This window comes from Tepidibacillus fermentans (genome assembly GCF_004342885.1).
Taxonomy (GTDB): Bacteria; Bacillota; Bacilli; order Tepidibacillales; family Tepidibacillaceae; genus Tepidibacillus; species Tepidibacillus fermentans.
The window spans coordinates 1-48,409 of record NZ_SMAB01000017.1; the positions used below are offsets into that span (position 1 = coordinate 1).

The 48,409-nt window shown below is 37.3% G+C and carries 62 protein-coding genes, 1 tRNA gene and 1 riboswitch; of the genes, 48 read left to right on the forward strand and 15 right to left on the reverse strand.

The genetic code is table 11. The features are described 5' to 3' along the window. Positions 1–126 precede the first annotated feature (126 nt). Both selB and EDD72_RS09625 read right to left on the reverse strand, forming a co-directional pair. Positions 127–2,046, reverse strand: coding sequence for a selenocysteine-specific translation elongation factor (gene selB, locus EDD72_RS09620; RefSeq protein ID WP_132769761.1), 1,920 nt, complete (start codon positions 2,044–2,046; stop codon positions 127–129). A 149-nt stretch (positions 2,047–2,195) separates the two neighbouring features. Further along, on the reverse strand, positions 2,196–2,648 hold the full coding sequence (locus EDD72_RS09625) for a hypothetical protein (RefSeq protein WP_132769763.1): 453 nt from the start codon (positions 2,646–2,648) through the stop codon (positions 2,196–2,198). A 320-nt stretch (positions 2,649–2,968) separates the two neighbouring features. Here EDD72_RS09625 and EDD72_RS09630 point away from each other — a divergent pair, with 320 nt between their 5' ends. The 5 genes from EDD72_RS09630 to EDD72_RS09650 all read left to right on the forward strand — a co-directional run bounded on the left by EDD72_RS09630 (position 2,969) and on the right by EDD72_RS09650 (position 7,761). Beyond that, on the forward strand, positions 2,969–3,568 hold the full coding sequence (locus EDD72_RS09630) for an anthranilate synthase component II (RefSeq protein WP_132769765.1): 600 nt from the start codon (positions 2,969–2,971) through the stop codon (positions 3,566–3,568). Further along, positions 3,549–4,940 (forward strand): aminodeoxychorismate synthase component I, encoded by a 1,392-nt coding sequence (pabB, locus tag EDD72_RS09635; protein WP_132769767.1) that lies wholly within the window; start codon positions 3,549–3,551, stop codon positions 4,938–4,940. The genes EDD72_RS09630 and pabB overlap by 20 nt, the downstream gene beginning before the upstream one ends. 22 nt (positions 4,941–4,962) lie before the next feature. Continuing rightward, the gene (locus EDD72_RS09640; RefSeq protein WP_132769769.1) at positions 4,963–5,763 is read left to right on the forward strand and encodes an aminotransferase class IV; all 801 of its coding nucleotides are present in this window, start codon (positions 4,963–4,965) and stop codon (positions 5,761–5,763) included. Between the two features lie 18 nt (positions 5,764–5,781). Next, complete coding sequence (locus EDD72_RS09645) at positions 5,782–7,473, forward strand: glycoside hydrolase family 13 protein (protein ID WP_132769771.1); 1,692 nt, start codon at positions 5,782–5,784, stop codon at positions 7,471–7,473. A 191-nt stretch (positions 7,474–7,664) separates the two neighbouring features. Further along, positions 7,665–7,761: transfer RNA gene (locus EDD72_RS09650), tRNA-Sec, on the forward strand. Positions 7,762–7,902: 141 nt separating this feature from the next. On the opposite strand, the gene EDD72_RS09655 is transcribed toward EDD72_RS09650, so the two are convergent. From EDD72_RS09655 to EDD72_RS09685, 7 genes are all read right to left on the reverse strand, one after another. Continuing rightward, positions 7,903–9,051: a site-specific integrase gene (locus EDD72_RS09655; protein ID WP_132769773.1), complete on the reverse strand. Its 1,149-nt coding sequence runs from the start codon at positions 9,049–9,051 to the stop codon at positions 7,903–7,905. Between the two features lie 29 nt (positions 9,052–9,080). Beyond that, entirely contained in the window at positions 9,081–9,497 is a 417-nt protein-coding gene (locus EDD72_RS09660) for a LexA family protein (RefSeq protein WP_132769775.1), read from the reverse strand. Beyond that, positions 9,491–10,126, reverse strand: a complete 636-nt coding sequence (locus tag EDD72_RS09665) for an ImmA/IrrE family metallo-endopeptidase (protein ID WP_132769777.1) — start codon at positions 10,124–10,126, stop codon at positions 9,491–9,493. Before EDD72_RS09665 ends, EDD72_RS09660 begins: the two co-directional genes overlap by 7 nt. 136 nt (positions 10,127–10,262) lie before the next feature. Further along, positions 10,263–11,732 carry a ComEC/Rec2 family competence protein gene (locus tag EDD72_RS09670; protein WP_243643820.1) on the reverse strand — a complete coding sequence of 490 codons (1,470 nt, stop codon included), beginning with the start codon at positions 11,730–11,732 and terminating at the stop codon, positions 10,263–10,265. Between the two features lie 4 nt (positions 11,733–11,736). Then, positions 11,737–11,964 carry a DUF3006 domain-containing protein gene (locus tag EDD72_RS09675; RefSeq protein WP_165895041.1) on the reverse strand — a complete coding sequence of 76 codons (228 nt, stop codon included), beginning with the start codon at positions 11,962–11,964 and terminating at the stop codon, positions 11,737–11,739. A 118-nt stretch (positions 11,965–12,082) separates the two neighbouring features. Next, positions 12,083–12,541: a hypothetical protein gene (locus tag EDD72_RS09680; RefSeq protein WP_132769781.1), complete on the reverse strand. Its 459-nt coding sequence runs from the start codon at positions 12,539–12,541 to the stop codon at positions 12,083–12,085. A gap of 159 nt (positions 12,542–12,700) precedes the next feature. Further along, entirely contained in the window at positions 12,701–13,060 is a 360-nt protein-coding gene (locus tag EDD72_RS09685; RefSeq protein WP_132769783.1) for a helix-turn-helix domain-containing protein, read from the reverse strand. 157 nt (positions 13,061–13,217) lie between these two features. On the opposite strand from EDD72_RS09685, the gene EDD72_RS09690 reads away from it, so the two are divergent. The 33 genes from EDD72_RS09690 to EDD72_RS09830 all read left to right on the forward strand — a co-directional run bounded on the left by EDD72_RS09690 (position 13,218) and on the right by EDD72_RS09830 (position 31,759). Then, complete coding sequence (locus EDD72_RS09690) at positions 13,218–13,448, forward strand: helix-turn-helix transcriptional regulator (RefSeq protein ID WP_132769785.1); 231 nt, start codon at positions 13,218–13,220, stop codon at positions 13,446–13,448. An 11-nt stretch (positions 13,449–13,459) separates the two neighbouring features. Beyond that, positions 13,460–13,762, forward strand: coding sequence for a helix-turn-helix domain-containing protein (locus EDD72_RS09695; protein WP_132769787.1), 303 nt, complete (start codon positions 13,460–13,462; stop codon positions 13,760–13,762). Positions 13,763–13,778: 16 nt separating this feature from the next. Beyond that, on the forward strand, positions 13,779–13,949 hold the full coding sequence (locus tag EDD72_RS12590) for a hypothetical protein (protein ID WP_165895042.1): 171 nt from the start codon (positions 13,779–13,781) through the stop codon (positions 13,947–13,949). A 93-nt stretch (positions 13,950–14,042) separates the two neighbouring features. After that, the gene (locus EDD72_RS09700) at positions 14,043–14,552 is read left to right on the forward strand and encodes a helix-turn-helix domain-containing protein (protein WP_132769789.1); all 510 of its coding nucleotides are present in this window, start codon (positions 14,043–14,045) and stop codon (positions 14,550–14,552) included. Positions 14,553–14,835: 283 nt separating this feature from the next. Next, a complete protein-coding gene (locus tag EDD72_RS09705) occupies positions 14,836–15,030 on the forward strand; it encodes a hypothetical protein (protein ID WP_132769791.1) in 195 nt (64 codons plus the stop codon). Further along, positions 15,027–15,971 (forward strand): YqaJ viral recombinase family nuclease, encoded by a 945-nt coding sequence (locus EDD72_RS09710; protein ID WP_132769793.1) that lies wholly within the window; start codon positions 15,027–15,029, stop codon positions 15,969–15,971. The genes EDD72_RS09705 and EDD72_RS09710 overlap by 4 nt, the downstream gene beginning before the upstream one ends. Positions 15,972–15,974: 3 nt before the next feature. After that, on the forward strand, positions 15,975–16,796 hold the full coding sequence (gene recT, locus EDD72_RS09715; RefSeq protein WP_132769795.1) for a recombination protein RecT: 822 nt from the start codon (positions 15,975–15,977) through the stop codon (positions 16,794–16,796). 50 nt (positions 16,797–16,846) lie between these two features. Then, a complete protein-coding gene (locus EDD72_RS09720; RefSeq protein ID WP_132769797.1) occupies positions 16,847–17,830 on the forward strand; it encodes a hypothetical protein in 984 nt (327 codons plus the stop codon). Between the two features lie 5 nt (positions 17,831–17,835). Continuing rightward, a complete protein-coding gene (locus EDD72_RS09725; protein WP_207893691.1) occupies positions 17,836–18,507 on the forward strand; it encodes an ATP-binding protein in 672 nt (223 codons plus the stop codon). Continuing rightward, entirely contained in the window at positions 18,494–18,805 is a 312-nt protein-coding gene (locus EDD72_RS09730) for a hypothetical protein (protein ID WP_132769799.1), read from the forward strand. Before EDD72_RS09725 ends, EDD72_RS09730 begins: the two co-directional genes overlap by 14 nt. 3 nt (positions 18,806–18,808) lie before the next feature. Continuing rightward, entirely contained in the window at positions 18,809–18,976 is a 168-nt protein-coding gene (locus tag EDD72_RS12595; RefSeq protein WP_165895043.1) for a hypothetical protein, read from the forward strand. Then, positions 18,969–19,100: a hypothetical protein gene (locus EDD72_RS12965; RefSeq protein WP_279388101.1), complete on the forward strand. Its 132-nt coding sequence runs from the start codon at positions 18,969–18,971 to the stop codon at positions 19,098–19,100. Before EDD72_RS12595 ends, EDD72_RS12965 begins: the two co-directional genes overlap by 8 nt. 251 nt (positions 19,101–19,351) lie before the next feature. Beyond that, entirely contained in the window at positions 19,352–19,723 is a 372-nt protein-coding gene (locus tag EDD72_RS09735; RefSeq protein WP_132769801.1) for a RusA family crossover junction endodeoxyribonuclease, read from the forward strand. Further along, on the forward strand, positions 19,698–20,153 hold the full coding sequence (locus EDD72_RS09740) for a DUF5651 domain-containing protein (protein ID WP_132769803.1): 456 nt from the start codon (positions 19,698–19,700) through the stop codon (positions 20,151–20,153). Before EDD72_RS09735 ends, EDD72_RS09740 begins: the two co-directional genes overlap by 26 nt. A 162-nt stretch (positions 20,154–20,315) precedes the next feature. Continuing rightward, on the forward strand, positions 20,316–20,819 hold the full coding sequence (locus tag EDD72_RS09745; RefSeq protein WP_132769805.1) for a sigma factor-like helix-turn-helix DNA-binding protein: 504 nt from the start codon (positions 20,316–20,318) through the stop codon (positions 20,817–20,819). A 139-nt stretch (positions 20,820–20,958) separates the two neighbouring features. Further along, positions 20,959–21,471, forward strand: coding sequence for a hypothetical protein (locus tag EDD72_RS09750; protein WP_165895044.1), 513 nt, complete (start codon positions 20,959–20,961; stop codon positions 21,469–21,471). Next, complete coding sequence (locus tag EDD72_RS09755; protein WP_132769807.1) at positions 21,461–21,694, forward strand: helix-turn-helix domain-containing protein; 234 nt, start codon at positions 21,461–21,463, stop codon at positions 21,692–21,694. Before EDD72_RS09750 ends, EDD72_RS09755 begins: the two co-directional genes overlap by 11 nt. A gap of 219 nt (positions 21,695–21,913) precedes the next feature. Further along, positions 21,914–22,363 carry a terminase small subunit gene (locus tag EDD72_RS09760; protein ID WP_132769809.1) on the forward strand — a complete coding sequence of 150 codons (450 nt, stop codon included), beginning with the start codon at positions 21,914–21,916 and terminating at the stop codon, positions 22,361–22,363. Beyond that, on the forward strand, positions 22,350–23,612 hold the full coding sequence (locus tag EDD72_RS09765) for a PBSX family phage terminase large subunit (protein WP_132769862.1): 1,263 nt from the start codon (positions 22,350–22,352) through the stop codon (positions 23,610–23,612). Before EDD72_RS09760 ends, EDD72_RS09765 begins: the two co-directional genes overlap by 14 nt. A gap of 40 nt (positions 23,613–23,652) precedes the next feature. Next, on the forward strand, positions 23,653–25,083 hold the full coding sequence (locus EDD72_RS09770) for a phage portal protein (RefSeq protein ID WP_132769811.1): 1,431 nt from the start codon (positions 23,653–23,655) through the stop codon (positions 25,081–25,083). Beyond that, a complete protein-coding gene (locus EDD72_RS09775) occupies positions 25,083–26,468 on the forward strand; it encodes a phage minor capsid protein (RefSeq protein WP_132769813.1) in 1,386 nt (461 codons plus the stop codon). Before EDD72_RS09770 ends, EDD72_RS09775 begins: the two co-directional genes overlap by 1 nt. Beyond that, entirely contained in the window at positions 26,468–26,722 is a 255-nt protein-coding gene (locus tag EDD72_RS09780; protein WP_207893692.1) for a hypothetical protein, read from the forward strand. Before EDD72_RS09775 ends, EDD72_RS09780 begins: the two co-directional genes overlap by 1 nt. Positions 26,723–26,869: 147 nt before the next feature. Then, positions 26,870–27,469, forward strand: a complete 600-nt coding sequence (locus EDD72_RS09785; protein ID WP_132769816.1) for a capsid assembly scaffolding protein Gp46 family protein — start codon at positions 26,870–26,872, stop codon at positions 27,467–27,469. Between the two features lie 30 nt (positions 27,470–27,499). After that, positions 27,500–28,336: a phage capsid protein gene (locus EDD72_RS09790; RefSeq protein ID WP_132769818.1), complete on the forward strand. Its 837-nt coding sequence runs from the start codon at positions 27,500–27,502 to the stop codon at positions 28,334–28,336. Positions 28,337–28,346: 10 nt separating this feature from the next. Next, on the forward strand, positions 28,347–28,508 hold the full coding sequence (locus EDD72_RS12600) for a hypothetical protein (RefSeq protein WP_165895040.1): 162 nt from the start codon (positions 28,347–28,349) through the stop codon (positions 28,506–28,508). A gap of 13 nt (positions 28,509–28,521) precedes the next feature. Then, on the forward strand, positions 28,522–29,013 hold the full coding sequence (locus EDD72_RS09795; protein WP_132769820.1) for a DnaT-like ssDNA-binding protein: 492 nt from the start codon (positions 28,522–28,524) through the stop codon (positions 29,011–29,013). Next, a complete protein-coding gene (locus EDD72_RS09800; RefSeq protein ID WP_132769822.1) occupies positions 29,010–29,303 on the forward strand; it encodes a putative minor capsid protein in 294 nt (97 codons plus the stop codon). The genes EDD72_RS09795 and EDD72_RS09800 overlap by 4 nt, the downstream gene beginning before the upstream one ends. Then, positions 29,303–29,668, forward strand: a complete 366-nt coding sequence (locus EDD72_RS09805) for an HK97 gp10 family phage protein (RefSeq protein WP_132769824.1) — start codon at positions 29,303–29,305, stop codon at positions 29,666–29,668. The genes EDD72_RS09800 and EDD72_RS09805 overlap by 1 nt, the downstream gene beginning before the upstream one ends. Position 29,669: 1 nt before the next feature. Further along, positions 29,670–30,050 (forward strand): minor capsid protein, encoded by a 381-nt coding sequence (locus EDD72_RS09810; RefSeq protein ID WP_132769826.1) that lies wholly within the window; start codon positions 29,670–29,672, stop codon positions 30,048–30,050. A gap of 2 nt (positions 30,051–30,052) precedes the next feature. Beyond that, positions 30,053–30,442, forward strand: coding sequence for a phage tail tube protein (locus EDD72_RS09815; protein ID WP_132769828.1), 390 nt, complete (start codon positions 30,053–30,055; stop codon positions 30,440–30,442). 14 nt (positions 30,443–30,456) lie between these two features. Next, complete coding sequence (locus EDD72_RS09820; RefSeq protein WP_132769830.1) at positions 30,457–31,071, forward strand: hypothetical protein; 615 nt, start codon at positions 30,457–30,459, stop codon at positions 31,069–31,071. 14 nt (positions 31,072–31,085) lie between these two features. Then, complete coding sequence (locus EDD72_RS09825; RefSeq protein WP_132769832.1) at positions 31,086–31,424, forward strand: hypothetical protein; 339 nt, start codon at positions 31,086–31,088, stop codon at positions 31,422–31,424. Positions 31,425–31,432: 8 nt separating this feature from the next. Beyond that, positions 31,433–31,759, forward strand: a complete 327-nt coding sequence (locus EDD72_RS09830; protein ID WP_132769834.1) for a hypothetical protein — start codon at positions 31,433–31,435, stop codon at positions 31,757–31,759. Here EDD72_RS09830 and EDD72_RS09835 read toward each other — a convergent pair whose 3' ends face one another. Then, a complete protein-coding gene (locus EDD72_RS09835; RefSeq protein ID WP_132769867.1) occupies positions 31,760–32,074 on the reverse strand; it encodes a TM2 domain-containing protein in 315 nt (104 codons plus the stop codon). A gap of 89 nt (positions 32,075–32,163) precedes the next feature. Between EDD72_RS09835 and EDD72_RS09840 the strand changes: the two genes are divergently transcribed. From EDD72_RS09840 to EDD72_RS09865, 8 genes are all read left to right on the forward strand, one after another. Continuing rightward, positions 32,164–35,016, forward strand: a complete 2,853-nt coding sequence (locus tag EDD72_RS09840) for a tape measure protein (protein ID WP_132769836.1) — start codon at positions 32,164–32,166, stop codon at positions 35,014–35,016. A 13-nt stretch (positions 35,017–35,029) separates the two neighbouring features. Next, positions 35,030–35,380 carry a DUF6711 family protein gene (locus tag EDD72_RS09845; protein WP_132769838.1) on the forward strand — a complete coding sequence of 117 codons (351 nt, stop codon included), beginning with the start codon at positions 35,030–35,032 and terminating at the stop codon, positions 35,378–35,380. A 10-nt stretch (positions 35,381–35,390) separates the two neighbouring features. Then, positions 35,391–36,752, forward strand: a complete 1,362-nt coding sequence (locus tag EDD72_RS09850) for a hypothetical protein (RefSeq protein WP_132769840.1) — start codon at positions 35,391–35,393, stop codon at positions 36,750–36,752. A 158-nt stretch (positions 36,753–36,910) separates the two neighbouring features. Beyond that, positions 36,911–40,213, forward strand: coding sequence for a LamG domain-containing protein (locus EDD72_RS09855; RefSeq protein ID WP_132769842.1), 3,303 nt, complete (start codon positions 36,911–36,913; stop codon positions 40,211–40,213). Beyond that, a complete protein-coding gene (locus EDD72_RS12605) occupies positions 40,210–40,377 on the forward strand; it encodes a hypothetical protein (RefSeq protein ID WP_165895045.1) in 168 nt (55 codons plus the stop codon). The genes EDD72_RS09855 and EDD72_RS12605 overlap by 4 nt, the downstream gene beginning before the upstream one ends. Before the next feature lie 25 nt (positions 40,378–40,402). After that, on the forward strand, positions 40,403–40,567 hold the full coding sequence (locus EDD72_RS12610) for a hypothetical protein (protein ID WP_165895046.1): 165 nt from the start codon (positions 40,403–40,405) through the stop codon (positions 40,565–40,567). 88 nt (positions 40,568–40,655) lie between these two features. Continuing rightward, positions 40,656–41,066, forward strand: coding sequence for a phage holin family protein (locus EDD72_RS09860; RefSeq protein WP_132769844.1), 411 nt, complete (start codon positions 40,656–40,658; stop codon positions 41,064–41,066). Beyond that, positions 41,059–41,748, forward strand: coding sequence for an N-acetylmuramoyl-L-alanine amidase (locus EDD72_RS09865; RefSeq protein WP_132769846.1), 690 nt, complete (start codon positions 41,059–41,061; stop codon positions 41,746–41,748). Before EDD72_RS09860 ends, EDD72_RS09865 begins: the two co-directional genes overlap by 8 nt. A 115-nt stretch (positions 41,749–41,863) precedes the next feature. Here the strand turns inward: EDD72_RS09865 and EDD72_RS12870 are convergent, their stop codons facing one another. Continuing rightward, positions 41,864–42,592 carry a helix-turn-helix domain-containing protein gene (locus EDD72_RS12870; RefSeq protein WP_243643821.1) on the reverse strand — a complete coding sequence of 243 codons (729 nt, stop codon included), beginning with the start codon at positions 42,590–42,592 and terminating at the stop codon, positions 41,864–41,866. A gap of 43 nt (positions 42,593–42,635) precedes the next feature. Beyond that, entirely contained in the window at positions 42,636–43,121 is a 486-nt protein-coding gene (locus tag EDD72_RS09875) for a hypothetical protein (RefSeq protein WP_132769848.1), read from the reverse strand. Between the two features lie 281 nt (positions 43,122–43,402). Between EDD72_RS09875 and EDD72_RS12615 the strand changes: the two genes are divergently transcribed. Beyond that, the gene (locus tag EDD72_RS12615) at positions 43,403–43,552 is read left to right on the forward strand and encodes a hypothetical protein (RefSeq protein WP_165895047.1); all 150 of its coding nucleotides are present in this window, start codon (positions 43,403–43,405) and stop codon (positions 43,550–43,552) included. A gap of 25 nt (positions 43,553–43,577) precedes the next feature. On the opposite strand, the gene EDD72_RS09880 is transcribed toward EDD72_RS12615, so the two are convergent. Together EDD72_RS09880 and EDD72_RS09885 are read right to left on the reverse strand one after the other, a co-directional pair. Further along, positions 43,578–43,976: a hypothetical protein gene (locus EDD72_RS09880; RefSeq protein WP_132769849.1), complete on the reverse strand. Its 399-nt coding sequence runs from the start codon at positions 43,974–43,976 to the stop codon at positions 43,578–43,580. Between the two features lie 343 nt (positions 43,977–44,319). Beyond that, on the reverse strand, positions 44,320–45,024 hold the full coding sequence (locus EDD72_RS09885; protein ID WP_132769850.1) for a CBS domain-containing protein: 705 nt from the start codon (positions 45,022–45,024) through the stop codon (positions 44,320–44,322). A gap of 129 nt (positions 45,025–45,153) precedes the next feature. On the opposite strand from EDD72_RS09885, the gene trpS reads away from it, so the two are divergent. Next, complete coding sequence (gene trpS / locus EDD72_RS09890; protein WP_132769852.1) at positions 45,154–46,134, forward strand: tryptophan--tRNA ligase; 981 nt, start codon at positions 45,154–45,156, stop codon at positions 46,132–46,134. Between the two features lie 19 nt (positions 46,135–46,153). On the opposite strand, the gene EDD72_RS09895 is transcribed toward trpS, so the two are convergent. Continuing rightward, a complete protein-coding gene (locus EDD72_RS09895) occupies positions 46,154–47,908 on the reverse strand; it encodes a Na+/H+ antiporter NhaC family protein (protein ID WP_132769854.1) in 1,755 nt (584 codons plus the stop codon). Positions 47,909–48,006: 98 nt separating this feature from the next. Further along, positions 48,007–48,182: riboswitch (Lysine riboswitch) on the reverse strand. Between the last annotated feature and the right edge of the window lie 227 nt (positions 48,183–48,409).

A 48,409-nucleotide genomic window follows, 5' to 3' on the forward strand; every position in this document is an offset into this window, starting at 1 on the left:
CCTAAATTTCCCCCGTTAACCAAGAATTCTATCCCTATTATACAAAAAAACCTGTAGATTTGGCCACTAGTTAGGGACTTTGTCTACAAGCTGAAGGCACCTCGATGAGGTGCCTTTTCTTTGCATTTATTTTCGTAATTCACGGTAATTTTGACCTTGACGTAAGACAGTTACTTTTTCTTGGTCTAGCAGTTCCATTAAAGGTACCAGATATTTTCTGGACACATTCAAGAGTTCTTTTGCTTGTTGAATCGTGATCTGTTGTTCTTTGCGCAGAAAATCAATAATGATTGCTTTTAGTTTTTCAAAAGTTTGCTGATGAATGATCATTTTATCAGTCAGTTTCAAAATTTTCCCTTGATTTAAAAGGAAATTGTATAGTTCATTCTTTTCTTTTTCATTCAGCTTTACTTCCTTAGTCAAGTCATCCCAGGAATCAGGTGTAAAACCTTGTTCGATCAATTTTTGCTCGAGTTGATTTGCTTTCTCTTGAAGAGTTGGAGGTAATTGTGGTTTGAATGTTGGCAAAGCAACAAACTCCTCTTTTACCATAAGTAAACGTTTCTCTCCCCAATAATCAAATACGTTTTGAGCCATTTTCGGTTTCAATTTTTCCATAAATTGCTTCATGAACTCAGCTTTTGGGTATCCTAAGCGTAATGGATAGGTTTTATGATATGTTTCTAAGGTAGAAACGATTTGTTTTTCGATTTTTTCTAGTTGAGTTCTTGCAGCGTAAAATGGGTCTTGGCTTCCAGATTGAAATTCTATGATCTGTAGCTGTTTTGTTAATTTACTTAACCCTACTTCAATTTCGTTTTTTGGAAGAATCAATAGGGTTGATAGTTCTTGTATTGTTAAAAACACTTGTGAGCTTGATTGTAATTGTTGAAGAATGAGTTCATCTAAGGTTCCCTTGCTTTTTTGCTTTAACAAATCAATCGTTTCCTGACGATATTTATGTTTTTTTGCATTGGGATCGATAATCGATCCACCACCAATAGTTGTTGATGGAGAAGGACGACGAATGATAAAACGTTCTTTCCGTGATGAGATAATGGGTTCTTCTAGCTTAATCTGGCAATATACTGTTTCACCTGGTAGCGCTTCTTTACGATCATAAAATAGAACTGTACCCATCACTTCAGTCGTACCAATATGGATTTTGACCTCACTGTTTTGTTTTAGTGCAAAATCGATTTCATTTAGAAGATGTAACTCCACATCGACTCTTTGACTTGGTTCCCATTGACCAGGGGTAACTACCGAATCTCCCCTTTGTAAATCTTCTACTTCGATCCCTGTTAGATTGATCGCAACCCGCTGACCAGCGAAAGCTTTATCAACACTTTGGGAGTGAACTTGGAGACTTCGTACACGTACTTTGTGATTAGAGGGCTGAATTTCGAGTTCTTGTCCTACTTCTATCGTTCCTGAATAAACGGTTCCTGTAACAACGGTACCAATTCCTTTTAATGTAAAGACACGATCAATAGGCATACGAAAGAAACCAGTTGAAGTTCGTTCTGGGATTTGGCTAAGCATCTCTTGGATGAGAAGTTTTAATTCATCTATTCCTTCATGGGTAGTACTTGAAACTGCTAGAATAGGTGCGTTTTTTAAGATCGTACCTCTTAATATTTCTTTAATATCCTCTTTTACTAATTCAATGAAATCTTCATCTACAAGATCTTTTTTCGTTAAAACGATAATCCCATGTTCGATTCCTAGGAGTTCTAGAATTTGAAGATGTTCTTTGGTTTGCGGCATGATTCCTTCATCGGCAGCGATAATCAGTAAAACAAGATCGATTCCGACAACCCCAGCTACCATATGACGAATAAATTTTTCATGGCCAGGAACATCGATTAATGAAACCTGATCACCATTGGGTAATGTAAAAGGAGCAAAACCTAATTCGATTGATATATTTCTTTCTCTTTCTTCTTTTAAGCGGTCTGTGTTGATCCCTGTAAGAGCTGTTGATAAAGTAGTTTTTCCATGGTCGATATGACCAGCTGTACCAACAATATAGTGTTTCCTCATATGTATAACTCCTTCTAAAACACGATGGAATATAAAAATGATATAGTTATTATAACAAAAATTTTCATATCGTTAAAAAATGAAAAAGGTACTGACTCATAAGAATCAGCACCCATCAATGAGTAACTTAATTTATACTTATCTATGTTTTACCACCACCAACGTCCCCATGGACGAAATCCCCACCATGGGCGATATCTCCACCAAGGACCGAATCCCCAAAAAGGATAGCCAAATCCAAACCATGGATAGAAACCAAATTGTTGGATATCAGCATCTTCAAACTCATCCATATCATCTATATCAAGAAGATCAGTTTCTTCAGCTTCACGAGTATATGGAACATTCCAACCACCATACCATGGGTATTGACTATACCACCAAGGTCTTCTCCTTGGTCTGCGTCCATACCATGGGTACTGGCCATACCATGGATATTGTTGACCGTACCATGGATATTGACCATAAGGATATTGGCCATATCCTGGATAAAAAGGATATAATTGTTGATCTAAATCTGCAGTTTGTTCGCTATCAGTGAAATCATCTGTTGTGAGCCCTTCTAATTGTTCCTCATTTTGGTTGACATTCAAGTTTTCCATTTTTTTTAAATCCTCCTTCTGGTATATTGCCTATCACATCATCAATGTATGGTGAAATACCCAGAAAGGATACAAAAAAATTTAATTTAGGCAAAAGCCTAAAAAACTTTTCATCCTATCATCCTAGTTTAAGGTTATGGTGGAAAACATTTATTACATGAGATTCAACAAGAAACGATAAAATAAGTGAACAGAATCGAAAAATTAAAACGATCTTGGAAGAAATGAAGGAGACATTGGTATATCAAAGCCATTTTCTTGTTTTCATTGTGGAATGGAAATATAATTAAATAGTTATTAAATCTCTGGGAGTTGTGCTAATGATATTAATGATTGATAATTATGATTCTTTTACCTTTAATTTAGTTCAGTACTTAAAAATACTAGGGGAATTTGTAGAAGTTCATCGTAATGATGCATTAACCATTGACCAAATTAGAACGATGAATCCAGAAATGATAGTGATTTCACCGGGGCCATGTACGCCAAACGAAGCAGGGATTTCTGTTTCAGTAGTGGAGCAATTATCCGATGAATTTCCTATTTTGGGAATTTGTTTAGGTCATCAAATTATTGCTCAAGCATTTGGTGCAAAGATTGTTCATGCCTTAGCCCCAGTACATGGAAAAGTTCATCCGATTACTCATGATGGTAAAGGTGTATTTAAAGGGCTCAAAAATCCTCTGAATGTCACACGATATCACTCATTAATTGTGGATAAAAAATCACTACCTGAAGATTTAATCATTACTTCAACTACTGCTGAAGGAGAAATTATGGGTATACGACATAAATATAAGTTAATCGAAGGGATACAATTTCATCCTGAAGCCATTCTGACGGAACATGGCATAGATATGCTTAGAAATTTCTTGTATCATACTAGAGAGGCGAAAAAGAATGATTATCAAACCATGTAGTATATCTATTAAAAGCGTGGATTTATTTGAAGCAATAGCTAATGAAAAATATCCTATGTTTCTTGATAGTAATCAAAATTTTGAGGAATTAGGACGTTATTCTATCATTGTGGCGAATCCTTTTGGCTATTTAAAAACGATAGGTAATCAAACTGATCTTAATCTTCCAACTGGTCATGATAGAATAATAGGTAATCCTTTTAAAATATTAAAGGAGATGCTTATTAAATATAAAGTTAAAAATAATACAAAGTTTCCATTTGTTGGTGGATTGGTTGGCTATCTTGCTTATGACCTTGCTCATTTTATTGAAAAGCTTCCAACGAACACAATTGATGATATTCAAATACCAGATATGTTTTTTGGACTCTATGATGGTGGAGTTATCTTTGATCATTACAATGAGAAGGTATTTATTGTTGATAGTGGTGTTAGAGAAAATGAAAATGAACGGATTTTATGGTGGGAGAGGAAAATAAAACAAACAAAACAGTCAATGAACTTGCATCTTTATCATGATACTCCACCTTATCCCGATAGAAAAAAAGATCACAGCGCATTTAAAGGGAACATGAGTAAACAAGAATATTTTGAAAGTATATTAAAAATTAAAGAGTATATTAAGAATGGAGATATATACCAAGCTAACTTTACACAACGCTTTTCTGCAACATTTAAAGAAGATCCTGTCCAGCTTTATCTTCAATTAAGGGAAAAAAATCCTGCACCATTTGCAGCTTATCTTGATATAGGGGACAGCTATATTCTTTCTAGTTCACCTGAGAGATTTATCAAGCTAGTAGATCGTGTAATTGAAACAAGACCTATAAAAGGAACGATTTCAAGAGGATTAACACCAGCAGAGGATGCAAAAAACAAAAGTATATTAGAAAATAGTGAAAAAGATAAGGCAGAACTTTTGATGATTGTCGATTTAGAACGAAATGATCTTGGTAAAGTTGCGAAAACAGGGACAGTTGAAGTCTTAGATTTATTTAAAGTTGAAGAATATACAACCGTTTACCACTTAGTTTCAACGATCAGAGCTGTTTTAGATGATGGGTACGATGTTGTTGATCTAATTCAAGCTACCTTTCCGGGAGGATCGATTACTGGAGCACCAAAAATTCGAGCGATGGAGATTATTGATGAGTTAGAGCCTACAAAAAGAAATGTTTACACTGGATCGATTGGATATATCGATTTTAGAGGAAATACCGATCTAAATATAGCGATTCGAACCATTGTGATTAAAGATGGGACTGCACATTTTCAAGTAGGTGGTGGAATTGTGTGGGATTCTGATCCTGTAAAGGAATATGATGAGAGTCTAGCAAAGGGAAAGGCTCTCTTTGAGGTTCTTAAATCGTAGAAGATGAAAAGGGGGAAAAGGTATGATTCTATATAATGGTCAAATGATGAATAATAATAGTTCCCTTTTTTCAAGTAATGTTATTTTAGGAACAGGTATTTTTGAAACATTAACCGTTTATCATAAAAAGGCAATCGATTTAAATTCTCATATCGATCGCTTATTTTTTTCTTTAAAGTTTTTTAATCTTTATGTTGAAATTTCAAAACAAGAATTAATTTCACAAGTGGAATATTTTATCAAGCATATTGATGAAAAGAAAGTTGCTTTACGTATTACTGTTATTCAATCCACTAAAAACGAACCAGCTGATATTATTATTTCTGCGAATCATTTTCCATATCAAAAAGAAGATTATGAGAGAGGTTTTAAGATTAGTCGGTCAAGTGTTATAAGACATCGTTCTAATCCATTACTTTACCATAAGACAACAAATTATCTTCTGAATAAATTAGAATTAGAAAAAGCTCAACGTAAAGGTTATGATGAAGTTATTTTTCTTAACGAGATTGGAGCTATTACTGAGGGAACAAGAAGTAATATTTTTTTAGTTTGTAATGGCAACATCTATACACCAAAAACTTCTTGTGGTTTATTAGAAGGCGTGACTCGTAATAAAATAATAAATATTGCAAAAAAACTAGGATTTAATGTAATCATTGATACGATTCCAAATAATTTCCTAGAAACATGTGATGAAGCTTTTTTGACTAGTTCATTGTTAGGGATTATGCCAATATCTCAAATTGAAAACAGAAAATTAAATAGAAGTACGTTTGTAATCACACCAATATTATTGAATGAAATTAATATAGAAATGTAAGTCTTAGAAGGGAAAATTATGGAAAAAACGTGGTGGAAAGAAGCAGTAGTGTATCAAGTATATCCTCGCAGCTTTATGGATAGCAATGGAGATGGGATTGGTGATCTAAGAGGAATTACCTCTAAGCTTGATTACCTAAAAGAATTAGGAATTGATGTGATTTGGCTTTCGCCAGTCTACCAATCGCCAAATGACGATAATGGATATGATATTAGTGACTATCAAGATATAATGAAAGAATTTGGTACACTAGATGATTTTGCTGAAATGTTGACTGAAGCACATAAGCGTGGAATTAAAATTATGATGGATTTAGTTGTAAACCATACCTCTGATGAACATATTTGGTTTATTAAATCAAGAGAATCAAAGGAAAATAATCCGTACCGTGATTATTACATTTGGCGGCCAGGCAAAGTAAATGGTGAACCACCTAATAATTGGGGATCAGCATTTGGTGGTTCAGCATGGGAATATGATGAAAAGACTGGAGAATATTATCTTCATTTATTCAGTAAAAAGCAGCCTGATTTAAATTGGGAAAATCCTGTGCTTCGACAAGAGATTTATAAAATGATGAGATGGTGGCTAGATAAAGGTGTAGACGGCTTTCGTATGGATGTCATTAATTTTATTTCAAAAGTAGAACGCCTTCCTAATGGGGAAATGAAACCGGGACATAAATATGGCGATGGTAGTCCGTATTATATGAATGGTCCAAAAATCCATGATTACCTTCAAGAAATGAACCGGGAAGTGTTATCAAAATACGATATTATCACTGTAGGAGAAATGCCTGGCGTTGATGTGGAAGAAGCAAAATTATACACAGGTGAATCCCAAAATGAATTACAGATGGTTTTCCATTTCAAGCATGTTGGCTTAGGTGATGGGATCTATGGAAAGTGGTCTCCGGGTGAGTGGAAACTAACAGATTTAAAGAAAATATTTGCTCATTGGCAATATGGTCTTGCAGATGATGGCTGGAATAGTTTGTATTGGAGTAATCATGATCAGCCTCGTGCCGTTTCAAGGTTTGGGAATGATAAGGAATATCGGGTGGAGACAGCAAAAATGCTTGCTACGTGTTTACATTTGCATCAAGGGACACCATATATTTATCAAGGAGAGGAAATTGGCATGACGAACGTTCAATTTCAAAACTTAGATGATTATCGAGATATTGAAACCCTTAATGCATATAGAGATCTTGTTGATAGCGGAAATCTCTCTCATGAGGAAATGATGGCTGCTATCTATCAACGTAGCCGTGATAATGCTCGAACTCCTATGCAATGGTCTAATGAGGCAAATGGAGGTTTTACGACAGGTACCCCATGGATTCAAGTCAACCCAAACTATAAAGAAATAAATGTGGAAGAAGTGTTAAACGATCATAACTCCATCTTTTATTACTATAAAAAATTGATTCAGCTAAGAAAAGAGCACGAAATTATTGTATATGGCTTATATGATTTGATCCTTGATGATCATGAACAGATTTATGCTTTTACTCGTACATTAGATGACGAAATACTACTTATTATCTGTAATTTTACAAGTGATACACCTGTTTTCGAATTGCCAAACAATATTACGTATGAAAAGCATTCCTTACTGATTAGCAATTATGATGTTAAAGAAGATGAAATTATTCAATCAATCATTCTCCGGCCATATGAAGCACGAGTATATTTGTTGAAGAAATAGGATCTTGATTGTATAAAATCTCATCATTTAGACGCATAAAGATGACCTCAGTATTGGACTTGGGTCATTTTTAAATCCCTACTGGTAAGAGTTCACGGCTTTTACAGAACATCATTAAGAGAAGATGTACCTGAATATTCCTTTTCTTGATTTTCATATTTAAACATGATAAAATACTTTATGTCATTTTTGGGAGTGGTTGAGTAGCTGGTGCTCTTCCCGGTCTTCAAAACCGAGTGGGCGGCACGTGATGTCGCTGGTAGGTTCGATTCCTATCCACTCCCGCCAATACTTAAAAAGGCAACAACCACAAGGGTTTGTGGTTGTTTTTTTGTGCTAAAAAAGAAAGGACTAATTAAAAACGAGAAGTAAAAAAAGAGGATTTGCAACCGAATTGCAACCCTTTATCTCGCTAAAGTGTTTTTTAAATTAAATTTTTGATTTCTTTATTAAATCATCAAACTTATTAGCAGCTTCTTCCTGCATATTAGGAAGAACATGAGAATAAGTATCTAATGTGATGTTTATCGAGGAATGCCCAAGTCTTTCAGATACGATCTTAGGATGAACACCTTGCTCTAACAATAGAGTCGCATGAGTGTGTCTTAAATCGTGAAAACGAATAGGAGTTATTTCTGCTTTTTTTATTATTTTATTAAAACCTCTTGATAGCTCAGACGGCTGAAATGGATTTCCGTTAGGTTGAGCAAATACCAAATCAAAATCGTTATAAGCAGGTCCAAAACGAAGTTTATTTTCATTTTGCTTTATTTTTTGTTTTTTTAAAAGATCGATTAAAGAATCAGGAATAGAAACGGTCCTTTCTTTCCCATTTTTAGGTTCTTTAAAGATTAACCCTTTACCTTTCACTGCTTGGAGTGTTTGTCTAACAGATATTACTCTGTTATGAAAGTTAATATCTCTCCATCTAAGACCAAGGATTTCACCTCTACGCATACCGGTATAAATAGCAGTAAAAATAATAGGGAAAAAGGGAGAGTCTTTAGCTGTTTCAAGTAATTTTGATATTTCTTGTTTGTTTAAAGTAACCATTTGAACTTTTTTTGGTCTGGGAGGTTCAACGGCATCAGCAACATTCCGAACAATCAGTTGCCACTTCACAGCTTGTTCTAATGCTTCCTTTAGAACTCTGTGATGATGCAGGACGGTTTGGGCAGATAAACCTCCAGTACCATCAGTTCTTCCGTGAGAAAGTTTATCTGAATAATATCTCTGAATATGCAGAGGTTTAAGATTATCTAATGTAATGTGGCCTAGTGATGGGATAATATGTTTTTTAATGATCATTTCATAACCTTCGTAAGTCCTTGGAGCGGTATTTACCTTTGCGTAATTCTCTAACCATTGATAAAGGTAATCCCCAAGAGTTAACTTAGAAGGCTCAACATAAGTACCCATGTTCAATTCGTGAATTTTCTGTGCCATGGCTTTTTCAGCTTCTTTTTTTGTATTGAATCCTGAAAACCATTTTCGGATCCTCTTGCCCGTTTTTTCATCTCTTCCAACATCAATAACAAAAACCCACTTGGATCCGCGCTTTCTCACATGTCCTTTCATAATGTTCTCCCCCTTGATTCTTGTTACTTTTATCTCTTTAATAGCATATCTTCCGCATTGATCGGTTTAATCCCGCCAGTATCAGGCTTTATAACATATAAACTAAGCCCGATTATCTTTATGTCATCCGGATAAACCACAATATCATCAACATTATCAGCAAGTAAATGTATTGATTCATCTTTGTGCTGTGTAAATACTCTAGCGATCATCTCATCATCGATAACAGCTACGACGAGCTGAACAGGGGATGTAACCCATCTTGCTTTCTCAATGAGTAAAATATCTCCTTGATCAATCCCGAGCGAATTTAAGCCAATATCGTCAATCAAAAGAGCATAATCCACGTTGATGGGATAATTTACTTCAACCATTCCTAACTCGTGAGCATCATATAAGCTCCGCTTAGTTAATGATGAAATCTCTGAACGAATTTCTACTAACATTCGACCAGCTCCCTTGTGGTAATTATACTTTTGATTCCTGCTCCTTTTTGGTAAAAATAAATCTTGTTTTCCCGCACCTCGGTAAAATCCGCTTGATGATTATTTAATAATGATCGTTCATAATCTATACTTGCTTGAAATTTAGCATCGATTTGTGCTTGATATAGATTTCTTTGAAACTTGTCCAATTTTCTTTTAGCAAATCGTTCGGTAACGTTAAAGTTATCCATTATAAATTCAATGATTTTTTTGCTGGTATTAGGTAAATCAAGCTTCAATAGCATAAAAGTAGGGATGCAGAATTCTAATGCGAAGTTATCAGCTCTCATTTCTTGAAATTGAACAAAGGAGTCTGGCAATATTATCTGATTTCCGCATTGTCGTAATATATGAGCCATCTCGTGGCCGAAATCTTCCCATTGCTCAGCAGGGGACAGGCGACGATCAATAATGATACTAGCCATTCCTTTTCTCTCAAACGCTCTACTGCTCATTTCTTCAAAGTAAAGCCAAATGTTTAACTTTGCTGCAATATCGTTCAAATCTAATTGATACGGCTCCGTAATACCCAATTGCTGATAAAATTCTTTGATCCAATTTTCTAACGGTGTTAACTTATAGTTGTACAATTTTTACTCCCCCTTACACAAACATTTGTTCTGTTTTTAGTGTTAAAGAAAAGCTCTTAAAAGAGCTATATAAGAAAATATGTTCGTATTTATTATAAAACAAAAAGCCAAAAGTTGGCTAATTAATTTAAAAATTTTATCTCTTTGATTTTCTATAACCTGCTTTTATAGCTTGTTCTTCAGTACAGAACATTTCCTCTGCAATTGTTCTATCATAATAAGCTCCGCCTGGAACATGGTATATCTTTTCTCCACTTGAGCTTATATTCCCTTTAATTAATGGCTTTGAACAATCACCACTAGATGTCGTGGTTTTTGTATCCGTCTTATTTGTTGTAGTCGATTTTGGCTTGCTTGTGGTCGTTGTGACCTTAGTTGGAGCGTAAGACATAGGGTTTGAATTAAACACTACCTTTGAACCATTACTTGTAGCAATAATAGTACCTTGCTTATCCGTTCTAAATATTTTTATACCTTTACTACTCAACCTATTTAATATTTCTGTCGTAGGATGTCCATAATTATTATGGCCAACGCTAATCACGGCATAGCTTGGTGAAACAGCATTTAAAAATGAGAGACTAGTAGATGATTTTGAACCATGGTGGCCCACTTTTAATACGGTAGATTTTAATGTCTTTCCAGAAGCAATCATATCTGATTCAGATTCAATTTCTGCATCACCTGTAAGAAGGAATGATGTTGAACCATGAACGATTCTAATGACAGCACTGTTATTATTCATGTCACTAGAACCGTAATTCTTAATTGGGCCAACCATTTCAGCAGTCGCTCCAGCCCCAACGTCTAATTTTACTCCCGCAGTAGCTGAGGAAATTCCAATTCCCTCATTTTTAACAGCTAGAAGCATATCCTCATAAGACTTGGTATTATTTGCAACCTTTGGAGCATAAAATTTTTTAACTACAAAATTTTGAAGTACTACATCAAGACCACCAATATGATCGGCATCCGGATGAGTAGCAACCATAATATCTATCGATTTTACACCAGCATCTTTTATATAATTTACAACAGCTTGTCCATACTGATTATTTCCGCCGTCTACAAGCATTACCTTGCCAGAAGGGAACTTCACAAGAGTTGCATCACCTTGACCAACATTTAGAAAACGAACCTCAAGCTTTCCAGTTGGAGTAGGTTCGTTTGTTGTAGTTGTCGGCTCATTTGATACAGGTGTACCATTACTTGTATTAGTAGTTGTTGCTTGATTTTGATTAGTTTGTATAGATTTGACAACCTGAGTATTTGTTGTTTCTTGTTTCTCAACGGTACTTGTTTTTTCAGATGTTGGAATAGATGGAGCTCTTCCAGCAGCAAATACAGCAGATACTAGTATTAAATAAGCAAATCCTGCAACTCCCATTTTCCATAACTTTTTAGATCGAAACCCTGGTGGTATGTAATTAGCACTTTGAGAAACAGAAATCTTTCTTTTAGTTATAAAGAATACAATTGGTACAATAATAGGAAATAAAATAGACCCGACAAACCAAAGTATTGAATTCATCCCTCTTTTTTGTGCTTCAAGATAAACGTAGTAGGGAAGAGCAATTAATATTAATAAAGCCACAATATACCCCATAAACTTAATCCTCCCATAATTCATCCATTAACTTTTTGATTTTTATTTCTCTCTCTTTAGTTTCATCGAAATCAATGACCCATTGGTCTTCTTTAAGATAAACGACATCACCAATTTTAGCTTCATTAGGTAGATTTGAACGCTCTATGTCTTGTGTTTCTTTCGTATCGATCCATTCAATCACAGCAAGATTATCCTCGAATCGATCAATTACTGCTTTTCTGATATGCAAAATTTTCACCCCCTGTCAAAAATCTCCGTCACTAATTATATAAAATGACAGAAATGGTTTGGCAACATTTTGTTAAAACGGCACCTTTTTCAGATGCCGTTTTTTTTAGTGTAATATCTTACTTTTGAATTGGATTGTCTTTTCGTATTAAAGCATTTCCATCTTTATCTAAAATAGTAACATCACTAACTTTTACATCTCGTGTTTGATCATTTCCCCAACCTAAAAATGCAGGAAAGAGCTTTTCAGCAGCCTTTTCCCCTTCATCATCATGATAAATAGATGATTTTACAACAACAGAGTACTCTTCATTTTTATTTTTTATTAGTTGAACATCTTTGATTAAGTTATACCAAGATGTGCCAGTAAAATTGTCTTTTAAGTATGTTTTTAATTCAGCAAGGTCTTTTCTTGTTTTTTCGTCCATTTTTTGAGAAGATATATTACTATTCTGGGGCTTTTGTGTGTCTGGTTGTGCTTTTGTTGGTGTAGATGTATCATTACCACCGCTATTGGCAACAGCGATAACCACCACTACAACGACCACCCAGAACCACCATTTTTTAAAGATTTTCATTAATAAATACCCCCTTATAAAATATGAATGTATGCAAAGACAAGCGTAAACTTGTCCTATTGCCAAAGCTCAACAAATACTGACTTATTTCGACATTCTCCTTAAAAGCACGAAAACGACTCCGTGTAGGTAGTTGTTTTACTTTCGATGTATTATACTTTATTTTTGCTTATCCCCAGGCTTTCTCCCAGCCTCACGCACTTTAATAATCTCCCATATTTTCCGCAATTCTTCTTGTTTTTCCTTTGGTGATGATAAGTAATCTTTAAAGAAGACGCTAATTTCAGGGTCCTCCAATTCTTCAGGAAGGGAAGGAGATGGATCGTTGGTACGTCCAAGGAGGTAATCAACGGATACTTCGAAAAAGTCGGCGAATTGTTTGATAATCTCCATATCTGGTTTTCTTGTTTCATTTTCATAGCCTGATATTGTTGATTCAGCTAAATTAAACAGATTACCCAACTCTTTCATAGTTAGTTTTTTTTGTTTTCTAAGTTCACGCAATCTTTTCCCAAACATCTGTTGACCCTCCTTTCCTAGTTTCAATTATACTTTGCAAAACGCAAATTTTAAATATTTTACCAAAAACTTTGCAAAACGCATTGACACTTTGCATAATGCGGTGTATTATATTATCAGACAACACGTTATGCGTAGTTTGAAAGGGGTGAATACTATGAATAGCTTACCTAAATTAGCTCGTTTATCTGCTGGTTTAAGTATTGAGGATGCAGCAAAGAAATTGGGAATACCAGCAGGATACCTTTCTCAGATAGAAAACGGTTTACGTCAAGTAAGTGCTGAAAGAGCTGAACAAATTGCCAAACTTTATAAGAAAAAGAAAGAAGAAATTTTTTTACCTAGTCGCTACGCAATACGTGAAGTTAATGATCAATCAACCGCCTAGGAGGTGAAACTATGGAATCATTTGAAACAATGCTGCGTACCATCATCCGTGAAGAACTAATCAAGATTAAAGAAGAACTTAAAGCTGATTTAGTACAGGCTCAACAAACGAATGGATATCCTCCAGTAATCACTGTGAAAGAAGCTAAAGAGATACTGAAAGTTGGAACAACAACCATGTACGAGATCACCAAGCATCCAACATTCCCGGCGATCAGGACAAGTGATAGTAAAAAGGCGCACATCAAGATACCAACACAGAAGTTTTTAGATTGGATACAAGAGCACGCACATGAATTTAATCTGAGTGCTTAAAAAGGTGGTGATCGAATTGATTTATATAGCACGTGTTTGGAAAGACAACAAACAGCATTTCATCATTGCTGATAACATGCAGCAATATGAAGAACAACTTAAACAATATGATAACTATGTTATTGATCGTTCTGTAATCCAAAATGACTTGGGGGAAGTCATAGTTTTAAAAAAAGGCTCCAAATAGGGAGCTGTATATGGACAAGCCAACGGGTGAGGGATACAAGTAAATAATACATCTAGAGTTCATCCCAGGGTGGTAATGAGAGGGGGTGAAATAATGGGTGTTGGTAAGGCACTTAAAGAAGTAAGAGGTAAAGAGTCGCAATTAAAACTTTCGTTTGATCTCAATGTGAGCCGTGAAAGTATATCAGCATATGAAACTGAGAGAGCGAAAATACCATCTGATGTTTCAAGTGCAATCGTCAACAAATACGACGATCCTTGGTTTGCCATGGAAGTGGCAAATGAATATACGGCAGGAACTTCAGTCAAAAAACTTGATGGTGAGTATGTTGATTTACATAGGGCAAGCGTCAAAACAAAAACAGAAGAAGAACTACAAGAAGCAATTGATGCATTAAGAGGTATATCGGTTGTGAATCTAGCAAATTCAGTTAATCAATCAGAGTTAGAGAAAATTAGAAAAGCACTACTCCAGGTTATTGATGCGATTTATGCCGCAAGTCATCTAGTGGCCGTATTAACAAAAGAGTATGGATTTAGCTGGGTTAAATTGTGGCATGAACACTACAAAAAGTTACAAGAAAGACATTACGTGAGGGGATAAGGATGAAAAAGCAACTACTTCAAGCGTTACGTGAGACTAGAAACGATCAAATAGATGAGCTCTATATGATTCTCAACTATGTAAAGGTGGTGAAGAAATGAGAAAGATTTTTATCTTTAGCGGTAAAGCAAAAGATCTCAAAGCAGCAATCAAAGCTGAGATGGAAAAAGCCGCTGCTACTGGCAATAGCAAAACGGCTTAAAACAAAAAAGGCTATCTAGATTCTACCACTTTTATGATACTAGATAGCCTCAAGAAAATCAATGAGGAGGGGAAAAGTGAAGTGAAAGTAGAGTTTTGGTTGGATGCTAATCTACTTGGTATTAGAGAAAAGAAAGATATGCTACTAAGGAGAACTGGAACACTCGTAAAAGAATATCCTCATTTTTATGCAATTAGAACAAAAACAGGGTATATAACTTGTGTTAATAAGCATGATCTAATTTGCGGTCAAGCAAAATTGGAGGTATTAAAATGAACGCAAGTGTTTTAGCAATGACAAATGAAATGAGCCGTGAAGAATGGCTCAAAGCAAGACGTAATGGAATTGGTGGATCGGATGCTGCTGCGATTGCAGGTCTGAACAAATGGAAGTCTCCAGTGGCTGTCTACTTAGAGAAAACTGGAATGGTAGAAGTAGAAGAAGTATTTAGTGAGGCAGCGTACTTTGGAACATTACTCGAAGATGTTGTAGCTCAGGAGTTTTCAAAGCGGACTGGTTTAAAAGTAAGAAGAAAGAATGCAATCCTTCAACATCCAGAATACCCATTCATGATTGCAAATGTGGACAGGCTCATAGTTGGAGAAAACGCAGGTTTAGAATGCAAAACGGCCAGTGAATACCTCAAGGATGAGTGGAAAGACGATGATATTCCGGCGTCATATCTCATTCAATGCCAGCATTACATGGCCGTGACTGGTTTTGATTCCTGGTGGATTGCAGTTCTCATCGGAGGCAACAAATTCATCTACAAGAAAATTGAGCGAGATGAGGAGATAATTCAGTATCTAATTAATATCGAAAAAGACTTCTGGGATAATCACGTAGTTAAAAGAATTCCTCCTATGTTCGACGGAAGCAAAGCTTCTTCTGATTTACTCAAGGCATTATATCCAGAAGCTGAACATGATTCTGAAATTGAGCTCGATAGCGAAGCAGATACGCTTATTACAGCATTAGAGCAAGTGAATGAGGAGTTAAAACAATTAGAAGAAAAGAAAGCTGAATATGAGAATCGCATCAAGGCAAAACTTGGTGATTTTGAGCGAGGGATTGCTTCTAACCATATTGTAACTTGGAAGACTATTAACTCATCAAAATTTGATAGTACAAGATTCAAAAAAGAACATCCTGATTTATACAAACAATATGTTAAAGAATCATCATATCGTAGATTTTCAATAAAAAGGGAGGCGTAAGGTATGGCAACAAATGAAAAAGTAAAAACTCAATTAGCTAACAGAGCAAACGGACAAGCTCCTACTCCAACACCTGAACAGACGATTGCAGCTTATATGAAGAAAATGGCTCCAAGATTTGCGGAAGTTTTACCTAAGCACATGGATATTGATCGCATGACTAGAATCGCACTTACAACAATCAGAACAAACCCAAAACTGTTAGAAGCGTCTGTTCCTTCACTTCTAGGCGCTATTATGCAAGCTGCACAGTTAGGGCTTGAACCTGGACTTGTTGGACATTGTTATCTGGTACCTTTCAAGAACGGAAAAACAGGTCAGACAGAAGTCCAATTTATCATTGGTTATAAAGGAATGATTGACTTAGCCCGCAGATCGGGAAACATCGAAAGCATTTATGCTCATGCGGTTTATGAAAACGACACGTTCGAATATGAGTACGGCTTACATCCGAAGCTTGTTCATAAGCCAGCCATGACAGATCGTGGTGAATTTATCGGCGCCTATGCAGTTGCTCATTTCAAAGACGGTGGCTATCAATTCGAATTCATGCCGAAAGAAGAGATCGAGAAACGTCGTAATCGCAGTAAAACAGCTAATGGAGGACCATGGGTAACGGACTATGAGGAAATGGCTAAAAAGACGGTAGTAAGACATATGTGGAAATATCTACCCATCAGCATCGAGATTCAGCAGGCGGCCGCACAGGATGAAGTGATTAGAAAAGATGTTACGAGTGAACCTGAGTTCGTTGATGATGTGATTGATATAAGCACAGAAATTGAAGAGCAATCTGTTGAAGTTGAAGGGGAAGAGGCTCAATAAGAGCCTTTCTCTAAAAAACATATTTATACCCAGCGAAAGCGGTGTTTAAATTGCATGGTTGGATTAAATTATACAGGAAAATTCTTGATAGTGAAATGTATCAAAAATTAAATAGCAAACAAAGAGATGTTATGATTACATGTTTACTTTTAGCGAATCATAATGAATCAAAATGGGAATATAAAGGAGAAATTTATTCCGTAAAGTCTGGTCAATTTGTAACATCTCTTGAAAGTTTAAAAAAACATTGTGCTTCAGATGTAACAATCCAAAATATAAGAACTGCACTAAAAAAATTAGAAACGTGGGGCTTTCTAACAAACGAATCAACAAAGGAAGGAAGACTTATAACCATTGTAAATTGGGAGTTTTACCAATCTGGAGAGGACATAACTAACAAAGAAACTAACAAAGAGCTAACAAAGATAAATGAGGAAAATAAACATCAAAAATCAAAAATAGGTCAAATTTCAACAAGCAAATCAACAAACGAATTAACAAACATATTAGATACGACAAATCCTATAAAATCAACAGTTTGTAAAAATGGTGATGTTTTAATTAACAAAGAAACTAACAAAGAAACTAACAAAGAACTAACAAAGAACCAACAAAGAGCTAGCAAAAATCTAACAACTAACAAGAATAATAGTAAGAATGATAGTAAGAATGATAAGAATATAAAAAATATATATGCTGAACAAGTTCAGCAAGTTTTTGACTTTTATTTAGAAACTTTCGAAGGATTCTTTAAAACATATAGTCTAACAAAAGAAAGAAAAGCGAAGATAGAAGCTAGGTTGAAAGAAGGATATACAGTTGAACAAATAAAAACAGCAATTCGTAATATAAGACAATCATCATTCCATTGCGGAGAAAATGACAGAAACAAATTCTATGCAGACATAACGTTCGTTTGCCGGAATGCAAGCAAGCTAGAAGAATGGATAAACTACAATGCAAAGCAAAAGCAAGACAAAAACAAAGTGATAGACTATTACGAAGCTGCTAAAAAAACAAAGTATGGGTGGTGATATTGGTGATCGATGATGACATTTTGACTTTTCTGAGAAAAAGCATTGCTAAAAATGAAGCAGAAGCTCAAAAGATTCTAGCAGAAGAAAGGCAAAAAAGATTAGACAAACTACTATCTGATAGCGGATTAGGGAAGAAATTTCGCAAGAGAACATTCAGCACATTTAAAGTTACTAAAGATAACCACGTCGCTCTAACAGCAGCTCAAAATTTTATCAATGAATTTCCGAACGGAAAAGGGTTGCTTCTAACAGGACCGGTTGGAACAGGAAAAACACACATTGCAGCAGCAATAGCAAATGAGCTAATCAAACAATTCTATACAGTCATTTTTAGGAATGTAGTAGATATTATCTCACTAATTGTCAGCACATATCACCAAAGTGAAAAGACTATCTTGGAAATTATAAATACTTTTACAAAAGCTGACCTACTGATAATAGATGATCTTGGCAAAGAGAAGATGACAGAACATACAAGCACGGTACTTTATCAGATTATTAACAAGATATACGAAGACGAAAAACCGATCATCATCACAACGAATTTTACTAGTGAAAAGTTAGAACAAAATCTTGGAGAACGAGGCAATGCGATAGTATCAAGAATAACTGAAATGTGTAGACCTATTGTTTTAAGTGGCCGTGATTGGAGGCTTAAAAATGCAAGTAGTTAAGGAATTAGCTGGGGAAATCAGCAATTATAATCGCAAAACAAAGATAAATGTCCCAAAGTGCTTTGTCTGTATGGATAGTGGTGTAATTCTGTACAAAGAAAAAACTGACTTTGGATATATAGCAGAATACGCAGCAAAATGCACATGTCAGGCTGGGCATCAATACAGATCATTAATATCAATCACAGAGGTAATGGACATAGAGAAAATCGCAAAACAGAATTTTGCAGCATGGTATAAAAACAACAAAGATAAGAATGGTTTTAAAGATGTGATGAAAAAACTGAAAGGAGCATAAAACATGCAAATCGAGATTTTACCATTTGGAATTTATTTTAAAGCGGGAACTCCTACAAAAGAAAAAATTGAGGAAGTAAATCAAGAGATACAACGATTGTTGGCAGAATTAGATCAAGGGGATGGAAAAGATGAGCATGTCTCATGCGAAAGGATGAATCTTAATGCCTGATGAGTTACTCGAAAAACTAGCAAACTATTACACGAGCGAATATGTGAAGCTAAATAGACCAGAAATTGCTTCGATTCCATTCTGGCGATGGCTTCAACGCCTTGGATGGAAGGTAATGAAATGAAGTTTGTCCTACCTGCAAATGGGAAAAAGGTGGTGTCTGCATGAAAAAATATTTGTGGTTGGTGCATTGGGATAACTATACCGGTTCTTTCCAGACACGTATTGTGACGGACAAAAAGGACATCGTAAAGGCTATCGAGGTTTTTTGCAGATTAAAATAACGGATAAAGAAGTTGGTATCAATCGAGTCGAATTTATCGGCGAAGTATATGTGTGATAAATAAAAAAGACCGGACTTCTGAGGTGAGGAGATTGTACAAAATCATTATTCCGGGGCGTCCGGTGCCAAAAGGGCGTCCAAGACTTGGGAAAAACGGAAACGTATATACGCCACGTAGGACAAAACAATATGAGGAATTGATTGGATGGAAAACAAAAGAAGTCATCAAACAACCGCTTGAGGGAAACATAGCGCTTCACATACGAGTATACGTAAAAAGAAATGTATTTCCCGATATTGATAATATCGCAAAGAGCTGCATGGATGGGATGAACGGAATTGCATATAAAGATGATAAACAAGTTTCGTTTCTATCGATTCAACGAATTAGAGGAGAAGAGGAAAAAGTGGAAATAGAGATTGAGGAGGTGACAATCAATGTATCTCACAAAAGCGGATCGTGAGAACATCATCATGCTCGTAGGCTTAGAAGGCGCACTTATTGAGCTTGAGAAAGAGTGGGCCGCGCATAACAGACCAAAAGAGTGGCTTAAGCCATTGCGGATGGCAAAGACGTGGTTAGGAAAGACAAGTGATGCGATAGCGGAAGTGATTTCTGAAGAAGACAAGAAAAGAACATACAAAATGCTAAACAAATATCAAGTTGTTCTAATGCCGAATGAAGAGGCAAGAAAAGAGATTCAAAGACCTGAAATGATCTCATTGCATACTGATGTACTTGGTGATCTTGCAGAAGCGGTACTTGAAAGTCAATGTAACGGGTGCAAAAAAGAAGATTTCAAAAGCTGCAAATATCGAAATGCACTTATGGATGCAAGTATTCCGGCTTTTGACGCTGAAACGAAAGGTTGTCAATACAAGTATGAAGGTTAGGTGATATGACTTGTGTGTTGCTTTAAAAAGGAAAAATATCTACATCGCATGTGAAAAAACGGTATAAAGTTGTTGTTAGATAAAAAAATCCCCTCAACACGTGAGAGGAAGGTATGTTCGCTTAAACTTATTATACCATAAAACGGGTGAGGGGTGGTTGTCTTGGATGATTTACTTAAAAGTTATCAGGAATCGCTCCGTTTAGTCAGAGATCTTTTGAAACGCAAAATAAGCGATGAAGATCGATCAGTATTGAGAAGCATAGAAAGTGATTTAGTATATGCAATTGACTGGATGAAGACAGGAAGAAGACCTGGCAATCGGAGAGGCATTGAACGACGAGCTGCTTATCAACGTGAGAAACTTTTCGACCCGTTGCTGATGCAAAAATTTTTCCGCTCAAGCGAACCAACTTACGAATGGGACGAACACGAAAGAGAAAGCTCCATTATTAGTTGGGATTGGGAACGCATTGAGGACGCTTTGTCGGTGCTCACCGAACGAGAACGAGAAACGTATCTCATGTCGCGAGGATATTGTCTGACATATAGTGAGATTGCGAATTATCTTTGTATCTCATCGAGTAGTGTTCAGACGATGATTGAACGAGCCGAAAGAAAAATCAAAAAACGCATAAAAGAAAGCCTCTTCTGCATGTGCGGGTGAAGAGGCTTTCTTTTATAAGTGACTAACTTTTTATTTGCCATAATTTTTCGAAAAGAAATTTTTTGAAATGTATTGAATACGTTACAAAAATGATGTATATTATAAGTGTAACGAATGCGATACGAAAGAGGGATTGGAAATGAAGTTTATTCGTTTACAAAGCAAAAAGTACGAGATTAATGAAAACAGCAAGTCGTTCGAGTGGGGATTCCCAGATTTACACGCGGCTATGCATGAAGATATTTCGTTCGTTTCTGAACAGTATGAAGGTATTCCTAATCATCAGTTTAACAAAAAATTTGAAAATATGTTATTTGCGGAAGATAAAGAAACAGAAAACAAATTACTCGAAGAACTTTGGGAAGAGTATGTTGGTTGGGGAATGGCACTACCTGGTGTTAGCTGCTATCGTTTTGAAGAAGGAAAAGAAAACGAAGCGGCAAAAAAGTTATATGATTACTTTCTTCAACGTGATCCAGAAGCGTTAGAAAGCGATGAATACTACGTTTTAATTTTTGAAGGGGATGAGTTTTTCTCAAAAGGACACAATGGTGAAGAGGTAGCGGTGTTCAGAAAAGAAATAGAGAGAGTAGAAACAAAAGAATTTTTCAGTCGATATCTAATTGATGAGGAGTGGGAAGATGAAGAATGAATGGGTTAATCCCCTTTTCCTCGTCTATACCGCACAAGAAGCGGCGGAACTATGGGGATTAGCAGAACCGACTGTGCGGCAATGGATACGGAGAGGGAAGTTTCGGGAAGATGAAGTGAGGAAAAGTGCCGGAACATGGTTAGTGACACACGAAGCCATGGAAAGATTAGTAGGAAAGATAAAAAACAAAGAGGAAAAAATTAAGTACAAAACTGAACCGTGAAATGATTTTAGAACGAACGGACGCAGTAATTTTGTCGTGTAAAAGCCACTTATATATGAAAAGATGATTTTTTGGATGTGATATAAATGTGTGATAAGTGTGTATGGTCAAGCTATTCAGGAACGAAATATGTTTGTCCGTTTTTAAGATGCGTAAAAAAGAGTGGGTGGAAGGTGGATTCTAAATAGAGTATTTTAGATGAGAAGCGGGTGAGGTGATGTGAAACTAACAGAAAAACAGAAGAGGTTTGCGGACTATTACATTGAAACTGGAAATGCAACAGAAGCATACAAGAGAGCTGGATATAAAGCAAAAAATTATGAGACAATAAGAGCCAATGCTTCAAGATTGCTAACAAATGCTAACGTTAAAGCCTATATTGATACAAACTTGAAACAAAAAGATAATGAACGTATCGCCTCACAAAATGAAGTATTAGAATTTCTGACAAAAGTGATGCGTGGAGAAGTAGTTGAAGAAATACCAGTTGTAATGAAAGACAATTGGGAAATGGTAAATAAAACTCCAAATGTAAAAGATAGAGTTAAAGCTGCCGAATTGTTAGGAAAGAGATATACATTATTCACTGAAAAAGTAAATGTTGAAGGTAATTTAGGTGTTCAGATAGTAGATGACATAGAAGATGATGCCAATGATGATGAAGGTTAAATTAAGCGAGCTAATAGCACCGAGCTTTTACGAAGTACACAATGACATAAAGCATAATAGATATACACACTATTGGCTAAAAGGTAGCAGAGGTTCAACAAAATCATCGTTTGCTAGCATAGAAATAATATTAGGCATAATGAAAGACAAAAACGCCAATGCGCTGGCCTTGAGAAAAGTTAAAGAGACTTTAAAAGATAGTGTATTTGAACAGCTTGTATGGGCCATAGAAAAACTAAATGTTGCTGATTACTGGGATATAAAACACAGCCCAATGGAAATGACATATATCCCAACAGGGCAAAAGATTCTATTTCGGGGTGCTGATAAACCAAAAAAGATTAAGTCAACGAAAGTATCAAAAGGCTATATCAAGTATATTTGGTATGAAGAGGTCGACGAGTTTAATGGCATGGAAGAAATAAGGACAATCAATCAGTCCCTCATGCGTGGCGGAGAACAATTCGTAATATTCTACACATACAATCCGCCAAATTCAGTTAGAAGCTGGGTAAATGAAGAAGTATTAATTGAAAGGTCAGATAGAAAAGTACATCATAGCACATATTTGACTGTTCCTAAAGCATGGCTTGGGGAACAGTTTTTTATTGAAGCAGAGCATCTTAAAAAAGTTAACGAGAAAGCATACAGGCATGAATACTTAGGAGAGGTTACAGGCACTGGTGGTGAGATATTTGCTAATGTAACAGCGAGAAAAATCACCGATGATGAAATAAAGATGTTTGACAGGATAAGAAGAGGCCTTGATTTTGGATATGCATCTGATCCGCTTCATTATTCAGTATGCCATTACGACAAAACACGCAGAAGATTATACATTTTCTATGAAATACATCAAGCAGGGCTAAGCAATCGAAAAGCAGCAGAATTAATAAAAAGAGAAAATACATTAAATGGCTGGATTGTTGCAGATAGTGCAGAACCGAAATCAATAGCAGAGCTTAAAGAATATGGATTAAGGGTAAAAGGTGCAAAGAAAGGCCCTGATAGTGTTGAGTATGGGATAAAGTTTTTGCAAGACCTAGAGGAAATCATAATTGACCCTGAAAGATGCCCAAATACATTGAGAGAGTTTTTAAACTATGAACTTGAAAAAGATAAAGATGGTAATTTCAAAGCTGAATTTCCAGACAAAAACAATCACAGCATAGATGCGATTCGCTATGCGCTTGAAGATGATATGTTAGACAGGCGTAGAGCTATTGTGGACAAACCAGCAGGTTGGTAAATTGTACGAAAGGTTCGTTTCGTATAATAGAGGTGATGATATGATAACTGATTTAAATTTTATTTCGGTAGGCCAGGATTGGCCGCCCAAAAGCGAAATCGAGAGATTAACCTTATACGATAACAACCGTAAATTATTTGAGGGACATCATGAACAGGTATATGCGCAATGGATTAAACTGCTACGTTCGGACCAGGCAGCGACGATGGAGATTATCCTGAACTGGCACAAGCGGTTAAGCACGCTTTGGGCAGACCTGCTCCTGGGGGAATCGCCGAGAATAAGCGCTGGCGACAGGAACAGTCCGGAGCAGCAGAACTTGGAGCGGATAATTAAGGAAAATGATTTAATCAACGCTGCTTACGAGGTGGCATTAGATGTTTCCCGCTATGGAACAGGTCTTTTTAAAGTGCGTTATGATGGCCGGGCAATTATTGAAGCACAAACCCCGCTTGTATGGTTTCCGATAGTGCAGCCGGATAATGTGAAAGAGATTGTGGCCCATGTTTTGGCTTATGTGGTAGAAGAAACTACTCCGACTTTACTGGGCGAGAAAAAACAGCAGTATTTGATAGCCGAAATTCACGAGAAGGGGAAAATCACTACTCGAAGGTATGCACTGAAAGATGGTGTGATTGCCGGAGTACTGGAGGAGGATGAGGTAAGTACCGGCGTTGATGACATCCTGATCGTGCCGGTGAATAATATTCTTACATCGGACCGGGTAACCGGTATGGATGATTATTCTGACTTGGACAGCATAATTCAGGAGCTGGAGATAAGAGTAGCGCAAATAAGCCGCATATTAGACAAGCATGCTGATCCAAACATGCATGGTCCTGATACGGCACTTGAGAAAGATCCCCAGACGGGGCAATGGGTATTTCGTGGTGGTGGCAAATACTTCCCAGTAGGACCGGATGAAAAACCTCCGGGTTATGTTACCTGGGATGGTCAGCTTGAAGCAGCATTCAGGCAGGTTGAATTACTGATGGAGCAGCTCTACATTTTGAGCGAAACTAGCGCTGCTGCATTTGGACAACTAAAAAGCGGACTTGCTGAAAGCGGAAGCGCATTAAGGCGTTTAATGATGGCTCCGTTGGCGAAGGTGAACCGTATTCGGATGAGGTTTGATCCGGCAATAAAGAAGGTATTAAAACTTGCAAGCGAATTGGAAGTAGCACAAGGAATGACTGGTGCAATCAAGCTTGAGAATATCAATATTACTTGGAATGATGGATTACCACAAGATGAGAAAGAACAGGCGGAAATCTACTCCATGCTGGTGCAAAACGGGCTTGTAAGCCGGGAAACTGCTTTGAGACACCTATTCCAGTTTGAAATGGACACTTTGAGAGAAGAACTTATGCGGATAGCTGTAGAGGCAAACGCACAAGTGCCAATGGTATTTAAGCCGACGATACAACAACCGGAGCAGATAACGCCGACAAATACCGGCGGTGGTGAATAATGTCGCAATTGGATGAAGAAAAATTAATCCAGCAACTAATCGAGCTTTACCGCTGGGCCTTTGAGCAAATTCTGCAAATCATCATCACTAAAGAAGCCAAAGGCCACGCGATTGGGTACTGGAAGGATATGCTCAAGGAAGTTTACGACATCTTAAACCAGCTTGATGAAGAAACGCGAAAATGGGTACAGCAGGTAATAGGGCAAGTGTATTCACAGTCCTCGGCTGAAACCTGGGCCTATCTCAATAATCTGGGAATGGCAGTAAAAGAAAATCCCGGCTTTGCTCAGGTTCACCAAAAAGCAATAGATGTGGTAGCCCAGAACATGGTCGTAAGTATGCACGAATCGTTCCAATTTATTGGAAGACGTATTAACGACGTATTCCGGCAGGTGGCATTAGAGGAGACTGGCCGCAAAATGGCCAGCGGTACCACGATAAAGGACATGAAACAGATGGTGATTCAGCGGCTACTTGACCAGGGCCACACAGCTTTTGTGGATAAGCTGGGGAGAAAATGGCGGTTAGATAGCTATGCGGAGATGGTGGCCAGGACTACCACCAGAGAAGCTGCAAGCGCGGCCACGATAAATACCTGCCGGGAAGCGGGACTTGATTTAGTGAAGATAACGACGCATTATCCTACCTGTGAGAAATGTGCTCCGCTCCAGGGTAAGGTATTCAGCATTAGCGGCAAAGATAAACGCTATCCGAAGCTCACTGATGAATACAGACCGCCAATTCATCCAAACTGCCGGCATACTTTACAGCCTTATGTAAGAGAATTAGACCCAGATGCGGATAAGGTACAGAAATACAGCAATACTTCACTTACCAAAGACCCGCGAAGCGAAGAAGAGAAGAAGGCATACAAAGAAATGCGGGATATGGTGACGATAGCTACAAATCGGCGGCGGGCAAGGGAAGTATTGTACAGTGAAAATACCCCACTAGTTGAGAAAGTTAAGGCCGCAGAAAAGCTTAAGAAAAGCTATGAAAAAAGCGGAACGAGACCAGTGGGTAAGGATGCTCAAATAATAAAGCAATATAGTCAATATCTCGATAATTTGAAATTAGGCAAAATAGTCAATATAGATGAGAAGAGTGGTATAATAACTGTGGAGGGGAGAAGTATTCCCCGAAAAGCTTTACCAAATGGAATTGTTGATTTAAAACGAGAGAGTGGAAAAGTTGAGCAACGAAGATTTTACGATGAAAACGGCCATGCTAAATTGGATATTGACTTAACTGACCATAACAAACCATGGTTTCACCCAGTTGTTCCTCATGCACATGATTGGGTAAAGGGGAAACGTTCAAAAAAATGGCGTGAATTAACTAAAGAAGAGAATGAATTAATTAAAGACATTTGGAGTGATGACTGATGATACCGTACGATAAGTACAAAAATATCGAAGAATTTAGGGAAGATATAGACACGGTAGGTGAAATAATTTTTAAATATCGAGACAAAGAATACTCTTTGACCTATGATGGGGAAAAAATTTTCATTGCAGAAAGTTATAAGCAAGAAACTGAGCAAGTATTTAATGGGATTGAGGATTTTTTAAATAACTACAAAATTGACGGAACATCAATTAAAGACTTGGCGACAAAAATTAAAGTAATATCCCACTAATTAACCACCAACCCGGTTAAATCGGTTGAGGTGGTATTTTTATGCCTTGTTTACAAAGCACTTGCAAAAGCAGGCGCTTTTATTTTTGCATATATTACGGCAACGTGCGCCGGTTAAGCACGGAAATTAAAAGGAGGTAATTTTATTATGCAAGATGATGTTTTAAATACCCAAACTAATCCTGCTGACGCTGGGCAGGATAATCAGACACAAAATCAAACAGCGGGTAATGATACTCAGCAGACAAAAACCTTTACTCAAGAAGAAATTGACAGAATAATTGCAGAAAGGTTAAAACGTGAGAAAGAAAAATATAAGGATTACGAACAGCTAAAAAAGGCTGCTGAGGAATTGCAAAAACTGAAGGAAGCGCAAATGACCGAGCAGGAAAAACTGCAGGCCAAACTTGCCGAATACGAAAAGGCATTGCAGGAGAAGGAAAGACTTGCACGGGAAGCGCAGTTACAAACAACAAAGACCAAAATCCTAACCGAAATGGGGCTACCGCTAGACCTGGCGAACCGCATTTTTGGTGAGGATGAGGAAACAATCAGGCAGGACGCGGAAATGCTAAAGAAACTTTTGGGCATTTCCGGGAAACCAATTGGTGGCGGGACTAACCCTGCTGACCAAAAAGGCTATTCCAAAATTTACACCAGGGCGGAGATTAACCGGATGACACCGGATGAAATCAACGCCAACTGGGCAGTAATTCAAGATCAAATGGCCAAAGGTCTAATCAAGTAACTTAAACAAGTAAAAGGAGGATGATTTAATATGGCTATTACAAACTTTATCCCACAAATTTGGGCTGCAAGATTACTTGAGAACTTAAGGAAGAACCTTGTATTTGGTAACGTTGTCAACAGAGATTATGAAGGCGAAATTAGAAACTATGGTGATACTGTTAAAATAAACAACATTGGGCCAATTAGCGTATTTGACTATGTAAAAAATACTGACTTACCAGCACCGGAAACCTTGACTGATGCACAAAGAACATTAGTTATTGATCAGGCGAAAGCATTCAACTTTTTGATTGATGATATTGATCAAGCACAAACAAATCCAAAGCTTATGGATTCAGCTATGCAAGAAGCTGCATATGCATTAGCAGATAAAGCAGACCAATATATAGCTTCTCAATACACATATGCTGCAAATGCAATTGGGGATGATACTACACCAGTTGTTCCCAGTGCTACAACTGCTTACGAATACCTTGTTGATGCTGGTATTAAACTGGATGAAGCGAATATCCCAAGGGTTAATAGATGGGCAATTGTGCCACCATGGTTTTATGGTCTGCTCTTGAAAGATGACAGATTTGTAAAATTCACAGCAAGTGCTGATCGAGTTTTAAGAACTGGAGAAGTCGGAGAAGCTGCTGGATTCACGATTTATACTTCTAATAACATTGCAAACACAACTGGTACGAAATATAAAATCATGGCAGGTCATCAAATGGCTATCACTTATGCTGACCAAATCAATAAAGTTGAAGCATATCGGCCAGAAAAACGCTTTGCCGATGCTCTAAAAGGCTTACACCTCTATGGCGCTAAAACTATTCGTCCGGAGGCATTAGTTGTTATCACAGCAAACAAGGCGTAAGGTGATGTGAATGTGGGTTAAAAACAAAAACACTGGTTTAATATGGGAGGTTGATGGGGAGCTGGCCGACAGGCTCTCCCAAAGCCTTGATTTTGAAGTTGTAGTTGAAAATGAGGAAGAAAAGCAGGAAAAAACACCATCCAGGAAGAAATCTCCCGGCAAAAACAGTTAAGGAGTGATGCCTTATGGCCTTACAGGTGGGCATTAATAGCTATGTTGACCTAACCAAAGCAGAAGAATACTTTGCCGGGAAGCTTTTTGCAGATGAGTGGCTTAATGCGGATAGTACTATGAAAGAAAAGGCGCTGATTGAAGCAACTCGCCGGATTAACCGATTGCAATACAAAGGAATAAAAGCCGACCCAGATCAACTTTTAGAATTTCCCAGAGCTTATCCGTCCTTTGGTGCGCCAGAACGGGAGCGGAGCTTTAACTTTACAATTGGCTACGTCTACGAAGACACAATAAACGAAAACGTTAAAGCTGCAACATGTGAAGAAGCTCTGGCTGTACTGAAATACGGCAACAGCGCCAGGACAAAAGCCCAAGAGCAAAATGTAGTCCGGGTAAGCTTTGGGGACGTAAGCGAAGAATATCGGGCAAGTTTAAAGCTGTTGAGTAAGGAAGCATTAGAGCTACTCAAGCCCTACCTTGCCGGGGCGGTGGCGATAAGATGATAAAAGACTATCTCAATCAAACTGCAACGCTTAAAACTACAACTGGTTATAACGAATACGGCGAACCTGTATCAAGTACAAAAACCATTTCCTGTCGTTTTGAGATGAAAAGGAAACTTGTAAGGGATAAGCAAGGCAATCAGGTAGTTTCAGAAGCGACGATGTACTGCATAGACTCAATTGGTCCAGATGACCGGGTAGTTTATAACGGCAAAGAATACGTCGTAATCACCGTAAGCGAGATTGTGGACCTGGATGGTAAGATTACTCATTACGAGGTGGCGCTATAATGGCCAACTTTAATCTAAGATGGGATGATACTAAAGCAAAAACTATTGCAAAGATGGCAGCAACTAACGCACTTATGAAATGTGCTGCGGACTTACAGAGAAAGTCAGCAGAACAGGCGCCAATTGATACAGGTGATCTGAGGGCGAATTGCAGTGTTAGTCCGCTCAAAGTAAACGGGAATAAACTTGAGGTAAGGGTAGGTTATGACCTACCGTATGCGATTGTGCAGCATGAGAGACTTGATTTTAATCATCCCAAGGGTGGCGGGCCTAAGTATCTTGAAAATCCTTTTAATGAAAACAAAGCTAAATATCATGCCTACATTGATAAGGTAATTAAGGACACTCTGAGAGTGAGTGATTAGTATGTTGCTTGATGATATTGCTTTATATCTGCAACAAAAAGGAATAGGCACAATAGGCACAGATATATTCAAGGGGCAACTTCCGGCTACTCCAGATAACGCAATTGCCCTTTTTGAGTATGCTGGCGAACCGCAGGATTTGACAGATGCAAACTTAGAATATCCAGGGTTGCAGGTTTTAGTAAGAAATAAAAGTTACTCTGCAGGAAGACAAAAAATAGAGCAGGTTAGAAATACACTGCATGGCTTGACAGAGACAGTAATCAACAATGTTAGATATTTGCTCATTCAAGCAAAGCAAAGCCCGGAAGCTCTGCCGAGAGATGAGAGCGACAGAGCTATTTTTGTTGTCAATTTCAGAATAATTAAGGAGGTTGGTTAAAGATGGCTATTAGTGGCAAATCAGGAAGCGTTTATATTGGTGCTAATAAAGTAGCTGAAATAGATCAATGGAGTGTTGATTTCAAGGCTGATACGAAAGAAACTACCAATTTTGACAGCAACGGCTGGAAAGAATTTATCCAGACGATTAACGAATGGTCCGGTAAAATAGAAGGGAATTTCAAGCCTACCGATACAACAGGGCAGGCGGCTTTAATTAACGCATTTATGAACGGAACCACAGTCGATGTTGAGTTTAGAATAGACAGCACAAAGAAAATTACTGGCACTGCATATCTTGAAAGCATTGGACTTGAAGCAAAAGTTGACGACAAACAAACATTCAAAGCAGATTTCAGAGGGACCGGACAACCTACCGTAACCTTAACATAGTGAGGTGAAATGATATGGCATTAGCGGGCAAGGTTGCAGCGGTATATGTTTCTGACGTTACCGCTGCTCCTGTTACTTTTACTGACCAAGCTACTACAGCAGATGCAACTTACACACGTTATCAGGTCACGAATACAGCTTATAGATACTGGAACCCGACATCACCCGTAACCGTGAAAAAAAATGGCTCTATCATTACAAGCGGATTTAAGCTTGAGTATGCAGGCGGTTATGTTGTTTTTGATACGCCGCTTACTGCTACAGATGTAGTAACTGTGAGCGGCAAAGCCTTGACAATGGTACAATGTGGTGGATTTTTTAACTGGAGTGTAGACTTGAAGGCTGACGTCAAAGAAGTTACTACCTTTAACAGCAATGGCTGGAAAAATTTTATACAGACGGTTGATGGTTGGAGTGGAAAAGCAGAAGCTTACTGGGGCGATGATAGATTTTTCAAATCACTTGGGCAATTGGTAGTAGTTAAGCTCTATATCGACAGCGGAGCAAGTCAGAGATGTCTCGAAGGCTTTGCAATTATTACAAGCGAAGGCATAGAAGATAAGGTTGATGATGTTGTGCAAGATAAAATCGATTTTGAAGGCGTAGGGCAATTATACGTGAGATTATAGGGAGGTTTTAGTTTATGAGGACTAAGGTTATAACATTTGCTGGTAAGACAATAACTGTTGAGGAAAAAAAGATAGGTGAATTAGAACAGCTTTTAGCAAAACTTTTCCCTGCGACAAAAGGAAAGATTAAAGATTTAGGCAAGGCATTAGATAATTTAGAAATTGATTGGGATTTACTTTACAAAAAGATACCTGCCATTTTCCCGGACATAACCGAAACTGATGTTAAAAACGCATATATAAGTGAATTGGAGGAGCTTATTCAAGCATTTATCGAAGTAAATTTTTTCGGATTGAAGAAGCTGATACCGAAACTGGTGTCTTTGGTTCAGCTTGGATCAACGCAGAAATAGTAACGCTATTGGCAAGAGAGTTTGGCTGGAATATTGATGAGATAAAGCAGCTAAGGCCCAGCGAGCTTTATGCAATCGTGGAGGAAATAAGAAAACAGAAGCTATTAGAAGAGTACAAGCAACAAATGAACGGCTGGGCTTTTCTGGCTGCGGTAATCGTGAACAGCTTTATTGCTCTTGGTGGGGAAAAGGACATGGTCGAGCCAGAAGATTTTATCAGCAAAGATTTTAAGAAGCAGGTTGAGGCAATACTAAAAGCCCAGTCGCAAGAGAAAGACGACTGGGCTTTGTTAATCGAAGATGCCAAAGCTAAAGGATTAAAAGGGCCGTGGTAGTTATTGTTGTGGCAAAGAACGCATCTTTTTTACTTTATCTATAATTTCCATTTCTAATTCGAGATTTTTATGTTCTAAGCGTTTGCCTATAAAAAAGGCATCAATTAAGGTCCAAATGCCCAGTCCGCCTAAAGTTAATGTCATAGTAATACCTCTACCAATATCACCTAAATAATATCTATGACCGCCTAAACCGCCAAGAAAAAGCCATAAAATCCACATAGCAGTTGAACTTTTTTTCTTTCTTTCTAATTCCATGTTTACTAAAGTTAATTCTTCCGCAGTTAAATCTTTCTTTAAAGATAGTAAATCAATATTCATATAAATCCTCCTTATTTTATTTTTTTACTAAGTTCTACAAAAAAAAATATATTCCTTCTTTTTCTAAAAGGTGGTGATAAAGTGTGAAAGTTGGAGAACTTTTCGCAGTATTGGGCGTAGATATGTCGCAATACGATAAAGATTTAGCAGTAGCACAAACGAAAGCAAGAACGGTAGGAAACACAATAAGCGATATATTTAGAAATGCAGTGTCTTTTTCCATTGGAATGGGTTTATTTAATGCTATTCAAAATGGATTTAGAAGTCTTGTTGGAACGATTTTTGACTTTAATACAATGATGGAAAATGCGAAAATAGGCTTTACAACAATGTTAGGTAGTGCACAACAGGCAAAAAGCTTTTTGGAGAGTTTGCAAGATTTTGCTGATAAAACTCCATTCGAGTTCCCTCAATTGCAAGATAGTGCAAAAATGCTAATGGCATTTGGCTTTGAAGCTAAAGATGTTTTACCTATCATGAAGGCAGTAGGGGACGCTGCGGCAGGAGTAGGTGGAGGAGAAGAAACAATTAGTAGGATAACTTACGCCCTTGGGCAAATGAGGAATGCAGGTAGAGTTACTGCTCAAGATATGATGCAGTTAACAAGTGCGGGTATTCCCGCTTGGCATATATTAGCTAAAGCAATAGGAAAAACAGTTCCAGAAGTAAGAAAATTGGCTGAAGAAGGTTTAATACCAGCAGATAAGGCAGTTAATGTATTGGTTGTAGGAATGGAAGAACGATTCAAAGACTTAATGAAAAACATGGAAAATACTTGGCAAGGCATTACTTCAACAATTAAGGATACATTAAGAGGAATAATTGGCAAAGCAACAGAAGGAGCGTTTGAAGGTTTAAAGAATTGGTTAAAAGGGGTTAGAGATTGGCTACAGCAATTTAAGAGCGAAATAGAAAAGGGTGGACTTCAGTATGCAATAAGTGAAATGTTCGGGCCAAACGTTTTATTTGCTTTTCAAATGATTGGAGATGCTGTTAAAGGGATTTGGGGCATAATTTCGGGGTTAGTAAATTTTATTCGAAGCAATTGGAACATTTTTAGGCCAATGGCTTTAGGAGCTTTACTTTTATTTACATCAACCAAGCTTGTGGCATTAGGTATGAATATCGCAAGTCAAGCTACTTTGTTTTGGAAATCAATCATGGCGGTTGCCAACGGGACAGCTAAAGCTGCGTCAATTGGGCAAATACTTTTAGCAAATGCCATCAATTATTACAGATTACAAATGAAACTTGCCAACGCAGAGGGCATAGCATCAGTTGGGGTTTTTGGAGCGATTAAAATAGCTGCTACGGCTGCATGGAGAGCTATTCTTGGGCCAATTGGAATCGCTATTGGTGCCATAGCCGCTTTAATTGTTGCCGGGATACTGGTTTATAAAAACTGGGATAAGGTGAAATACTACGGTTTGCAAGCCTGGGGAGCGTTGAAAATCGGGATAGCTTATATTGTCTACGGTATAATCAGCTACTATAAATTGTTACTCGGATGGATACCGGGTATAGGGGAAGCTTTTGGGAAAGCTCAAAACGCTTTAATGGATTACATTAACAAAGAAAAAACAATCTTAGCCACCAGGAAACCAGGAAGCCCAGCGGAAGGTTCTAATGACATTTCCGAGTTGCAAAAACTAAAACAACTTGCTAATCGCCAAAACGAAATTGCCAATAGTGCTGGGAATGCGGCTAATGCAATAAATAAACAGGCTGATGCGATTAGAAATCTTGGGAAAGCGGCTAAAAATACCGCCGACAATTTACAATCCTTCGATGAAATGCACAGATTACAGCAGGCAAACACAGGAAGTGACGGAGAGACCGGAGGATTGCCACCTATTAAATTGCCTGGGGTAGATTTAACTAATTTATCAAAAGGAATAGAAGAAGCGACCAAACAATTAGGGAATTTAGCTAAAATAGATATCCCAAACACTTTAAGCGAAATTAAAAAAAGCGGAAGTGAGAAACTTGAAGGCATAAAAGAAACTTTTGCTAAAAAATGGGAAGAGATTAAGAGAAGAATTGGCGATGTATGGGACGGTCTTAAATCAACTTTAAGCTGGGATAACATTAAAAAGAAAATATTAGACGCTTGGGAAACATTTAAAAACAGCGATGTTGTATTAAAATGGAACGAAATTAAGAGCAAGATTAAGCAGAAATACGAAGAATTAAAAACAGATTTACCTAATACTTGGAATGGAATAAAAGCCAAAATTTTAGAGAAATGGGAGAGTTTTAAAAATACTGACGTTGCGACGAAGTGGGAAAGCATTAAAAACAAGATATTAGAAAAGATTGGAAATTTAAAAACCGAGTTACCAAGCAAGTGGAGCGCAGTCAAAAATGGTATTTTATCAGCTTGGGAAACATTTAAGAGATCTGACGTTGCGACGAAGTGGGAAAGCATTAAAAACAAGATATTAGAATACTTTGACCACAAGAAGAACCCCCTAACAAAGCCGTTCGAGTGGGGTAAAAATTTAATCAAAAATATTGTAGACGGGATAAAAAGTAAGGTTAACGAAGTCAAAAAGGCTGGAGGTACAATAGCTAAGATATTTAAAGACCTGTTAGGTTTTAGTTCTCCAACAAAAGAAGGACCTGGAAGCACAGCGGATAAATGGATGCCTAACTTTATGGATATGTTAGCGCAGGGTATTTACAGCAATGTTAGCAATATTAAGGCGGCTGTAAATGCCACCGCTGGTGTTTTGCAGGGAGTAGCTATTCAACCTCAGTTAGGCTTAGCTGCAAATAATATTTCTGTTTCACGAAGCCAGGAAACACCAAAAAGTATATATGATAGACCAATTGAACTAACCATTAACCTTGGCGGCCATACGATATTCAAAGAAATTATTAACGGCATAAACATGGTACAAAGGCAAGCAGGGAAAAACCTTATAACGATATAGGAGGGGTGGTAATATGCTGAAGATTAATGGGGTGGCTATTGCCACTCCTTCGACTTTTGAGGTGAATATTTACGACATTGATGGCGAAAGTAACCGGAACGCGAAAGGTGAGCTTATCCGGGATAGAATAGCGACGAAAAGGAAGTTAAAATGCGAGTGGCCACCTTTAACAATGGCCAACATTTCTGCAATTCTTCAAGCAACCAGCGCTGAATTTTTTACAGTTGAATACCCAGACCCAATGGCCGGAGCGGTAATTACTAAAACCTTCTATGTGGGTGATAGATCCGCACCGATACTTAAAAAAGATAGCTCTGGGAACTATACCTGGCAGGGATTAAGTTTAAGCTTTATTGAGAAGTAGGTGAGAGGGAATGTACAATGTATCGCAGGCTTTTAAGGATACAATAAAGCAGTCAGGAAGAACGATAAAAGCAAAGGTGCAAATCAATAATAATACCTACTATGAGGATAATATCGTTGATTTGGCTTACGAAGACACCAGCAATCCCGACAGTGCTTTTGAAATAGGAACGAACGCAGCCGCCACGCTTAATATTTTCTTGGTAAACGTCAATGAAGTCTTTGAAACTGCCACTATTAAGCCATATCTTGGCTTAGATATGGCTGGAACAATAGAGTATGTACCATTGGGAGTATTTTATGTCGATAAGGTAACATGGAATAAAAACATAGCAAAGTTAACGTGCTATGATGGCATGGTAAAGCTGGAGCAACAATATATTAGTGGATTAACTTACCCGGCAACTTTAACGGATGTAGTAAACGAAATATGCACTAAGACTGGGATACAATTTGTCGGGACGCTACCAAACTATACTATATCAAAGTTAGAAGGCTACACTTTCCGGGAAGTAATCGGTTATGTAGCTTCCCTGTGTGGTGGCTTTGCAAAGTTTAACCGGGATGGGAAATTAGAAATACGAAGCTATGCTTCGACGGTGTCGGAAACAATTACCGGAGACAATTACATTGATTTTAATAAGACAAAGGATAATCTATTCAGGATAGACAAAGTCACAGCAATTATTGGGGACACCACTTTAAGCAAGGGAACAATAAGTGCTGGAGGTAGCGAAGTAGTCTTTGAAAATCCCTGGGTTACAGACCAGATACTAACTGATATTTACAACAAGCTTAATGGCTTTTCTTATTATCCGGCGAAATTAAAGTGGCAGGGCAATCCAGCAATTGAGTGCGGAGATAAAGTCGAGATAACCACCACCGACAACCAAACCTTTTACATTCCAGTTATGCGTCATTTCTTAAAATACTCCGGTGGACTTACATCTGAAATTGAGACTATTGGGGAGACAGAAAACAAAAATGCCTTCAACACTGCAGGAACTATTTCACAAAAGATTGAAAGGGTAGTTCATGAACAAGTATTGATCAATCAAGCACTAATTAACAAAGCCGATATTGAAGATTTAAATGCAGTAAACGCTAGAATAGACAATCTAAAAGTAGATACAGCGATGATTAATGATTTAGCAGTAACAAACGCAAAAATTGCGAATGCAAGTATAGACAATGCAAAGATTGCTTCTTTAGCTGTAGGTACTGCAAACATACAAGATAGTGCGATAACCAATGCAAAAATTGCGAATGCAAGTATAGACAATGCAAAGATTGCTTCTTTAGCTGTAGGTACTGCAAACATACAAGATAGTGCGATAACCAATGCAAAAATTGCGAATGCAATGCAAGTATAGACAATGCAAAGATTGCTTCTTTAGCTGTAGGTACTGCAAACATACAAGATAGTGCGATAACCAATGCAAAAATTGCGAATGCAGCTATTGATAACGCCAAAATTGCAGACGCTTCAATATCTACAGCTAAAATTCAAAATGGTGCTATTACAACAGCTTTGATAGGAACAGGTGCAGTACAAACAGCACAAATTGCAGATGGTAGTATCACGGATGCAAAAATTGTTAGTTTAACAGCAACTAAAATAACGTCCGGGACTATTGATACTGGACAAGTAACTGTGCAAGGTGCGAACGGAAAATTACGTATTAGTGGCAACCGTCTACAAGTGTTCGACAATCAACAAACACCCGTCGAGCGTGTTTCGTTAGGTGATGTAAATGGTGATGGTACCGTTTACGGTTTAAGAGTTAGAAGCGCAGATGGAGCGACTGTTTTATATGACCACAACGGTGTTTATTCGGCTGGTATTACAGATGGGGCAATTACAAATCCTAAAATCTCAAGTGGAGCAGTAGACAATCGAGTAATTGCCGCGAATGCTATTACAGCCGATAAAATCGTTGCTGGTACGATTACAGGTGATAAAATAGCGTCTAATACTATAACTGCAAACAATATTGCGGCAAATACCATCACAGCAGGTAGTGCTATCATTGCAGATGGTGCTATAACTACTGCGAAAATTGGTGATGGTTCAATCACTACAGTTAAAATTGAGGATGCGTCAATAACAAGTGCTAAAATAGGCGCTGCTCAAGTTGATACAGTCAATATTAAAGATGGTTCAATAACAAATGCAAAAATATCAGATTTGTCAGCAGACAAAATAACTTCAGGTGTTATTGATTCATCTATAGTAAATGTAGGAAATGACAAAATTGAATTAAATGGATATACAGGGAACATAAATCTAAAACGAGATGACAAAACTTTAGGTGTAACACTTGGGAGATATAATTATGATACTGGCGTTAGTGATGCTACATTTAGTAGAAGTAGTATCGCATACAAACAAGATGGCACACAAGTCGTAACAAACACACCACGATTCGAGACAGGCAAATTCGGCAAGGCAATCATGGTGGAAGAGGGGACGCAGAACTTACTCAAGAACGCCAGCTTTGAGGTGTACACGGGAACGACTGGTGTGGCGGATGGGTGGAGTAACTGGGTAAAAACTGGTGTAACTGCAGTTTATTCTATTGATACTACTATTTATCGGTCATCTGGGTTGAAGTCGCAAAAAATAGAGATAACAGCAAATTCTTCTGGTACGACTGGTGGGCAATGCTCATTGTATCAAGATGTCGCTGTCGGTGCTTCTGTTAATATTACTCATTCCATTTATTATCAGATTTCTGGAGTAGATGTAAAAATAGGAGTTGCCGGTACTGCATTTGACAGCACAGGTGCGGTAATATCTACTTTCATGAGTACAACATCACCAACAGGAAATACATCAGGTTGGCAACGATTATATGTATCAGGAGTTACTCCCGCAAACACTGCAAAAGTTAGATTTGATATATCTTTCCAAGTCAATGTTGCAAATGCACTTGGTACTATTTGGATTGATGATGCTCAGTTAGAACAAAAATCCTACCCAACATCAATCATCTTTGCCAACGACACCACGACGCAAGCTACCCGCTCCGCCGAGACCATGACTATCCCAACGACGGGGGTATTGAATCCGCAGGAGGGGACGGTGGAGTGCTGGTGCGTGTTACCTAATATTCCTAGAGACGGCGATATACTTGTTGGTACTGATTCTGGCTGGGGTGGTCGCATATGGCTGCCATTTAAATCTGCAGGCATACCACGTATTTCAATCTATACAAGTAATATCAATTCTGATGTGCTTATTTACGATGTACCATCTCAATATTTAAATACATGGGTTTATTTAGTAGTTACTTGGGATGGGCAAACAAAGAAACTTTATTTAAATGGGCAAATGGTTGCTAGTAAATCTTACACAGGAACATTTAATATTACTACATCATCGTTTATGATAGGTAAATCATTAAACTCCCTCATCGACGACCTTCGCATTTCCAGACGTGCTAGAACTGATGCAGAAATAGCGGCTGCGTATGCGAGCAATACGCCATTAATTGCTGATGAATATACAACATACAAATTGGAATTTGATGGCAGCCTAAATAAAATTTCATCAAATTATGGATTGAAAGTATTGGATGGATATATTGATGCTTCGTCTATTACAACAGGCACACTTGATGCCTCAAAAGTAAATGTTGTCAACTTAAACGCATCAAATATTACAACAGGAACGCTAAAATCAATAACAATTGATTCGGTCACTGGCGTTTATAGTGGTGACATTAAAACAGCAAACCTATTTATTGACGGACAAGGCGGGCAAAATGATGGGCTCGGCATGGGTGCAATTACAGTAAAAGTACCTAATAGTGTAGGGACTAGCACAATGTATACGATAGGCGCTAGTCGACTAGGGTCTGGAGATGACTTTGAAGTGTACCTTGGATTCACTGATAGGATTGGCGGAACGGTTACATCATTAACACAAGTAAAAATTGATGCTGGAATGTTATACACAACTGGACACATACACAGCTTGGAGTACATTGAAGCAGATGGCGATTATTATTTAGCTTCTGGTAAGCAAATTACAAGCAAATATAACAACGGCCCGATCTTAAAAGACCACGCAAACGGTAATATTACGCTTAATGCAGCTGGCGGTTCTTTATATTTAGGTTATTACAATACAGGAGTAATTTATAATCAAGTAAAAACATTTATGCCTAATGGCTCTGGCATAAAAGGCAACAATACTGGGAATGCAAATGTATCTTATTTTGCATTTTACGAAAGTGATGGAGCTACACGTCAAGGATGGATAGGTGCAGGTAGTTCATCAAATAGCGATATATATCTTTCCGCTGATGTCGGCAGTGTCAGGTTGAACGCTTATAACTCTATCGTCTATTTCGGGTCAACTTCGGTAGATTATGGTGGCGGTAATGCTCGTTGGAGACGGGATGCATCAAACTATATCTATCAAGATGGATCGCAGGTTGTGTTCTACATTGGTGGTGAAGCAAAACATACATTTAGGTCTGATGGGACTAAGTCTGGTGGGTCTATCGTAATTGACGGAAAAAACTACGGTATGTCGCCTATCGACAGTCCGCGAACGTTGATCAGTGACCTAATGCAAGGGATTAATGTGTCAACGACAGGAACAAAAGTTTATCTGGATTCAGTCTTCTACAAAACTATCAATGGATATTCACTTTTCTTTAATAAAAACGGAATCGAAATAGTAGAACAAGCACCTGACTATTTCGTCATAAAAAGCACTGACGTTGATAAAGTTGTAGATGTTTTTATCATAGGTACACGTGTTGGAGAAGAAGGAAAATACTACTATAACCTTGACATCATTGATGGAGGTGTTTCATCTTGATAAAATGGTACAACGAAAAGAAACGAATTGAAGTGGCTGAAATTGACGAAATGACAGGAGAATATCTTATAGATGCCGTAATCCCAGAAGATCGGTTTAATGGAAAGAAGCACATCAAAGTAAAACCTCCAAAAAATCTAAAAAACCGAAATGGGATAAGATAGATAAGATGTGGATGGAGGGGTAATAATGGCAAAATTTGAATTTAACGAGAATCAGATCAACAATATAATGGTATTTTTAAATCGAGTGCCAGTAACTGGATTTAAGGAAATTGAAGCTATGAATGAGATTATAAGAATTTTTCAGAATCCAATAATTGAGCAAGATAATATGGTGACACCTAAAAAATAGGTGTTTTTATTGGTGTTTTTTATTAATGTAGATAAGCTGCCCAATTTGGGTAGCTTTTTTATATTCATAATAAAAAAGGAGGATTCATATGGAACGATTAGATGTATTTCTTAAAACAGCAATATCATTTTTTGGGGCCACAGCCTCTTATTTTTATGGTGGGTGGTCGGCATTGCTTGGTGTTTTACTCTCTTTTGTAATCATCGACTATATCACCGGCGTGATCGCAGCAAGCATTGAGAGCAAACTGAAAAGTTCAATTGGTTTGATTGGAATCGCACGAAAAGTATATATTTTCGTCCTGATTGCTATCGCACATCTTGTAGATCAGACGCTTGGTGACGCTCATTTCATTCGAGACGCAACAATTTTCTTTTATTTAGCTAACGAACTTTTATCGATCTTTGAGAACATCGGTAGGACAGGCTTGCCATTGCCTGAAGTATTAAAAAATGCAGTAGAAGTTTTGAAACAGAAAGGGGATAGAAGCAATGAGTAAAATTTTTATCGACGCTGGACACGGTGGGAATGATCCAGGAGCCGTTGGAAATGGTATTCAAGAGAAAAATATAACACTTAAACTTGCCACAATGTTACGTGACTTCTTAATCAAGAATTATGTTTGTGAAGTCAAAATGACACGTGAAGCGGATGTATTTGTTGAATTATCTCAACGTGATAATATTGCAAACAATTGGAAAGCTGATTACTTCATTAGCCTTCATGTCAATGCAGGTGGTGGACAAGGGTTTGAGTCGCACATCTATAATGGAACGGTGAGTGCTAAGACAATAGCCATGCAGAATGTCATACACGGTGAAGTCATGTCTTATTTGAAACAATTTAACATCACAGACAGAGGAAAGAAACGTTCTAACTTTTCTGTCGTTCGTGAGACAAAAATGCCAGCTATCTTAACGGAGAATCTGTTCATCGATAACTCAAGAGAAGCTGGGTTACTTAAAGATGATAAATTCTTGCGAGGATTGGCAGAGGCACACGGTAGAGGATTAGCGAAAGGATTAGGATTACAAGTGAAGCCTGTGGAATCGAAGTCAAAAACTTCAAACAAACTATTATATAAAGTACAAGTAGGAGTTTTTGCAGAGAAAGCAAATGCCGATCGTCTAGCTGCTGAATTGAAAGCAAAAGGTTACAATGTTTTTGTAGTACAAGAGTAAAAGTAGTAAGCCCCTGGCCAATCGGTTAGGGGCTTTTTTTTGTTTTAAAGTAATTTTTTATAATTTTAGCATTATGCTTCTTTACAAAATAACCAAATGTATCAATTTTGTATCACTATTTTCTAATTACTAGTTGAGCGTAAATGGTTTCGGCTTTATCATTGATAAAAATTTTATGTTCATAAGAACCGTAAAACACGTTATGCTCACCGTATTCTTCAAATAATTCGCTTATAATTAAGCGTTTTATTTTTTCTTTTTCTATGTCTGTGTACTCAATTTCTTTTTCATCTAGTATATCTTCAATCTCATCAATGTAATCGCACGCATAAAACATGTCCGCTTTATCAACAGATATTTTCAATCCATTTACATAATTTTCAACAATCTCCTTCATCCACGAATTATCTAGACGACCAGCTACACGTTCCATCCCTTTGTGGGTAACTAACCACGTGCCACCACTTTTCCGTGCTTCGCTTATTTTAAACTTTCCCCGCTCGATCCATTTCGTTACCGTATTCTGTCCCAAACCCCATATTTTCTCCGCTTCTCGAGCCGTATAAACAGATACGATTGGAGAGATGGTACCGTCAATAAGGTACACCTCGACAATGTAAAAACCTTCATCATCTGCTGGATGGATTTCGATCATAACTCTTCCTGCGTGTTTTCCTTTTTCGTTCGTTAGACTGACCTCTCTACGCTCGAGAGGGTAAATAAAGTCTAAAGAATCTAAATGCCATTCGTACGCTCCTTCAATCATTTGGAAAACTTTTTCAATCGCTTCCTCAAATGCTGCATCTTTACCTAAACACTCTTCTTTAAATAATAACATTGCCATTTTAATTTCCCCTTTCGTTATTTTTGACAGGAGGAGATAAAGATTATAAGTATAATTTGGAACGCATACGATCAAATGCTGATTGTAAACGCCCACTTAAAAACTGATAGGAGAACATATACAACAAGCATTCCTCATCGATTCTTCCGCGGTGGATTACGTTCGTCTGCGTAAAATGAATCCAATAATCTGCGCGGTCTTTATTCATAAATTCATCGAGCGCCGCAAGAATTTCTTCTTTCTTTTTCGCGCGATAAGCATCGTCTTTTTTCTCGAAAAATTCCGCTTTTTCTAATTTAGAAACGAACATATCAACTGCTTTCTCTACGATCGGAACTAACTTAGCGCGAACATCATTAGCCCACGCAACCTGTTTTTCTGTCCCTTTTAAAGTTGGTAACACTTTTTCTCTCATCTTTTTCACCTCTGCCCATACTGTTTTAAGCGCTAGAGCCATGCGAGCTACCCAATCACCAATCATTGTTTTCGCTAAAGCAACTGCTTTTTTCATGATCTCTTTTTTGTTCATTGTTTACTCCTCCTGTCTTGTATTTAACCTTCTGATTTTATTATATACACTTTGTGTCTAAAATACAAGACATTTTCAAAATTTCTTTTCGACATTTTTCGAAAAAAAAGAAACGCCAATGCAACCAAAATTGCAACCGAAATGGTTGCAAATGATTGAAAAATACAAGTTAACTAAGAAATATAAAATAGAAAAAATCAGTAACGTAAAGGTTTTTAAAAAACTTATGTATATATTGAAAAAGTACTTATCAAACTTCAAAACCGAGTGGGCGGCACGTGATGTCGCTGGTAGGTTCGATTCCTATCCACTCCCGCCAATACTTAAAAAGGCAACAACCACAAGGGTTTGTGGTTGTTTTTTTATTAGATAAACTGAATATGGAAGTAACATCAAGTGAAAATAAAAAAGGTTTGCAAACCAATTGCTAACCTTCGTGTCAAGATATATCATTTATTATAAACTTGTCATTCTTTCTACTTCTGATTCTAACTTAAAAATGCGTTTGTTAAGCACTTGAATTTCCGCATCTCGTTGATCTAGTTTATTGTTAATTGTTTGTAACATGGCATGAACGTCTTCCTGATGGCTTTCTTCTATGCGTCGAACAGTGGCTTTGACTTCACTTACATCAACCTGTAACTGAGCTAATTTAGTTTCAATAATATCAAAGCGGTTGTTCACGTTAGATTTTATATCTTGTATTTCTGACTTTGTAGCCATGTTAGCCTTCATATCTTGTAATTCTGACTTTGTGACCATGTTAGATTTTATATCTTGTATTTCTGACTTTGTAGCCATGTTAGCCTTCATATCCGCAAGTTCATCTAGAAGTTTTTTGAGCATTTCTTCCATGATTTCGCCTCTTTTGTTTATCTTCAAACTTACGACCTGCTCACATCTTTGTTAATCTATCAAATCCTATGAACATTCCCCTTGTTTTTCCTTTGGTAAGAAAAAGCAGCTATTATCTGTCTATCCTTGTTACAATTATACTTTTTAAAACTCTAATTTTAAATATTTTTCCGCACAAGAGTATTACAAGAAAAAGCTTCTTTAAATTCTTGAGAAGCATTAAATAGCATACAAAATGAATGGAAAAAAATCACTCAATTTCCGTTAAAGAAAATGAGTGGTTAAAGTCACAACATCAAGGCCAAAAAGATCTCCATATTCTCGGTGTAAGAATTGATAGGGATCATTGCAAATGCATCATATCCCATAAGGTAATGATACCAAGCAAAGGTTCTTTATGATCTCCATGTTCTGTAATCAATAACGCATCAATCCGATAGGTACCTTCTTCGACATTCTTGCGAAAGATATCTTTAATATCGTAAATGTTCATTTCTTGATGAATGAAGCGATAATTTTCATCTTTTTTCTTTTCATGTGTTAGTACATCTTTTAGATAAACATTTGAAAAAGATAAGGGTTCTTTATCGACGTGTTTCGCGATCCAATTGGTAATCCCGTCTTTCGTTAATAGGCCAAGAAATTTTTGCTTATCATAGATTGGAAACTTCGAATAAGAAAACGTGTTAATTGCACGTAAAATGTCTTTTAATGTATGAGTCGATTGAAACGTGGTCACTTTTTTTTGGAATAAAGGAACGACTTTCATCGGTTGCCTTAATTCTTGTTCAATCTTCTCAATCAGTTGAACGACTTGATCATGAGGTTCCGCGATTGCATAATTCACATCAATCGAATCATGGACAATTGCATTTCGTAGGTCGCTAAATTCTTTTAAGTCATCATAGTATTTCATGACAATTGGGTTATATTTTTTGACATATCCAATTAAACGTGAGAAGGGTACATAATGATCATAAGGAGCATGTTTTCTTAAAATTTTCTCAATGGAATTAAATGCGATCAAGAAGCGATCTGAATTGCGCACTTAGAATCCCCCTTTTATTTAAATGGGCCCCTTTTTTGATAACATTATAGCACGATCAATTGCAACATTGGAAAAAATCATATAAACTGAAATGTAAATGAAAAAAGGTTAGATAGGAGAGAAAGAGAAATGAAACGAGTTTTTTCTGGGATACAGCCTAGTGGAGTGATGACAATAGGAAATTACCTTGGGGCGATGAAAAATTTCGTAAAACTTCAGGATGAAACAGAGAGTATCTTTTGTATTGTCGATATGCACGCTATTACCGTTCCTCAAGATCCAAAAGAATTAAAGGAAAATACGTTAAAATTAGCTGCATTATATCTTGCATCGGGTATTGATCCAAATAAATCTACATTATTTGTTCAATCTCATGTACCTGCTCATACAGAGTTAGGATGGATTATGCAATGTGTTGGTTACTTTGGTGAGTACGGGCGAATGACCCAATTTAAAGATAAATCTGCGAAGAAGGAGAATTTTACTGCAGGGCTTTTTACCTATCCTGCACTAATGGCCGCTGATATTCTATTATATGATGCTGATCTCGTACCTGTAGGAGAAGATCAAAAGCAACATTTAGAATTAACAAGGGATCTTGCAGAACGATTCAATCATAAATATGGAGAAACATTTGTCTTGCCAGAGCCATATATCCCAAAAGTTGGCGGTCGAATCATGAGTTTACAAGATCCAACGAAGAAAATGAGCAAAAGCGATGAAAATCAAGGAGCTTTTATCTCGATATTGGATGAACCGGATGTGATTCAGAAGAAAATTTCTCGGGCTGTAACAGATTCTCTTAATACCATCCGTTATAATCCTGAAGAACAACCGGCGATTAGCAATCTCCTAACTATCTACTCTTTGTTTGCAGAAAAAAGTATTGAAGAGATTGAACAGATGTATGCTGGGAAGGGGTATGGAGCTTTAAAAAAAGACTTGGCAGAAGTGATTATTCAAGGACTTAAACCCATTCAGGAACGTTATTATGAATTAGTCAAATCTGATGAATTAATTGAAATTTTGAAAGAAGGTGCAGAAAGAGCAGCTTCCATCGCCAATCGCAAAATGAAAGAAGTGAAAGAACGGATGGGTTTTATTGTGTAATAGAAAAACGCTGAGTTAATTACTCAGCGTTTTTTGCTTCTCTTAATGGATAAGGGACTGTACTTTCATTCGTTTCTAGAGGTTTACCAACGAATCTTACAAGTAAGAAAATTGCTAGGATTGCAATTGGCAATGCGATCCATACGGATACCCCTAGTCCTACTGGTAAATACCCAAATAGGACGGTGATAAATGCAACAGGGAGTGCATAGTCTAATTGTGTTCTCACATGATCCAAATGGTCACTACCTGCTCCCATCGAAGAAAGAATTGTGGTATCTGAAATTGGTGAAGCATGATCACCAAAGATTGCACCTGTTAACACAGCCCCAGCACTCATGATAATGAATTTAGGATCAGGTGATAATGCTGCAGCTAATGGAATGGTAAGTGGCATGAGTATTCCCATCGTACCATAAGATGTACCTGTCGCAAAGGAAATAATTGCTCCCAGTATAAAGATAATCGATGGTAAGATAAACGCCGGTAACTTATCAGAGAGTAAACCAACTAGATATTTTGCAGTTCCTAATTCTTTCATTGTACTACTTAAGGACCAAGCGAGAAGTAAGATGACTCCGGTAATCAGTAAAGATTTCATTCCATTGATCCAAGTTTCAATCGCTTCACCAACCGTGAAGATTCGTTTCGCAACACCCATAATAATGGCTACGATACTAGAGAATAAAGCGGCTTGGAATAATACAACACTTGCGTCTGAAGCACCGAATGTTTCACGAATGGTTTTTAAAGAGAATGGATGGGATTGAATAAATTGAATCAGTTCCTTATCTTCACCATCTACAATTGCCATATAACCATTATAGTAAAAACCAACAAATGAGAGAATCATTAATAAACCGATCGGTATAATTGCTGTCCAAATACTTAATTGAATGCCTTCTTTTGGTTGATTATCTTTGTCATCGACAGCCATTGGTTTCGCTGTATCGGCAAGAACTTTTCCTGTTGTTCTGGCACGATATTCTGCTTGATACATCGAACCAAAGTCTCTCATCATTAATGCAATTGCGAGTATGAATACTAAAATTAAAATATTATAAAAACGGAAAGGAATGGTATCAATGAATACTCCATATGCGTTAACCGTTTGACCGATAGAGGAATAGGCATCTTTAATTAGACCTACTTCATATCCGATCCAAGTGGAAACAATCATGATTCCAGCAATTGGAGCTGCAGTTGCATCAACAATAAAAGCGAGTTTTTCTCTCGATATTTTTAGTTTATCAGTAACAGGTCGCATGATTGGACCAACAATCAGGGAATTCGCATAATCATCAAAGAAAACTAAGATTCCCATCAGCCATGTAATAATTTGCGCACTCCTTGGAGTTTTTGCTCGTTTTGCTAACGATTCAGCAACAGCCTTAGCACCACCCATTTTGGTTACAAGACCAATGAGTCCACCAATTGCTAATACTTGCAAGATAATCCCGGCGTTCCAAGGATCTGCAAGTGAATTAAGGATATATTGGACAACTTGTAATAATGCCTGAATGAGCGACATAAATGCATTATGTGCGCTTAATTGGAGGAGAAATGCGCCAGAAAAAACACCAAGAAATAATGATAACACAACATTCTTCGTAATAAATGCGAGAATAATTGCAATTAAAGGTGGAATGAGTGTCCAAAAACCATATATACTAGCATTTTTTGCAGCTTGATCCGCTTCTTCTGCAAAAACAGGTATCGAGCCACTGATAAAAAATAACATACTAAAGAGTAAGATTTGAAATTTTTGTCTCATAAGTAGCCTCCTTCATTTTTGAGAAAACAAAAAACCTTGAAGCACCAACAATGCTTCAAGGTTCTAATCCTCTAGTTAAAAAGGAATAAAAACTCTTGACCATCGATAGCGCTCCACAAACTTGACGTTTGTGACAGTTCTGTACATATTCTGCACAGACCCAGCGTATGATTTTTTGGCGAAAATCATACACTTCGGCAGTACTTCCTTTTAAGTTATTCCAATTGCCATGATGAATAACTTTACTCTTAAGCACCGCACCTCTATCTACATTTCAACACTATACAATTCCTTTCTCCTATTTAACAGGTTACTAAGGAAAAGTATTTATGTCAACAAAAAAATGAATAAATTGTGAAGTTCAAGGGTAATACCAGAATCAAATCTTATATAAAAAATGATATGAGTAAAATATTTCTCGAGGAGATTGGTAGAAAATACTAGCAAAAAAAGAGAAGGCGTTCTATCGTAAATGTATGCTTTAGCAGGCAAATACATTTA

Coding starts and splice junctions, on each gene's coding strand:
- EDD72_RS09790 (WP_132769818.1), top strand. CDS start 27,500: ATGGCTATTACAAACTTTATCCCACAAATTTGGGCTGCAAGATTACTT.
- trpS (WP_132769852.1), top strand. CDS start 45,154: ATGAAACGAGTTTTTTCTGGGATACAGCCTAGTGGAGTGATGACAATA.
- EDD72_RS09860 (WP_132769844.1), top strand. CDS start 40,656: ATGGAACGATTAGATGTATTTCTTAAAACAGCAATATCATTTTTTGGG.
- EDD72_RS09640 (WP_132769769.1), top strand. CDS start 4,963: ATGATTCTATATAATGGTCAAATGATGAATAATAATAGTTCCCTTTTT.
- EDD72_RS09630 (WP_132769765.1), top strand. CDS start 2,969: ATGATATTAATGATTGATAATTATGATTCTTTTACCTTTAATTTAGTT.
- EDD72_RS09750 (WP_165895044.1), top strand. CDS start 20,959: ATGAAGTTTATTCGTTTACAAAGCAAAAAGTACGAGATTAATGAAAAC.
- selB (WP_132769761.1), bottom strand. CDS start 2,046: ATGAGGAAACACTATATTGTTGGTACAGCTGGTCATATCGACCATGGA.
- EDD72_RS09680 (WP_132769781.1), bottom strand. CDS start 12,541: ATGAAAATCTTTAAAAAATGGTGGTTCTGGGTGGTCGTTGTAGTGGTG.
- EDD72_RS09670 (WP_243643820.1), bottom strand. CDS start 11,732: ATGGGGTATATTGTGGCTTTATTAATATTAATTGCTCTTCCCTACTAC.
- EDD72_RS09815 (WP_132769828.1), top strand. CDS start 30,053: ATGGCTATTAGTGGCAAATCAGGAAGCGTTTATATTGGTGCTAATAAA.
- EDD72_RS09765 (WP_132769862.1), top strand. CDS start 22,350: ATGATGAAGGTTAAATTAAGCGAGCTAATAGCACCGAGCTTTTACGAA.
- EDD72_RS09755 (WP_132769807.1), top strand. CDS start 21,461: ATGAAGAATGAATGGGTTAATCCCCTTTTCCTCGTCTATACCGCACAA.
- EDD72_RS09740 (WP_132769803.1), top strand. CDS start 19,698: ATGTATCTCACAAAAGCGGATCGTGAGAACATCATCATGCTCGTAGGC.
- EDD72_RS12600 (WP_165895040.1), top strand. CDS start 28,347: ATGTGGGTTAAAAACAAAAACACTGGTTTAATATGGGAGGTTGATGGG.
- EDD72_RS12610 (WP_165895046.1), top strand. CDS start 40,403: ATGGCAAAATTTGAATTTAACGAGAATCAGATCAACAATATAATGGTA.
- EDD72_RS09895 (WP_132769854.1), bottom strand. CDS start 47,908: ATGAGACAAAAATTTCAAATCTTACTCTTTAGTATGTTATTTTTTATC.
- EDD72_RS09690 (WP_132769785.1), top strand. CDS start 13,218: ATGAATAGCTTACCTAAATTAGCTCGTTTATCTGCTGGTTTAAGTATT.
- EDD72_RS09800 (WP_132769822.1), top strand. CDS start 29,010: ATGATAAAAGACTATCTCAATCAAACTGCAACGCTTAAAACTACAACT.
- EDD72_RS09880 (WP_132769849.1), bottom strand. CDS start 43,976: ATGGAAGAAATGCTCAAAAAACTTCTAGATGAACTTGCGGATATGAAG.
- EDD72_RS09770 (WP_132769811.1), top strand. CDS start 23,653: ATGATAACTGATTTAAATTTTATTTCGGTAGGCCAGGATTGGCCGCCC.
- EDD72_RS09780 (WP_207893692.1), top strand. CDS start 26,468: ATGATACCGTACGATAAGTACAAAAATATCGAAGAATTTAGGGAAGAT.
- recT (WP_132769795.1), top strand. CDS start 15,975: ATGGCAACAAATGAAAAAGTAAAAACTCAATTAGCTAACAGAGCAAAC.
- EDD72_RS09730 (WP_132769799.1), top strand. CDS start 18,494: ATGCAAGTAGTTAAGGAATTAGCTGGGGAAATCAGCAATTATAATCGC.
- EDD72_RS12870 (WP_243643821.1), bottom strand. CDS start 42,592: ATGGCAATGTTATTATTTAAAGAAGAGTGTTTAGGTAAAGATGCAGCA.
- EDD72_RS09825 (WP_132769832.1), top strand. CDS start 31,086: ATGAGGACTAAGGTTATAACATTTGCTGGTAAGACAATAACTGTTGAG.
- EDD72_RS12595 (WP_165895043.1), top strand. CDS start 18,809: ATGCAAATCGAGATTTTACCATTTGGAATTTATTTTAAAGCGGGAACT.
- EDD72_RS09865 (WP_132769846.1), top strand. CDS start 41,059: ATGAGTAAAATTTTTATCGACGCTGGACACGGTGGGAATGATCCAGGA.
- EDD72_RS12615 (WP_165895047.1), top strand. CDS start 43,403: ATGTCGCTGGTAGGTTCGATTCCTATCCACTCCCGCCAATACTTAAAA.
- EDD72_RS09700 (WP_132769789.1), top strand. CDS start 14,043: ATGGGTGTTGGTAAGGCACTTAAAGAAGTAAGAGGTAAAGAGTCGCAA.
- EDD72_RS09710 (WP_132769793.1), top strand. CDS start 15,027: ATGAACGCAAGTGTTTTAGCAATGACAAATGAAATGAGCCGTGAAGAA.
- EDD72_RS09775 (WP_132769813.1), top strand. CDS start 25,083: ATGTCGCAATTGGATGAAGAAAAATTAATCCAGCAACTAATCGAGCTT.
- pabB (WP_132769767.1), top strand. CDS start 3,549: ATGATTATCAAACCATGTAGTATATCTATTAAAAGCGTGGATTTATTT.
- EDD72_RS09685 (WP_132769783.1), bottom strand. CDS start 13,060: ATGTTTGGGAAAAGATTGCGTGAACTTAGAAAACAAAAAAAACTAACT.
- EDD72_RS09810 (WP_132769826.1), top strand. CDS start 29,670: ATGTTGCTTGATGATATTGCTTTATATCTGCAACAAAAAGGAATAGGC.
- EDD72_RS09795 (WP_132769820.1), top strand. CDS start 28,522: ATGGCCTTACAGGTGGGCATTAATAGCTATGTTGACCTAACCAAAGCA.
- EDD72_RS09625 (WP_132769763.1), bottom strand. CDS start 2,648: ATGGAAAACTTGAATGTCAACCAAAATGAGGAACAATTAGAAGGGCTC.
- EDD72_RS09695 (WP_132769787.1), top strand. CDS start 13,460: ATGGAATCATTTGAAACAATGCTGCGTACCATCATCCGTGAAGAACTA.
- EDD72_RS09645 (WP_132769771.1), top strand. CDS start 5,782: ATGGAAAAAACGTGGTGGAAAGAAGCAGTAGTGTATCAAGTATATCCT.
- EDD72_RS09850 (WP_132769840.1), top strand. CDS start 35,391: ATGTACAATGTATCGCAGGCTTTTAAGGATACAATAAAGCAGTCAGGA.
- EDD72_RS09845 (WP_132769838.1), top strand. CDS start 35,030: ATGCTGAAGATTAATGGGGTGGCTATTGCCACTCCTTCGACTTTTGAG.
- EDD72_RS12965 (WP_279388101.1), top strand. CDS start 18,969: ATGCCTGATGAGTTACTCGAAAAACTAGCAAACTATTACACGAGCGAA.
- EDD72_RS09660 (WP_132769775.1), bottom strand. CDS start 9,497: ATGTTAGTAGAAATTCGTTCAGAGATTTCATCATTAACTAAGCGGAGC.
- EDD72_RS09875 (WP_132769848.1), bottom strand. CDS start 43,121: ATGAACAAAAAAGAGATCATGAAAAAAGCAGTTGCTTTAGCGAAAACA.
- EDD72_RS09820 (WP_132769830.1), top strand. CDS start 30,457: ATGGCATTAGCGGGCAAGGTTGCAGCGGTATATGTTTCTGACGTTACC.
- EDD72_RS09805 (WP_132769824.1), top strand. CDS start 29,303: ATGGCCAACTTTAATCTAAGATGGGATGATACTAAAGCAAAAACTATT.
- EDD72_RS09785 (WP_132769816.1), top strand. CDS start 26,870: ATGCAAGATGATGTTTTAAATACCCAAACTAATCCTGCTGACGCTGGG.
- EDD72_RS09655 (WP_132769773.1), bottom strand. CDS start 9,051: ATGAAAGGACATGTGAGAAAGCGCGGATCCAAGTGGGTTTTTGTTATT.